The following is a 57,671-nucleotide window of genomic DNA, read 5'->3' on the forward strand; positions in this document are numbered from 1 at the left end:
TGTTAAATCCGATAGTTAACCTGCTTCACGACCGTAAGGTGCCGCGAACCGCGGCGGTATTACTGATCTATGCCGTGTTTATCTCGGTATCGGTCGTCGTACTGATGAACGTTACCCCGATGTTCGTAAATCAAGTCGAAGAGTTGAACGAGCACATGCCCGATCTAACGATGAAGGCGCAGAGCTTGGCGGATCATTTCAATAACAACGACATGTTGCCCGTCACCGTCAGAGACGCCATCAACAGTTCGATCGGTAATTTGGAGGAGCAGGTCGAGAAGAGGATCGCCGATTTTCTAAACAATTTAGGAGCCGTCGTTAACGTATTGTTCATCGCTATGATCGTACCGTTCTTGGCGTTCTATATGATGAAGGATTTAGACGTATTCGAACGCGCGGCGCTGCAATACATTCCCCGGGCGAGGCGCAAGCCCGCGATAAGGCTTATGAAGGACATCGATTCCGCGTTGGGCAGTTACATAAGAGGACAGCTTATCGTATCCTTGTGCATCGGCGTACTGGCGTATATCGGTTATCTGATTATCGGAATGCCTTATCCGCTTCTCATGGCTTGTTTTGTATCGTTGTTCGATATCATTCCTTATCTAGGTCCGTTCTTCGGGGCTTTGCCGGCGTTGCTGATGGCGACTACGATTTCTTGGAAAATGGTGCTCATGGTCATTATCGTCAATATGATCTGCCAGAACCTCGAAAGCAACGTGATCAGTCCGCAAGTGGTCGGGAAATCGATGAAAATGCATCCCCTTACCATCATTCTCGTGCTGTTAATCGGCGGCAATCTTGCGGGGATCGTAGGTATGATATTAGCGGTTCCATTCTACGCGGCTTTAAGAGTCATCGTTCAGCATGTGTCCGCCTACTACATTCATAGAAAAACCGTTTGACAGCGCTGATTTGCGTTGTCTATAATTTATATGATCTATATAAACGAAAACGTTGACGAAACATAAGTACCTCGAAGACCGCATAACCAGAGAGAAGATTCTTGCCTCTAAGCCTCCCGACGGGCGCATAGAAGGCTCGGCTGAGAAAATCTTCTGTGCGAAGGGCGTGGGAAGCTGGTTTCGGAGTGCGGATTAGAAGTCCGCCGGCGAGGGCCGTTATCCCGGTTAGAGGAGATCGTATTCTTAGGAATGCGATAACCAGGGTGGTACCGCGAAGATTTTCGTCCCTGATTCGAGGGGCGTTTTTTTATTTTTTTGGACCTATACGGACGTAAACAGAAGGGGGATATTCTTGATGAAACCCATGAAAGCAGCAGAAATCCGCAGTAAATGGTTAGCTTTCTTCGAAAGCAAAGGCCATAAAATCGAGCCGAGCTCGCCGCTCGTTCCGCATAACGATCCTTCGTTGTTATGGATTAACGCGGGGATGGCGCCGCTTAAAGCCTATTTCGACGGACGCGTGATTCCGGAAAATCCGAGAATCGCCAATTCGCAGAAGTGCATTCGCACGAACGATATCGAGAATGTCGGGAAAACCCGCCGTCACCACACTTTCTTCGAAATGCTGGGCAATTTCTCAATCGGGGACTATTTTAAGGAAGAAGCCATCACTTGGGCTTGGGAATTCCTCACGGGTCCGGAGTGGATCGGATTCGAGCCGGAGAAATTGTCGGTTACCGTTTACCCGGAGGACGAAGACGCTTACCGCTTCTGGAACGAGAAGATCGGTCTTCCTCAAGAGCGGATCGTGAAGCTGCAAGACAACTTCTGGGATATCGGCGAAGGGCCATGCGGTCCCTGCACGGAAATTTTCTACGATCGCGGCGATAAATACGGAGATCTATCCGACCCGGATTGCACGACGGGCGGAGAGAACGAACGTTTCCTGGAAGTATGGAACGTCGTTTTCTCGGAATTCAATCACAACAAGGACGGCAGCTACACGCCTCTTCCGAATAAGAATATCGATACGGGCGCGGGTCTCGAGCGTTTCGCTTCCATCCTGCAGGACGTAGATTCGAACTTCGATACGGATCTATTCATGCCTATCATCGATCGGGCAAGCGGCATCGCCGGAGTCACATACAAGAAGAACGAAGAGCACGACGTCGCGCTGAAGGTCATCGCGGACCATATCCGGACGGTAGCCTTCTCCGTGGGCGATGGCGTGCTTCCTTCCAACGAAGGACGCGGTTACGTCATCCGCCGTTTGCTTCGCCGCGCCGTTCGTTACGGCAAAGTTCTCGGCATCGATCGTCCGTTCTTATGGGAATTGACGCCTATCGTAGGCGAAATCATGGGCGGCTTTTACCCGGAAGTGTTGGAGAAGCGCGAATTTATCGAGAAGGTCATCCGCACGGAGGAAGAGCGGTTCCATGAAACGCTGTCCGACGGATTGGCGATTTTGTCGGAGCTGTGCCTGAAAGCGAAAGCCGATGGCCGTAATGTCATTTCCGGTCCCGACGCATTCAAGCTATACGACACCTATGGCTTCCCGTTCGACCTAACGGAAGACTATGCGACCGAGCAAGGAATGACCGTCGACCGAGACGGCTTCGATTCCTCCATGCGGGAACAGCGAGACCGTGCCCGTGCGGCCCGTCAAGAATCGGACAGCATGAAGGTGCAAGGCGGACCGTTGGCCGATTATACCGAGAAGAGCGAATTCGTCGGATACGACGGCTTGACCGCCGAAGCTCGTGTGCTTGCCATCGTGTCCGAAAATCAATTCGTCGACGTTGCCGGCGTGGACAATAAAGTGCTGGTCGTGCTCGACCGTACTCCGTTCTATGCGGAGAGCGGCGGACAAGTGAGCGATCGCGGCGTATTATCCGGTAACGGAGTCCATGCCGAAGTAACCGGACTGAGCAAGGCGCCGCACGGCCAATCCGTCCATCAGGTAATCGTTACGAACGGCTTCCTCAAAGTCGGCGATACGGTGACGGCATCCGTCAACGCATCGGAGCGCGGAGACACCGTGCGTAACCATACGGCGACCCATTTGCTGCACAGGGCGCTGAAGGACGTGCTCGGCGAGCACGTTAACCAAGCGGGCTCGCTCGTGGAACCGGACAGGCTTCGGTTCGACTTCTCGCATTTCGGCGCGATCACGGCAGAAGAACTCGCGGAAGTTGAACGCCGCGTCAACGAACAAATCTGGATCGGCACGGAGCTCGATATCGGGTTCAAACCGATCGCGGAAGCGAAAGCGATGGGCGCGATGGCTCTGTTCGGCGAAAAATACGGCGACATCGTCCGCGTGGTACGCGTAGGCGACTATAGCTTGGAGCTGTGCGGCGGATGCCACGTCCGCAATACTTCGCAGATCGGACTGTTCAAGCTGGTCAGCGAAGGCGGCATCGGTTCCGGCGTTCGGCGGATCGAGGCGGTCACCGGCCGCAACGCTTATAATTATCTGGACGATCAATTAAACGTATTGAAGGGCGCCGCGGCGCAATTGAAATGCGGCGTGAACGACGTCGCTAAACGAGTTGACGCCATACAAGGCGAAGTTCGCCAGCTGCAACGCGACAACGATTCGCTCCAAGGCAAGCTTAGCCGCTTGGAGGCCGCCGATCTCGTCTCCGCGGCGCAATCCGTAGGCGGCGTCACGCTGCTCGCCACCGAAGTGAACGCCGGCGGCATGGATGCCCTCCGCGGCGTTGCGGACGAGCTCAAGCTGAAGCTGAGCTCCGCCGTGCTCGTGCTCGGTTCGATCGAAGGCGACAAGGTCAACCTGGTCGTCGCCGTCACTTCCGATCTCGTGCGGCAAGGACTGCACGCGGGCAAGCTGATCAAAGAAATAGCGGCCGTTTGCGGCGGAGGCGGAGGCGGCAAGCCGGAACTAGCCCAGGCCGGGGGCAAGGACCCTTCCAAATTAACGGATGCTCTTGCTCTGGCCGAAGGTTTGGTTTTAGCTCAGCTCGGGAAATAGGTACGAAGGATATCGATAAGTTCGAGCTCGCATAGCTTCAAAGCATTACCGATCATTTCCTGTCCCCCGTAGATTATGTTATTATGGAGGTAAGGTTTTAGAGTTTGTCAGTGAAAGCGAGGTGCTGGAGATGAGCTCATCGGACAAGAACCATATGGATCAGACCGTCAAATTCGACGTCGTCGCGGATCCCCATGAAGTGTCTGCCCGCGATATTTTATTTACGGTGCACGATGCTTTGGTGGAAAAGGAATATCATCCAATCAATCAGATCGTCGGCTATTTGCTCTCGGGCGATCCAGCCTTTATTCCGCGCCATAACAACGCGCGAAGCTTGATTCGCAAGAAGGAACGCGACGAAATCATCGAAGAGCTCGTCCGCTTCTATCTTCAGCAGAACCGGTAACCGATGCGGATCATGGGATTGGATTACGGGGAAAGAAGAATCGGCGTCGCTATGAGCGACCTGTTCGGATGGACTGCCCAGGGGTTGGAAGTGATCGATCGCAAGATCGTAGCCGATCCAATGGCTCGTATAGCCGGATTAATCAAAGAATACGAGGTCGAGTCCATCGTCGTCGGATTGCCGAAGAACATGAACGGAACCGTCGGGCCGAGTGGCGAAAATTGTATCGCATTCGCGGAAACCTTAAAGCAAACACTATCCTTACCTGTACGACTTTGGGATGAAAGGTTGACTACGGTTTCCGCCGAACGCACGTTGCTTGAAGCCGACGTAAGCAGGGCCAAACGCAAACTAGTCATCGACAAAATGGCAGCGGCCATTTTGCTGCAGAGTTACCTAGACTCCATATCGAAATGAGGAATTCCCATGACAGACGTCATTAACAACAACGATGAAGATGAAGCAGAAATTATTTACATCCCCGACGACGAAGGCAACGACGAGGCATTCGAGGTTATCATGCGCTTCGAATTGGACGACGGTACGGACCGGAAATACATGATGGTCGTGCCCGCCGACGAAGACGGAGACGAAGAGCAGGAAGTGTTCGCGTTCCGTTACAACGAAGAGAACGAAGAAATTCAGCTGTTCCCGATCGAGGATCAAGCGGAGTGGGATATGGTCGAAGAAACGTTCAATACTTTGATCGGCGAATTCGACGAGGCCGAAGGCAGCAAAGAATAATGGCAGGCGGCGGAAACGATCCGAAGCCATCCGAACTAAAGCAGCAATATGGAGAAAGCGTAGAGTTGGTTACGGAAGACGGATCCTCTCTTAGCTTTCGGATATTGGCTGAGCTTACGGTTGGCGGTAACCGTTATGCGTTATTGCAATCGGAAGCAATGAAGGAAGACGACGAATTCGATGTATTCAGAATCGTCGCGGACCCGAGCGGCGAAGCGCAACTTGAAAACGTTACGGACGAAGAAGAGTGGGAGCTGGTTGCGGAAGCTTTCGACGATTCGCAGTTCGGTAGTGATGACCAGCCTTGAGTATAAAGGAACAGAGAGCGGGCGACCGCTCTTTTTCACGAATACGGGGCTTGCTGGAGGGGAAATAGCGTGGATAGAGATGATGAGCCGACATCGGGATGGAAATCCATATACGGCAATAAAGTGAACGGCGAGGAGGATAAGTCGCCCGGAACTAACGAGACCGCCGCGGCGACGGAGTTGAGCAGGTTCTCGCATGCGACCAGATCCGCCGCGCCTTTGCGCGCCAACGCTCCCGTTGAACCGACAAGCCGCACGGAAGCAAGAACGACATCCGCTCCCCAGGTTCGCCGTCGCAAACCTCGCGTATTGCTTTGGTCCTTCCTGATCGCTCTCGGAATCGTCCTTTCCGTGGCAGGCGGAGCTTTATTTTACTTGTGGAACGGATTGCGACCGGCTCCGGCCTCGGCGTCGCCCGTGAAAATCACGATCAGCTCGGGCATGCGCGCGAAAAACGTAGCCGAGTTGCTCGAACTGAACGGACTTATACGTAGCGCGTTTCTATTTAGCGGTTGGCTGAAGGTCGAAGGCGAGGGATCCCGTTTCCAAGCCGGCGAATACGAGTTGACTCCCGGAATGACCCGCGACGAGATCGTGGCGAAGCTTAACACCGGGGATATCGTTGCCGCGGCGACGATACGGTTCACGATACCGGAAGGTTTTACGGTTCAACAAATCGCGGCAAGAATGGTTGAAGCCGCCAAATTAGACAAAGCGAAATTTCTGGAAGCGGCGGGGAAAGCGGATTTATGGACGGGGTCGCTTTGGGCCAAAGCCGTGCCTACGGACAAAGACCTAAGATATCCGCTCGAAGGATACCTTTTCCCCGAAACCTACGAGATGAAACGGGGAAGCACGGAGACCGATATCATCAATCGGATGTTATCCGAGCTTGACCATAAGCTTGACCAATTACCGGAAGATTGGCAGAGCGTCCTGGAAGAACGGGGGCTCACCGTGCACCAGCTATTAACGATCGCGTCTCTTGTCGAGCGCGAGGTCGTCGTAGACGAGGAGCGTCCGATCGTATCCAGCGTTATCCAAAACCGCTTGAGAATCAAAATGCCTCTGCAAATCGACGCAACGATTCAATACTTGCTCGACAAGCAGAAGGAAAGATTGCTCGAAGAAGATCTTAAAGTGGAAAGTCCCTACAATACGTATTTGAATGCGGGATTGCCGCCCGGACCGATCGCTTCGCCCAGCTTGAAATCGATCGAGGCCGCTTTATATCCGGAGCAAACGGACTACCTGTATTACGTGACGAAAAAAGACGGAACGAATACGCACTTGTTCGCGGTAACGTATAAGCAGCATCAGAAGAATATCCAACAAAGCGAGAAGAACGTAAAACCAGAATAAAGACGCATTCATGATTCGAATGCGCTCCGACCCGGCGAGCATAGCGATGCACCTCTTTGGTGCCTACGCGTAAGCGCGCCGGGTCGAAGATTTTCCCGGAGGTGTTAAATATTTCTACCGGAAACAATGAAGTTTCAACTAGCGTCCCCGAATTGCTTATTTCCGCAGGATCCATGGGGCAGATAGAACGATATATCGCCGCCGGAGCGACGGCGGTGCTGATCGGCGAATCCCGATTCGGCATGAGGCAGCCGGGCGATATTCTTTCCGGCGACCTGAAATCAGCCGTTCTTATCGCTCATCGATTAGGCGCCAAAGTTTACGTTAACATGAACAAACTGTTCCGAAACGACGAATTGGCCGCTTTGCCCGAGTATTTAATTTCGATAACGGAAGCGGGGGGGGATGCCATCGTTTTCGGAGATCCCGCCGTATTGATGAACGCGAGACGGCATGCGCCCGGTGTAAAGCTGTTCTGGAATGCCGAGATGACCGGAACGAATTCTTCCGCCGCTTCCTACTGGGGAAGGCGCGGGGCCGCCCGGGCCGTCGTGGCGCGGGAGTTGAACGAAGAGGAAATCGGCGATCTGAAGAGCAAAGCCGAGATGGAAATTCAGGTCCAGGTCCATGGAGCGACGAATATCTACTACTCCCATCGGAATCTCGTCCAGAGCTATTTGGAGCATCTGGGCAAAGAGGCGTCTCTTGTGCGCAGGGGAGTCGACCGAGGATTATTCTTAGTGGAAGCGGAACGTCCCGATGAACGCTTTCCCGTTTACGAGGACGATAACGGCACCCATGTTATGAGTCCCGACGATATTTGTTTGCTGGAGGCATTGCCCGAGCTCGTGCAAGCAGGTGTGGATAGCTTCTATATCGAGCCCTTGCTGAAGTCGGAGGAGTACAACGAAACCGTCTTGAAGAGTTACAGGGCTGCATTGGATCTGTGGAAACGGGATCCGGGGGCGTACAAATTCGATAACCTTTGGCTGACCTCCATTCAAAGATTGCAAAGCTCCGAGAGGGAACTCGGCTTTGGTTTTCTATATAAGGAACAAGTCTATTAACGAAAACGCAAGGAGGTTAATCGGAATGAGCAATACGCTTATACAAGACATGCCTCTTAAGCAAGGAAAGAGGCAGCGGCTGGACAAACCGGAGCTTCTGGCCCCGGCCGGAAGCTTGGAGAAGCTGAAATTCGCCGTTCATTACGGAGCCGACGCGGTCTATATCGGCGGGCAGAAATACGGCTTGCGTTCGAACGCCGACAACTTCAGTTTCGAAGAAATGCGCGAAGGCGTGTTATTCGCGGAGAAATACGGCGCCAAAGTATTCGTGGCGACGAACATATACGCGCATCAAGAGGATTTGGACGGCGTAGCGGATTACCTCAGGGAGCTGGAAAACGCGGGAATCGCCGCGATTATCGCGGCGGATCCGGCTATCGTCGAGATGGCGCAGCAAGTCGCGCCAAAGCTGGAGGTGCATTTAAGCACGCAACAATCTACGATGAACTGGCAGGCCGTGCAATTCTGGAAAGAAGAAGGCTTGCCTCGAGTCGTGCTGGCGCGCGAAACGACGATGGAAGAAATTCGCGAGATCAAAGCGCGCGTGGACGTGGAGATCGAAGTGTTCATTCATGGCGCGATGTGTTCCTCCGTGTCCGGCCGCTGCGTATTGTCGAACCATTTTACCGACAGGGATTCCAACAGGGGCGGCTGCTGCCAATCCTGCCGCTGGAAATACGACTTGCACGCGGACGAGCAATCGGTCATGGAGCCTGGTCATAATCCGTTCACGATGGGCTCGAAGGATCTTTGCATGATCCAGCATATCCCGGATCTGATCGAGGCCGGAGTCGATAGCTTCAAGATCGAAGGCCGAATGAAAAGCATTCACTACGTCGCTTCCGTCGTCAACGTTTACCGACAGGCGATAGATGCCTATATGGCTGATCCGGAAGGTTACCGGCTGCGCCCCGAATGGGTAGAGGATATCGGCAAGGCGGCGAATAGACCGCTTAACACCGGATTCTTCTACGCGGTGCCCGGAGCGGAGGAGCATATATACGAAGAGGAAGAGAAGCCGGCCCCTTACGATTTCGCCGCGATCGTGACGGATTACGACGAAGCGACGGGGTTCGCCACCGTCCAGCAACGTAGTCCGTTCCGACCGGGTATGGAGATCGAGTTCTTCGGTCCCGGAGGAAGGCAGTCTTTTCAGACTATTGTCGAGATGACCGACATGGAAGGGAATCCATTAGCGGTAGCTAGGCATCCATTGCAAAAGGTTCGTATCAAAACGGAGAAACCGGTTGAGCCTTTAGACCTAATGCGGAAAAAATTGTAATAAATATATTTAAAAACAAAGGAATTGTTAAAAGACTTGTCGAATTGTCACGATAAAGTAAACGATGTCGCCTCTTTGGCCGATATATACTTTATGGACAGCTCGGCAAGTTTTTTTATGCCGTAAGTCAGTCGTCACTACATAGTTGGAGGGTTATTCGCAGATGAGTAAATCGTGGCGTGAGAAAGTGGGATCGGTAGATTGGAAGAAAGCGTCCCAGGGTGTAAGCGGTTTATCAAAACGCGTCGGAGGACAGTTCAAGGATACTAAATTCGAGAATCCGATTCGCTCCGTCGGCATGAAGTTATTTTTGCTTATTTTTTGCAGTATATTGGCTTGCGTATTATCGCTCGGTTGGTTCTCTTACTCGAAATCGAGCTCTATTATTCAAAAGAAAGTAGCAGACTCAAGCAGCCAGACCGCGCAGCAGACGGCAGGGAAAATGGCATTGCTTCTGGACGGATACGAAAGGCAATCCTTGCAGTTCATTACGGATAACAGCTTTATTACCCTGTTAAGTTCGTTAGCCGTCTCCGGAGACGATTACGAAATATTCGACACGGCCAGACAGCTGACCGAGAAGATGAGCAGCATCGCGATGGCGGATTCGAGCTACGAGTCGATCTCGCTGATTCCGGTAGATCCGGAAGGGCAATTCATGACGACGGGCAGCTCGATTGCCAAGGATAAGCTCGATCCGTCGTCTCCGTTCATGAAGGCCATTACTGAAGGGAACGGCAAAGCAGTATGGAACCCGACGATGGCTAAAGGCCTTGACGGAAGTCGCAGCGCTCCGACCTTCTCGTTAGGGAGAATGCTGAATCAAGGTATGCCTTACTACTTGATTCTCGAAATTAAGTCCAAAATATTGGAAGATCAGATGAAGACGGTCAATTTCGGAGACGATAGCGCGTCGTACATCGTATCTCCGGACAAAACGATCGTCTACGGACCTGATATCGCGAAAATGGGTACGAAGTACGAGTACGATTTACCTGGCGAGAGCGGATCGGCGACGATAAGCGTGGACGGAACCAAAACTCTGACTTCCGCGGGCGTCATGGAAACGAACGAGTGGATGCTGATCGGGAACATCCCGGTTTCCTCCCTGGTCAAAGATGCGAAAGCCATCAGCAATTTAACGTGGATCATGTCGCTAATCGCGGCGCTGATTGCCGGGGCGATCGGAATGATCGTAATGCTGACGGTCGGTAAGCCGCTTGCCCAATTGCGTACGTTGATGAACGAAGGCGAACGCGGAAATCTTACCGTTCGTTCTACGATTCGCAAGAAGGACGAGATCGGCCAAGTAGCGGATAGCTTCAATCGCATGATGGAGGAAATCACGGGTCTCGTTCGCCAGACGAACCTTTCCGCGCAAGAAGTTTTGGCAACCGCGGAATCCTTGACGGACTCTTCGCGCAAGACGGCAGGCGCAGCGAAGGAAATCGCAATCGCTACCGAGGAAATCGCCAACGGCGCGACGAATCTCGCGGTCGAATCGGAGAAGGGAACGGACCTCACGATTCAGATCGGAGCTCAAGTGCAATCGGTCATCGATTCCAACGTCGAAATGGGCCAATCCGCGAACGAGGTCGAAGAAGCCGGGCGTAAAGGCTCGATCTATATGGGCAGTTTGATCGAGAAGACGGGCCAAACGGAAGAAATGACGCGTTCGATGGTCGACAAAGTAGACAAGCTGAAAGAAAGCACGCGGTCCATCCGCAAAATTCTCGACGTACTCGGCAATATGACCAAGCAAACGAATATATTGTCTTTGAACGCTACCATCGAAGCAGCTAGAGCAGGTGCTGCGGGCAAAGGATTCATGGTCGTCGCGGACGAGATTCGCAAGCTGGCGGATCAATCGCGCGAGTCGATCGGCGTCGTCGGCGGAATCGTCGAGAAGATCCAAAGGGAGATCGACGAGACGGTATCGGTATTATCCGAGGCTTATCCGATTTTCCAAGAGCAAATCGAATCGGTACGCGAAGCCAATCAGATCTTCATTACGGTTCAAGACAATATGGGAGGATTCGTTAATCGCTTGGAGTCCGCGACGGATTCCGTTCGTCAATTAGAAGACGCGCAGAACACATTGTCGATGGCTATGAGCAACGTAAGCGCGGTTGCGGAAGAAGCTTCCGCAACGTCGGAGGAAGTTGCGTCGCTTAGCAACGAGCAGTTGAATATTAGCGACGGGTTGGTGCAGTTATCCAATCGTCTCGAAGCGGTATCGGGTCAATTGCGAGAATCGTTGAGCCGGTTTACCGTAGCGTAATCATTGATCGTATACATGAAGCAGGCAAGGGAATCTCCTTGCCTGCTTTTTGTTTTTGGCGAAAGTTGGAAACAATAAAGAAAGAGAGGTCAGAGAAGGGGTTTACGATGAATAAGGATTGGGCAGTCAGGGGATTTCACGTTTTGCTTTTATTGGCCGTTATATTCGGCGTGGAAGGGGCGAGGTTGGCTTGGTTGCAGCTTGGCTTCGGCGGGGCGCAGACGGCAAGCCAATCGCTCAACCGGAACGCGGTCGAGCAGCGTTCCGACGAACTGCTTCTGGATAGCGGCAGAGGAAGGTTTCGCGACCGGAACGGGACGCTCATTACCGGAACGACGGTACAGAGCTTGGCGGCGTTCCCCGACAACGGGCATCCGCGGGGTATGGAGAGCGAAGTTAAGCTGTTGGCCGATTCGCTTGGAGTCGAGCAGTCGGAACTGGATTCATGGTTGAAGGAGCTTCGGGAACCCGAGGTTTGGACGAAATCTAACGACCACAGGGCGATGAATTTATCCGAGCAACAGATTAATGCCGCCATGAAGGCTAATTTGCTAGGCGTCTCGGTTCTCCCCTACCCGAACCGGTACCCAGCCGACACGACTCCGCTACATGCTATCGGATTCATCTCGCAGCACCCGAATCAAGTTCGTCAGATATACGAGCATCAAGTAGCCGAACATCATATGAGTACCGCCAACAGTATCGGCGGGGCCGGGCTGGAGAAATCGTTGGATCGGTGGCTGCAAGGAGTAGCTCCAACGACGGTGCTTCAGGTGACGGATGCGACGAGACGCCCGCTGGCGGGTTTGGGCCTCCGAATGATCGCTCCGGACAATCCCCATTTTCCGTTGCAGGTGACGACGACGTTGGACTTGAACATTCAGCATATCGTGGAGAAGGTTTTCGACCGATACGGGATTCATAAAGGAGCCGCGGTAGTCTTAGACGCGTCCAACGCGGATATATTAAGCATGGTCTCCCTGCCTCGTCTTGACCCTTACCATGTCGGCGGAGAAGGCACGGACGTGCGCAATCACGCGCTCGTGGCCGCGCCGCCCGGCTCCGTGTTCAAGACGGTGACGTTAGCGGCGGCGCTGGAATCCGGCGTCACGCATTGGGGAGAGAAGTTCCACTGCGACGGTCATTACGGAAAGTACGGATTGCAATGCTGGAAGGAAGGCGGGCATGGCGATCTGACCTTGGAGCAAGCTTACGCCGAGTCCTGCAACGTCGTGTTCGCCGGACTGGCCGAAAGGATGGATCCGGCATGGCTGCAAATTACGGCAGAGCGAATGGGACTCGGAAGACAAATCGGATGGAGTTCGGATAAGTTCTTGGACGGCAAGCCGCTCAGATTGCTCGGAGAAGAGGAAGCGGGTTCGATATTCCTAAGCAAGGAAACGGCGAAAGACGGGGGAGTAAGAACGGGCAGCGGAATCGGACAGAGGGACGTACGGGTAACTCCATTGCAAGCCGCTAATATGGCTGTAACGATATTGCACAAAGGACGCGTGAGTTCCCCTCGAATCGTCAAGGAAATTCGTTATGCGGACGGGGATTTAATGACGACGTTCCCCTTTCAATCCGACAAGTCAAAGTACGGTCAGATCGAGCCGCGAACGGCGGCATATCTTATGCAAGGCATGCTCTCCGTCGTAGAGTCGGGAACGGCAAAGCAGGCACTCAGCGGATCGATATGGCCGTTAGCGGGGAAATCGGGCACGGCAGAGCTTGCGGGCAAACAAAAAGCCCGCAACGACCAATGGTTCATCGGTTACGGGCCGGCGGCGGGAACGCCTCGTTATGCGATCTCCGTGCTGATCGAAGATCAGCCTGCGGGTTTGCGCAATCGCGGAGCGACCGTATTCGGTGCGATTATGGACGGAATTCGCCTTTGGGAGTCGGAGACTCTTCAGGCTGCGGAGCGAACGGAGCGACGGTAAACTCCTCCTGCGGGAATCGAATCCACTGATGGAAGTAGCCTTGGTCGTACAGCGCCTTAAGCAAGATCATAAGAATCGGAGCGAGGATAAGTCCGGCAACTCCGAAGAGCGATAACGAAATCATCATGAACGCGAGCATCGTAAACGCGGATACTCCCACCGTCTGACCGGTAATGCGCGGTTCAAGGAATTGCCTGGTCAGCGTAACGACTAGCAGAAGGGCAGTCAGCCAGATGGCGAGGTTCGTCTCGCCGGTGATGAACAGATAGGCGACCCATGGAATGAACAAGGTATTGACGCCGAGTAGCGGCAGTACGTCGAGTATGCCGGCCAAGAGGGCGATAGAGAAAGCATTGTTCACCCCGAGCGCCAGAAGAGTTATGAAAATAACGACGAAAGTGATGCTGATGAGCTTGCCTTGGGCTTTCAAGTAAGCCCCGATCCCTTTAAACACGTTGTTGCGCAGAAATTCGAAAGCGACTTTAATCGTTTTCGGGGATCTGTCCCTGCCTAACCTTTTCCAAGTGTCGATCTCGATGCTCAAGAAATAAGCCAAGATAATGGCGATCGAGAAATTAAGCACGAACGAGGAAAAGGAGGATAGAAATCCAACGATCCAGCTTAGAAATTGGCCCGCTAATACGGCACCCTTGTCGGTTACGAATGCCGTTGCCTCGGTTAACTTTTCCCCGATTCCGGGCGGTAATGCTTCGATCTGCCCTTGCATGTTTCCGGAAATAGAGGCTATCTGATTCTCGAGTAGCACCTGATACTTGGGCAGATCCTCGACCAACTGCTGAATTTGTATGGTGAAAATATATCCAAGTCCGACAAACGTCGCAAGTATGACTAACGTAAACAGCAATACGCTAATACCTGAAGCGATCGATTTGCGTATACCCCAACGATTAAGAAGCCTGGCGAGAGGTTCGATGATCCAGAAAATGAGGAAAGCCAGGAAGACGGGAGTCGCGAGCTTGTACAAATAACTGAACACATACATCGTGAGCCATACGGTAAGGATGATTACGCCGATATCGAATGCGGTTCGCCAATATTTCTGATATAAAGACAACATTTTATAAATCCACCCTTTTCGCCATATGTAGGATAATCCGTTAATTCCATATCTTGTCCATTGTACACGATAACAAAAAAGATGCCTATATGGATGCCTATTTTCAGAGCGTATATGATAAAATAGAAGACAGGCACAGAAGCGCTCGCACGAATACTATGGTAATCAAGATGGTGGGGACTACATGGAAATCATCCTTTGGATCGGTTTTTATTTTTTGACTTTTTATGCTTTTTTGCCGGCTCTGGTCAGTCGGATTTTCGGATTCAGGGTGTTCATGAAAGGGCAATCGAAGTCGGAAGTGTCGCTCACTTTCGACGATGGTCCCGATCCGGTATATACGCCTAAGCTACTGGATTTGCTTAAGCGTCATGGAGCGAAGGGAACCTTCTTCGTCGTAGGGGAGAACGCGGAACGCAATCCCGAACTCATCGCTCGAATCCATGAAGAAGGACATATTCTCGGCATTCATAATTACGTTCATCATACGAACTGGTTGATGCGGCCGAGAACGGTTAAACGGCAAATACATCGGACATCGGACGTTATTAAGCGAATTACGGGCTCAAGGCCGATGTACTATCGACCGCCGTGGGGTATCGTGAACGTATTCGACTATGCGAACCTGGGTTATTTGCAAATCGTCTTATGGACCTCCTTGTTCGGCGATTGGCGCAAGAAAGTGGGGGCCGACAAGCTATACAAGAGGATGAAGCAGAAGCTCAGACCCGGCGAAGTGTTCCTGCTCCACGATTGCGGCATCACTTTCGGAGCGGATCGGGATGCCCCCGCCAACACGCTCTCGGCACTAGAGAGAATATTGGACGACGGCCGGGAGCTGGGATACCGCTTCGTCGGAATCGACGAAATGATCACCATTACGGAGCGGGCGAAGAAAAAAGGCAAGCCGATCGAGAGAACCGCGACGAGGAGATCGAGTATGAGCAATGACGAGCAAGCGGGAGATAATGCCCACAAAGTAGGACCGCTTAAGAAGCTGGTCGTAAGCCTCTGGATGCTATACGAAAAAGGATTCCACATCGCGTTCAGGCTGCGTCCCATTGGGGAAGGACATTTTTTCAATTATCGCATAAGGCGTTATTCGGGTCCGCCGCTCGACTTGCAAGGAGATCAGACTTTGCGTTCGGGCGATCGCATTATGGAAATCCATTTCGAGAATCAAATGCTGTTCGACTTGGGCATGAACTCGAAGAGCACGCTGCAAATCGGCATCAGAATCATACGGGAAATGCAGAACGCGCTTCCGGATATGGCTAGAGAACTCGCGAAGGCTCCTCATGGCGACGAGGTGAAAGCTTTATACGGAGTTTCGATGATTCATCGGGGAGCCGATTCGCTGGGATACGAGACTTTCGAATTGCCAAGAGGATTGTTCTCCTGGATGACGAACATTTATCTGCGTATTCTGATTCGGGTCATCCATCCTGCCGGGAATCAACGGGTGCGCGATAAGGGAGATTCGATGAACCCTCGCATGCTCATTATGACCCGGGAAATGTTGTTGAGCTGGGCCGATGAATCGAGCCCGCGCAAGCGCCGTCCCGTCAGGTCAGCAAAGGCAAACGCCGGCAAGCAACAAGCGGAGAATGCAGCCGAGACGGCCGCGGATTTCGAAGAAACGACGATCGGCGAGTTGGTATAAATCCTTTTCAAAAAAATAAAGCCGATATCGGGTGAATAACCCGGTATCGGCTTTATTGTTATTCGTCAATGCTAGTTACATCTTCATAACTCCGCCGCGGCTTGCGTTAGTAACCATCGCGGAGTAACGCGCGAGGTAGCCGCGTTTGATCTTAGGTTCGAAGCCTTTCCATTCGGAGCGGCGACGATCTAATTCTTCGTCGCTTACTTCGAGCGTAATGGTGCGGTTATTCATATCCAGCTCGATCATGTCGCCGTCTACGACGAATGCGATAGGACCGCCTTCGGCTGCTTCCGGGGAAATATGCCCGATGGCGATTCCGCGGGATGCTCCGGAGAAACGACCGTCGGTAATCAGGCCGACCTTCGTGCCGAGTCCCATACCCACGATCTGGGAAGTGGGCGCAAGCATCTCGGGCATTCCGGGACCGCCCTTCGGTCCTTCGTAACGGATGACGACGACATGGCCTTCCTTGACTTTGCCTTCCGTTAGTCCGCGAAGGACATCGTCCTGCGAATCGAAGCAGATAGCCGGGCCGCGAAGGTAACCGCCGACGGATTTGTCGACGGCTCCGACTTTAATGATCGAGCCGCCCGGAGCAAGATTGCCGAACATGACGGATAGTCCGCCTTCCTTGGTGTGCGGATCGTCGATCGGACGAATGACGGAATGATCCAGAATCTCCGCTCCTTCGACGTTCTCGCGAAGCGTCTTGGCGGATACGGTCAACACGTCTCCGTTCAGCGCGCCTTCCTTCTTGAATAATTCGTTGATGATCGCGCTAACGCCGCCGGCGTTGTGCAAATCTTCGATATGGTGATCGGAAGCCGGAGCTAACTTGGACAAATAAGGGACGCGTTTGGCCACTTCGTTGATGCGTTCGATCGGATATTCGATTCCTGCTTCATGCGCAAGAGCCAAAGTGTGAAGAACGGTATTCGTGGATCCGCCCATCGCCATATCGAGGGCGAAAGCATTGTCGATCGAAGCCAACGTCACGATGTCGCGAGGCTTGATGTCCAGTTTGACCAGTTCCATCAGTTGCGCGGCGGATTTTCTTACGAACTCGCGACGTTCCGGAGCGACCGCAAGAATCGTACCGTTACCCGGTAATGCAAGACCTAGCACTTCGGCTAAGCAATTCATGGAGTTCGCGGTGAACATACCGGAGCATGAGCCGCAAGTCGGACAGCCGTATTGTTCAAGCTCGGTCAAGCTTTTCTCGTCGATCTTGCCGGACATGAACGCACCGACGCCTTCGAATACGGAAGTCAGGGAGATCGCTTTTCCATCGCTCGTGCGACCGGCTTTCATCGGTCCGCCGCTGACGAACAAGGTCGGGATGTTGACTCGCAAGGCGGCCATCATCATGCCGGGGGTGATTTTATCGCAGTTAGGGATACATACCATGCCGTCGAACCAGTGGGCGTTAACCATCGTTTCGACGGAGTCGGCGATGATCTCGCGGCTGGCTAGGGAGTAGCGCATTCCGATATGGCCCATTGCTATGCCGTCATCGACGCCGATCGTGTTGAACTCGAAAGGAACCCCGCCGGCTTCGCGAATAGCTTCTTTAACGATTTTGCCGAATTCCTGCAAGTGAATGTGTCCGGGTACGATATCGATGTAAGAATTGCAGACTGCGATTAACGGTTTGCCGAAATCTTCTTCTTTAACGCCGGCGGCACGCAGGAGGCTACGGTGCGGAGCGCGGTCGAAGCCTTTGGTGATCATGTCTGAACGCATTTTTTGCTTGGCCAATTTTGTTCCCTCGCTTTCGGATAAACCGGAATGTCATATCCTTGATTTTATCACATAATCGGACGAATTGACCAGAAAAGCATTAGGTAATACGTGTTAATCCGCCAATTTCTCACAACGGGAAATGCGTTAGGGACATGTCATGTATAGGGATGAATAAAGGGAAAAATAGACAAAAAAATGGTTAGTTATGTGATAAAACATCACATAAACGATTTACATCCTCTGACCGGACTCCTATAATGAAAAGAAAGTTTAGAAAGGGGATGCGGCATGAATTTGACAGAACGCGAAAAGGAAAAGCTGCTCATAACGGTGGCTGCCGATTTGGCCCATAGAAGGCTAGCTCGCGGAGTGAAGCTGAATTATCCGGAATGTATCGCGCTCATAACCTCCGCCATCATGGAAGGAGCTCGGGACGGGAAGTCCGTCGCCGATATGATGGCCTACGGAACGACATTGCTGACTCGCGATCAAGTGATGGAGGGCGTCCCGGAAATGATCCATGAAGTGCAGGTGGAAGCGACCTTTCCGGATGGGACCAAGCTTGTGACGGTGCATCAGCCGATAGCTTAATTGTTCATTCCAAGGAGGAAAGAGATATGATTCCAGGGGAAATTCGGGCGAAGCCCGGAGAGATCGAATTGAACGCGGGAAGAAACACGGTCGAACTCGTTGTGAATAACGTAGGGGATCGTCCGATCCAAGTCGGTTCGCATTATCATTTTTTCGAAGTGAACCGTTCTTTGCGTTTTGACAGGGAAAAGGCTTTCGGCATGAGGCTGAACATTCCGGCCGGCACAGCGGTAAGATTCGAGCCCGGGGAAGAGAAGCCGATACAGCTGACGGAGCTCGGAGGCGATAAGCTTTCTTACGGGCTAAACGGACTTTCGAAGGGGAAAGCGTCCGGCGAGCTTCCTTCCGAGGTAGCCGACCGCTTGAAAGCTTGGAACGCTTTGTAAGTTCTCATTGGATACGCGAACGAGGCAATGGAAACGGGGGAGCGAAAGATCATGCGCATGGAGCGGCAAAGCTACGCCAACATGTTCGGCCCGACTACGGGCGATGGGGTAAGACTGGCGGATACGGGACTTTGGGCGGTCATCGAGCGGGACTTCACCGTATACGGGGACGAGTGCAAATTCGGCGGCGGTAAAGTAATCCGGGACGGCATGGGCCAATCCAGCCGAGCGGTAAGAAGCGAAGGCGTGCTGGATACGCTCATCACGAACGCCGTGGTCATCGATCATTGGGGTATCGTGAAGGGCGACATCGGAATTAAGGATGGAGTTATCGTCGGGATCGGCAAGGCCGGAAATCCGGATATCATGGATGGCGTAGACCCGAATATGGTCGTCGGCGCGAGCACGGAGGTCATTGCCGGGGAAGGCAAGATCGTGACGGCCGGGGGCATCGATACGCACATTCATTACATATGCCCGCAACAGATCGAGACGGCGCTGGCTTCCGGCGTTACGACGATGATCGGCGGCGGAACGGGACCCGCGACGGGAACGAACGCGACGACTTGCACTCCCGGGGCTTGGCATCTCAGGCGGATGCTCGAGGCTGCCGAAGCTTTTCCGATGAATCTCGGTTTCCTGGGCAAGGGCAACGCCTCCACCGTGGAGCCGTTGATCGAGCAGATCGAAGCCGGAGCAATCGGCCTTAAGCTTCACGAGGACTGGGGAACGACTCCGGCCGCTATCGATGCCTGCTTATCCGCGGCGGATCGATACGACGTGCAGGTCGCTATCCATACGGATACGTTGAACGAAGCCGGATTCGTGGAGGATACGCTAAGGGCGATCGGCGGCCGGACGATTCATACTTATCATACCGAAGGAGCAGGCGGCGGGCATGCCCCGGATATTATCAAGGCGGCCGGAGAACCGAATATTATTCCTTCCTCGACCAACCCGACGCGGCCGTTCACGGTGAACACGATCGAAGAGCATCTGGATATGTTGATGGTTTGCCACCACTTGGACAGCAGCATTCCGGAAGACGTCGCGTTCGCCGATTCCCGCATTCGTCCGGAGACGATCGCCGCGGAGGACATCTTGCACGATCTCGGCGCTTTCAGCATCATTAGCTCCGATTCGCAAGCGATGGGACGCGTCGGCGAAGTTATTACGAGGACTTGGCAGACGGCGGACAAGATGAAGGCCCAGAGAGGACCGCTCGACGGGGACGACGAACGCGGAGATAACGAACGGATTAAGCGTTACGTCTCCAAGTATACGATCAATCCGGCGATCGCCCACGGGATCTCGCATTTGGTCGGGTCGCTCGAAGCCGGCAAGTGGGCGGACGTCGTCCTTTGGAGCCCTGCTTTCTTCGGGGTAAAGCCGGATATGATTCTCAAAGGCGGGAGCATCGCTTACGCTCAAATGGGAGATCCGAACGCCTCCATACCGACGCCGCAGCCGGTTTTCGGAAGGCCGATGTTCGCTTCCTACGGTAAATCTCTATTTCGCAGCTCGATTACTTTTGTCTCTCAGGCCTCTTACGATAATGGAATCGCCGAGAAGTTGGGATTGCAGAAACGGATCGAGCCCGTCAAGAACTGCCGCAACATCGGCAAAAAAGACATGATCCGTAACGACGCTACCCCGTCGATAGAAGTAGACCCGGATACGTACAAGGTTACGGTCGACGGCGAATTGGCGATATGCGAGCCGGTGTCCGTTCTGCCGATGGCGCAAAGATACTTCTTGTTCTAACTATACTATCGTCGGCAGACGCGAAAGGAGGCGGATCGGATGTGTCGGTAACGGGCGAAGAATCAACGAACGCGGGTGCTTGGTTAGCGCTGCAACTCCTGCTCGATTCCGCGCTGCCCATTGGCAGCTTCGCTCATTCCTTCGGACTGGAGTCGCTAGTGCAGGATGGCCGAATAAACGACGGAGAGGGCTTGAGGTCGTATATGGAAGCTATGCTTCGCCATAGCTGGTCGACAGGCGATCTCATGATCGTCAAAGCGGTATACCACCGTCCGGAGGAAGCGAACGACGAATATGCTTATTTTATCGAGAAGCTGGTTCACTTCCAGAGAATCGGGCCGGAGTCTCGCGACGGAATGGAGAAGATCGGGCGGAGGCTGCTCAAGCTTGCGCCAGAGCTGTTTCCGGCCATACCGTTCCGTTCGTTGCAGGAGGACATGCGCGGCGGTCGCTGCTACGGAAGTTACCCGCTCGTGTACGGATTAATCTGCCGCGGTCTGAATGTTACGCTCGACCAGGCCGCGGAAGGTTACTTATATACTTCGGTGGCTACTTGCGTGAACGCCGCTCTCCGGTTGATCTCCATGGGACAGACGGAGGCCCAACGCTTGACGGCTTCCATGTTCCCGGTCATTGCCCGGTCATGGGCGGAGGTTCGCCATATGGATCCGTCGGATGCTTACGGGGCAATGCCGCTGGCTGAACTCGCGATGGTGCGCCACGAGACTTTGTATTCCCGATTGTTCATGTCATGAGTTGAAAATCTAATTCACTATTCGGAGGGATTGCTTATGTGCCAAGGAAAAGAAGGTCAACACCATCATCATCAGGAATGGGTAACGCCGCAAGCGGAAGCCGGACGTCCTATGCGTATCGGTATCGGAGGTCCGGTGGGCTCGGGTAAAACCAAGCTCGTCGAGCAGCTCGCTTTTCAATTAAAGGATAAGATCAATCTGGCCGTTATTACGAACGATATTTACACGAAGGAAGACGCGCGCATCTTATCGGATACCGGTTGCTTGCCGGACGAGAGAATTATCGGCGTCGAGACCGGGGGATGTCCGCACACCGCGATCCGCGAGGATGCATCGATGAATTTCGAAGCCGTCGAAGAGCTCGAGCAACGGTTTCCCGACCTGGATCTCATCCTGATCGAGAGCGGCGGGGATAACTTGGCCGCGGCTTTCAGCCCGGAGCTCGTGGATCGGTTTATTTACATTATCGACGTCGCCCAGGGAGAGAAGATTCCCCGTAAAGGCGGTCCCGGAATCATGAGGTCCGACCTGCTCATCATCAACAAAATCGATTTGGCGCCTTACGTCGGGGCAAGCTTGGAAGTCATGGAGAACGATTCGCGCCGTATGCGCGGCGAAAGACCTTTCGTGTTCACGAATTTATTCGGCGGCCAAGGGCTGGACGTCGTCTCCGATTGGGTCGCCCAGGAGACGGGCCGTCGTGCGGCAGTCGTCTAGCTTGGCGGAGGCGTTAATCGAAGGTTTCCGGTCGGACGAGGATGTCGAGGGTATTGCGGCGGAAAGCGAGAATTCTGTAATCGAAAGGCTTTCGGAGCTTCGCGCGGTCGTCGGTATCATGAACGGAAAGCCGGAGCTAATCTCGCGATACCATACCTCGCCGCTTAAGATCGCCAAAACCTTCCCGCTCATTGGTAACGATGGCTGGAAGCAATTAGCCGTCGTGCAGATGGACGGTTCTCCCGGCCTGCTGGAGGGCGACCGCTATACTTTCGATTGGCAACTGCAAAAGAACGCGAAGCTATACGCGACGAACCAAGCTTATACGCGCGTTCATCCATGCGAGTCGGAGTCGGGAAATTCTCGGCTCCGTCACAGGTTCTCTTTGGCCGCAGGTGCCGTATTGGAATGGATGCCCGAGCCGGTCACGCTCTTCCGAGAAGCGCGGTTCGTCACGGAGACGGAGATCGACTTGGCCGAAGGATCGGTATGCATGGTCGGCGATATTTTCTGCCCGGGCAGGCTGTCGAGGGGCGAAGCCTTCGCTTTCCATTCGTATGATGCGAAGGTGATTGTTCGGTATAAGGGTGAGCTTGTACACTATCAACGGCAGAAATGGGAGCCGGCTATTCTTCCGATCGAAAATGCGGGTTGTTTCGGCGGATTTACGCATGTCGGGGCATTTTCCGTTTTCTCGGATCGCGTCACGGCCGAAGTTGCGGTGAAGATGCGGGAAGCGCTGGAGAGTGCGGAGGGAATTCCGGAGGGTGTAAGCTGGGGAGTCGCGCGCACGGCCAGGCACGGCATCGTCGTACAGGCGGCAGGGCATGCGGCTTGGAAGCTCCAAAGGCTTTTGCTCTCGGCATGGGACAGCGCGAGGCAGCAACTATTGAATCAGCCACCGTTAAGGCTGCTTAAGGAAGCTTGGATGAGGTAAAGCGGAGGGAATAGGCACGCGAGGAACGCTTATTTCGCCAAGTAAGCCGGAATTGGTCGAAATAGGCGTGCGAGGAACGCTTATTTCGTCTAGCAAGCCGGAAATGGTGGAATAGCTGTGCGAGGAACGCTTATTCCCTCCAACAAGACCGACAGAACATAACAAATAGCCTCAATCCAGACGGATTTGAGGCTATTTGCTTTCCGGGAATAAGTTAGCGAGTCCGGCGAAAGGAAGGTTCTCGTAATGGTCGGTTTTATATACGACTTCGCTTTCCACCTTCGTCTCGTCGCTCAGCTTATTGCGCTTAAACTGAAATTGATCGAAAAGCTTGACGAGAATCTGCGCCGTATTGATCGCATCGTCCATCGCCCGATGGTGGGAGCCCGAGAACTGAATTTCCAGCATTTCGAGAGCCGGCTTCAGACCCATCTGCTGATGTTTCTCGAGCTTATATACTTTGGAGAGCATTTTCTGAAGGTTGTTGTGATTCACGATCCAGTCCGTGGAGATTTGATGCTGGCGGCATTCCTGAACCAATTGACGCTGGTCGTCGGGGCCCCATGCGCATAGGAAATATTCCTCAGAGCCCATCCACTCCGTGTAATCGCGTATCACTTGGGACAGAGTTCCCGCACCGTTAACGTCATCCTGAGTAATTCCCGTAAAAGCGGTCGTATCCGGTGTTAATTGGGACACGATGACGGGTTTGACGAAAGATTGGAAAGTCTCGATGATTTGCGGAACATCGTCCACCAATCCGACTTTGGCGGCTCCGATTTCGATTATTTCGGCGATCTGGCCTTTTTTACGCCGTACCGTCATCTCCAGATCGTATACGATAATGGTCAATTCAAGCACCTCTAAGACATTTCAGTAATATTCGTACCTTAGTTATTATAGTCTTCCGCGAAGCGTTTGTCAGTGTTGAAAAACAGGAAAAGATCAAACGAGTGGAATGCCTCAGTTAAAGGGGATGTTAATAGTCGAAAACAGCAGATATAATTAGGTGATCCATGACTTTCCAAATATGCCGGTTGAAGGATCGAGGGGTTACGATGTGGCCGATTTCCATCTGGAGGAATATCGTCAAAAACAGGGAACGGAAGAAACTGCTCCTAGAAAAGCTAGCTTGGTTGGAGATCGAAGAAATGAAGCTTTCGATCGAATGGAACGAGATGTTGATCGGCCATCATCATAATACGGTGTTGTCTTCGAAGACCGAGCATGGCCTGGCTAAAGAATATAAAGCTTTCCTGAGCTCGAATTACGAGAGCGGGAGGCTCGGAAGCATAAATTCAATTAAAGTTAACGGGCAATCTATCGTCGACGGAACCCACTTTCTGTTTCTTTCCTACTATTAGATCGATCTCGCGACAGGTGTTTCCGTGATGAAATACAACGATGCCGTTCAGAAGTTCGATGCGATTTCCAAGCAAATCGAATCCGTGCAACAAGAAATCGGAGAGAAGCGCGGATTTCGGTTATTCGGTTAATTCATCTAAAGTCATGAAGGCAATCGACCTCGAGGATTTTCAAATCGTTGTCCTTCAACAGCTCCATGGCGGCTTCCATCCGGACTTTCGTGATATATTCGGTTATATTCTCGCCCGTCTCCTGCTTGAAAATAAGGCTGATGTATTTCGGGGATAAATAAACCTCCTCCGCCAATCGGGTAACCGCGAGGTTCTCCATATATTTCTCCAACACGGTATTTTCACGATGGAGACCTGATCGATCGGCCGTTCGGCAGACAGGATCTCGGTCATCTCCGCGATTAAGTAGATCGAATCCGCCAGCCCGTCCATCTCTTCGAATTTATTGACGAACACTCGGCGACTTGCCGTCAACCTCTGTCGGTGTTGAATCTAAGGGTCCCCGTACGCGTAATCATGACGTCCGAATGGACGCGAAACTTCATTTCCGGGTAATCTTCGGTCAGCCATTCGTTGTTTAATCGGCGGACGGGATTTTTGGACCAGTACTTTAAACCCAATTGAAGCGGGTCGACCCGGTTATTCTGCATTTTGACGAGGAGGCTGGAAATATCGGAGTCCAGCTTTTTCTTCGCCAATTTCTGCAGCTCGGAAGGCGAGAAATCAAGGACGTCGGAATCCTCGATCTGAGCTTGGACTTTTACGTGAACGTCGCACAATAAGGCGTCCTGCTCGATTTTGAATCGGAATTCCGCTTTTGCTAGCCGGATGCCAATGCCGTATTCCTTTACGGGATCGAGAATGATGAAGCCTCGCGAGATTCCGCTTCTCAATAAATTGAAATACTTCGTCTCCAGCAGGGTCAGCTTCATCTTCATCCGATTGTCGCGACCGAAGAGGGCCGTACCGGCGGAAACCACTTTATCGTCGGAGACGTTCAAGATCGGACAATAAAACGTGAGCCCGGGAGTGAGGGAATATTTGTAGACCTGCTGTAATTGAATTATCGGATTATACTCGGCATTGGCCCCTTCGCCGAACTTCATGAACACGCTGTCACCGGTCGTACGTTCCGCTTCTTGGTGCAGGCTTACGACTTTCTCGGCGTTATTCGAAATGGCGACTATCGCAATATCCTGGAAATCCCGGCGTCTAATGAAAAAGTCGATATACCTTGTCAGGTCGTTGCGCTCGGCAAATTGCTCGCTGAAAATAACGGCTTTCAAGTGGGAGTAATCCGGTTCCAAAAATAACTGCTGTCTGACTTTTTGAATCGCCTGCCCTAACGAGGCCGCCGTGGTCTTGTAGATGTCGAAGGAAGCCGTGGACGAGCTGGCTCCCGAATTTTGCAATTGCGGGATGACTCCTTTAAGAGCCAACGTAAACTTTCCGTTATCCGCTTGATCGAGAGACATCATCACGATGAACTGGCGCCGGTCTATGTCCTTATAATCGGATTGGCACCCTTGAAGCAAGAGACAACATAAGCCGATACCGAACGTTCTGCTAAGCCGCACTCGGAGTTCTCCCCTTTCGCTTGGCAAGCACGTACAACAGAACACCCGTAATATTTTGATAGAAGAACCAGACCACCATGTATAGTTCCCTATAGCGATAGTTGACCGCAGGTTCCTGGACTAACAAGGAGAGAATCACGTAGCTGACCAGAACGCAGCAGATAATGACTTTCGCTGTAGCCTTCCTGGGCATTAGCAAGCTAAGTAACCGATAACCTTTGTAGGTGTATAGAAATACGCCGATATATCCGGTAATCAGAAGCAGGGGGATCATAAGAAACAAACCGCGTTCCAATACGAATAAGTCGAGCGAAAACGTCTCCGCCGTCATGATCCATATTAAATTCAGGTTTCGAAGCGCCCATGGCCCCCATACGGCTAAAGGAATAACCGTCCCGCATAACGAAAGGAATAGACCGACCGTAACGAACAGGAGGAAAGTGAGCTTAATGCTTGTACGCGCGAAATAGGGATTCATGACATAAAGACCTGTATACCCGCCGTACACGAAGGCGGATGCCACTATTCCTTTTAAAGAAGGCATTTTCCAGCCATGGTAAACGACGCCTTGCAGCATCACCGGATCGATTTCCTTAAAACCGAGCCAGAAAACGAGGATCATGAGAACAGCGGCTATTAAAGTGAAAAAGGCGGTCATGTATATGACGGAATTATCGGAATGCAGTAGAGCCAACGACGGAACGCTGATCAATAGAATGGCCAGAAACCAGACGGGAGTGTGGGGCATAAGAAATTCGATAATGACCTCCATTAAACCCCGAAACATGAAGAAACCGAAAAATGCGGTTAAGGCAACATACATAATAGAGAGAAAATTACCTAAATATTTGCCGCACAAGTAACGATTGATTTCTACCATCGTGAACTTGGGAAAGCGGTTATAGACGGACAAAAGCATCCAAGCATTCAACGCCGCTAGCAACAATCCGATCGGAAGAGCAGATAGTCCGTTCTGCAGATAATTTCTGTCAATCACGTTAGGCAGGTTCAACAAGGAATGATTGATCATGTAGTAGATCAGCAAGGAAACGTAAAACAGAACATTCACGAGGATTGCCTCCCGGCGGACGCGCTTTTGGTACTCAAACTTACAGAGGCCTTAAAAGACTGGACGAGCGAATAGTTCGAATTATGCAAGGTAAATACATAGCCGACTAATAATACGAATCCTATCGTTAAGCCGAAAAAGCCCGCGACGGTGCCCATAAAAAGCAAGAGGTATTTCAACACGCGAACCGTTTGGGACATCGGATTGATCGGAATCACGAAGTTTGCGATAGCTACGGCGGATACTACGATAATCATGATATCGCTAACCAGATTGGCTTGCGATGCCGCTTCTCCCAAGATTAACCCGCCGACCGTTGTCGCCGCCGGTCCTATCGTTTTCGGGACTCGGAGGGAAGCTTCCACCAATAATTCCATCATCACGAGCATGAAGGTCACTTCTAGAAAAGCAGGATAAGGGAGACCCGCCCTACTGCCCGCGATGGATAAGGCCAATTGTACGCGAAAGACTTCGGGGTTGAACGCCGTAAACGCAACGTAAGCACCAGGCAGAATAACCGTGGCCAACAAGGCGAAGTATCTGAGCACCAAGAGAAAATAACTATATACGGGAAGCATATACGAATCGTCCATGGAAGCCATGAAATCATGGAAGCTGATAGGAGCAATACTCGCGAATGGGCTAGTCTCGATCAAGTAAACGCATTTCCCTTTGGATAGCGCTTGGCTTGTCCGATCCGGGCGCTCGGTGACGACCGATCTCGGAAATAACAAGGATCTGCGTTTCGGCAAATGCTGCTGAACCTTAGAGACGGCCTGGGCATTCGGTATCGTTAGTTTTTTGATCTGGGCCAGCTCGTTATCCACGAAGGTTTTATCGGCCAGCTCGTTATCGTATAGCAAATATCCCGAAACGTGGCTTGTCGTGCCTACTTCGAATTTAACGACTCTCAGGTCGGGATTCTGGTAATGCTTGCGAATCAAATTCAGATTAATAGCCATGCTCTCCACGAAAGCTTCCAACGGTCCGACGATCGATGCTTCTACTTGCGGCGTGCTTACCGAGCGAGTCGCGTATTTCAAGGATTTCTTAATCGTATAGACGCGATCGTCGTAGATGAGTACGGTTTGGCCTTTGCACAATCTCAGAAGCAATTGATCGGGCGGACATTCCTCTCCGATCGACTGAATATGCTGCCCGAACTGCGTTTTGGAATAGCGAAAATAAGGATCCGTGATCTGTTGGTAGATCACCTTCCGCTCGGTGACGGACATAATATAATATAGATTGAAACCTTGTTCGCCATCGACTTGTTCCTTGCGCGCATCCGCATTGTTCTCGAGGAAGGTTTCCAACATACCGTTAACCTTATGAATTTGTTCATTCATCGGAACTTCCCCTTTGTTCGAGATTTCCGCACGCAATTGCGGTATTGGATATTATGAGCAATAATGGAATTCGTATTCTCGAATGAATGATCAAACGGGTTGGAATGGCAGGAGATGGTCTTACGAACGACGCAAAAAAGTTTCTTTATCAGGGGAAACCGTATTATCTTAATGAATTAATAGAGACAACGCCGCTAAATGAGGATGAGTTGAAGAAAATCCTGAAGAAGTTCTATTTCTCGAGCTGCAAGAAGATTGTTGCGGAGAGAATAACGGGTTATCAAACGCAATTGAGGGTCAAGCCTAAAGCCATTGAGGTCATTGAGTCTAGAACGAAGTGGGGAAGCTGCAGCTCGAGCAAGAAGCTCGCTTTTAATTATCGGTTGGCCATGGCACCGGTCGAAGTTATCGATTACGTCATAGTTCATGAGCTTTGTCATTTGCTCCACATGAATCATGACCGATCGTTCTGGAGACGCGTGGGAAGCCTAATGCCGGACTATAAAATGAAACAGGAGTATTTGGAAACATACGGTCATTTGATCATGTCGATACCGCTTGATTAAAGCCGGAAACGGAGAGTCCGCTAGACTTGCTAACGGCAAGTTCGAGCGGACTTTTTTTGTTCGAATCCATTGTTAAATAAGGAAATCGATGCTATTACACCCAAATGAATGCGTTGACAATCGGATGCGTTAGGCATCAAACTAGCGATGAGCGAAATCATAGAGACGTGGAAGCGGGGATTGCGATGACGCTTAATCCGGCCAAGAAAGCATTACGCGGAATCGTACGTCCTTTCCAGAAGAGCATGAGGTACAAGCTTATGCTGCTGATGGTTCTGATCGCGGTGTTGCCGTTAACGCTAGTGACGTTGTTCGCGACGAGAACGACGAAGCACTCGTTGACGTCGGGATTCGTTCGTTCGAACGAATCCCGGATGGAATGGGCGGCCCAATATTTCGACGAGAAATACGATCAATTAAGATCCGTGACCTATTCGATCCTACTGGATAACACGTTGTTTCCGAACGCGAGCGGAGAGGTCATTCCGAATGTCAGCGAGCCCTCCTTCGTGAATCGCTATACGATCGACAAGTTGAAATCGCTTTATAGCGCGAATAATACCAACATTGTGCAGTTGTCGATTTACTTGAAATCCCAGAACCGATTATACGTCGTAGATAAGGACGCGGGCATATCCACGGATCGCCTTCGGACGCCTCAAGTCGATTGGGGAGCGCTCGGGTCGACGCACGATAGCGTGAGTTGGCTGCTGAACGACCAGAAGAACACTTTCACTATCGTACGCAGCATGAATCGGTTTTCGGATCGGGAAGTGATCGGGGGGGTCATGCTTCAAGTTCGTTGGAAGATGATGGATAGCGTGCTCGATATGATTCATTCGGAAGCTAGCAGCGAAGTATTCGTGGTAGATGCGGAGGGCAATACCGTGTACGATCCTTACGCCCAGACGGCATCCATCGAGAAGGAAACGCTTAAGGAAGCGCTAGCCGATCCGAACGGATCCGGTTACTTGCAATCGAAAAAAGGCTTCTTGTTCTATCAGCCGACCATGACGGGCCAAAGCTGGATCGTGAAATTCATTCCGATCCGTTACGTCACGCAAGGGGCATCCTCCACGCTGAATTTCAGCTTATTTACCGCTGTCGCATTCATTATCTTGGCGATCGCGGTCTCGCTTCTCATCGCCTACTTTACGACTCGGCCGATCATCCGGTTAACGCGATCGATGAAAGCGGTAGAGAATCAGAACTTCGACGTCGATCTCAAGGAGCCGAGAAGCGACGAGATCGGGACGTTGGAGCGGAGGTTCAACTCGATGCTCGGACGGATTAAGGAGCTTATCCAGACGGAATACAAAGCCACGATCGAGAAACGGACGGCGCAGGTCAAGGCGATGCAAGCGCAGATTAATCCGCACTTCCTTCACAACGCCCTGCAGGCGATCGGGGGCATCGCATTGTCCCGCAACGTGCCGGAGATTAACGATCATGTTCGCGCGATTAGCGATTTGTTCCGCTATTCCATCCGAATGAAATCGGATCTGGTCACGGTAGCCGACGAGCTCGAGCATGTCGGCAGCTATTTGCACATCCAGAAGCTGAGATTCCGGAACATGGTCGAGGTCCGAATCGATGCGGACGAGGAGTGCCTATCCTGTTTGATTCCGAAGTTTTCATTACAGCCGATCGTGGAGAACTGCTTTATGCACGGCCTTGAAGGGAAAATGGAAACGTGGAAGCTTGCCATTCGGGTGGAGAAGGTGCTGGACGAAATCCAAATCGATATCGAGGATAACGGATTCGGAATAGGGGAAGCCCGCTTAAACGATATTCGAAATCAATTAAGCAAGGAGACGGACGAGCGGGATAACGTTGAAGGAATAGGAATGAGTAACGTTAACGCGAGAATCAAGCTGCTGTTCGGGGATGAATACGGCTTGTTCGTATCTAGCGAGCAGAATGTGGGAACAACGGTCAGATTGTTGATTCCCGCGCAGGAAAAGGGGGAGACGGAATGAAAGCGGTCATTATCGACGATGAATTTTGGACACGCGACAGCATCAAGCGGCTCGCGGATTGGGAAAGTTTCGGTATCGATCTTGTAGAGGAAGCGGAAGAGGGGATGAGCGGGCTGCGGATAATCGATGAAATTCATCCGGAAATCGTCATTACCGATATGAGAATGCGCGGGATGGACGGCGTGGAGCTGCTGCAAAGGCTGACGGACGAATATCCTTTTATCCGCAAAATCGTCATTAGCGGTTTCGATGATTTCGTGTATACGAAGCAAGCCATCCTATCCAAGGTCGACGAATACATCCTTAAACCCGTTCAGAAGGACGAGCTAAACAAAGCGCTGGAGAAAGCGACATCGGAGCTCAGGATCGCGAAAGGACTTCATTCCGCTCAACCGTTGGACAAAGACGTTATGAACGTTTTTACGGAATTCAAGGAGCAAATTTCCTGGTACTTTCAGGAGCTCCAGGCTGAAGCCGTTCGGGAGCGATTCGCGACGTTGGAGACGTTGTTGCGTTCTCATGCGTCCGTTACTCCTGGTCTATACCATTTATTGTACAGGCATTTTATGTTGCTGTTAGACGAGCTTTCATCGAAAGCGGGGATCGATTCGTCGGCGGCGATGTATGCCCAAACCGAGACCTTTTTCGTGACCGACTTCACTCCGCCGAGTGAATGGATCGGGAGACTGAGCTCCTCCTATCTCGCCGTTTTGGAACGGACGATTCAGGAACGTAGAAGCAAGACGCGCATCGATATCGAGCAGATCAGGCGGTTTATCGATCGAGACTTCGCGGAGCCGATCACGCTAGAGTCGATCGCGGGTCTCTACTTCGTTAGCAAGGAGCATCTGTCGCGTACGTTTAAGCAAGTCACCGGAACGACGGTCATGGACTACATCGTCACGAAACGAATCGGCGAGGCGAACCGCCTGCTGCAGCAATCGTCCGCATCGATCAAGGGCGCGGCGGAAGCGGTAGGGTACTCCGACCTGACGTATTTCCACCGCATTTTCAAGAAGATCATGGGCATTACGCCCGCGCAAGCAAGAAGGGAAATATCCGACGACAAATAAGGAAGCGCTTCATAAGTATCAATATTGTCCATATATTCGCGCAAATGCAGTCCAATGTCTACATGACGGTCTCCCGTTATACTCAGGAAGTAAGCGTTATCATCTATTGGGGAGGTCATAAAAATGAAAAAATCTATTTCCGTCATGGCAGCTTTGCTAGCGCTGGGATTAACGGCGGGTTGCGGAAGCAATGAGAACAACGCGGCGAGCAGCGGCAATAACGGCGGCGCGCAAGAAAGCGCTTCATCGGCTCCTAAGAAAGTCGAGCTCAAGATTTTCCTAGGCGGTCTCGACCGCTTCCGCGAGCAATTCGACGGTTACTTCGAGAAATTCGCCGAGAAGGAAAAAGCCGAGAAAAACATCGAAGTTACCTTTAACTCCGAATACCCCGGAGCCGACAACGCTCCGCAAATTTTGAAAACCCGCCTTGCCACCGGCGACGTGCCCGACGTATTCAGCCTTCACGCGGGCAATGATATGCCGTCCTTCTACAAAGCCGGCTACTTAGAGGACCTGACGGCTCAGCCGTTAGCCGGTAAAATCATCGACGGCATCAAGCCGCTCGTCTCGATCGACAACAAAGTGGTGGCCGTTCCGATGGAAAGCTTGTCGTGGGGATACCTATATAACAAACAAATTTTCAGCGACTTGGGGCTAACGCCTCCAATGACGCTAACGGAAATGAAAGCGGTCGTTCAGACGCTGAAGGACAACAAGGTCACGCCTTTCTTGCTGAGCTACAAGGAAACTTGGATTCCGCAGCTGTTTCTTCCGCTGACGGTGGGCGGTCTCGTTAATAGCGAGCACCCGGACTTCGTGGACAAAATGAATAGCGATCAAGGTAGCTTTGCGGAAATTCAGGAAATGTTCGATATTATCGATCTCGTCAACGAGAACGGCACGGATCGCGCATTCGAGGTCGGCAATGACGACGGCTCCGCGGAATTCGCGAACGGGAAAGCGGCCATGTGGATTCAAGGCACTTGGAACGCGGACAGCATCCTTAAAGTCAACGACAAAATGAACTTCGGCGTCGCTCCGCTTCCGGTCAACGACAATCCGAAGTCGTCCATGATCGACGTATCGGTATCCACGGCGTTAGCCGTTCCGCCGAACAGCGCGAACAAAGAAGTCGCCCTGGACTTGCTCAACTTTATTCTGGACGATCAAGCATCGAACGAGCTATACCAAAGCATGAAGTTCAACCCGGTATCCAAAAACCATACTTTCAAGCCGTACCCATGGGTGGAAGACGCCGCCGTCTTCGTAAACAAAGGCCAATCGTACCAGGATCCCGTCATTCCTTCCGCGGTCAAGGACGAATCGGGCAAGGCGCTTCAATCTTACTACGACAAGAAGATGAGCAGAGAAGACGTCATCAAGGCTTTAGACAAAACGTGGAAGCAAGCCAACGCCGCGAATAAGTAATCCCTAAAGAAAAAAGAGCATACCCTGTTTCCGTATCGCATCGCGATAACAGGAACAGGGTATGTCTCTCCTAAGGAGTGAGTATCCGATGAGGAGCCGTGGTAACCGAGCCGCCTTTTCGCTGATTTTGTTTGTGCTGCCGGCTTTCCTTCTTTATCTTCTATTTTTGGTAATCCCGATGTTCCAAGGCTCGTATTACAGCTTTACGGATTGGAACGGCTTGAACAAGACGTACGACTTCGTCGGCTTCGGCAATTTCGTCGAAGCGCTCCGCGATGACCGGAATTTCCGCTCTTCGATATGGTTCACGGCTAAGTTCGTCGTCTGCGCCGTCGTCTTGCAGAATGTGGTCGCATTGCTGCTGGCGTTGCTCATCGAGTCCCGGAAAAAAGCGAAAGGGCTGTTTCGGACGATTTTCTTCATGCCCAATATGCTCAGCGTTATCATCAGTACGTTCATGTGGGTATTCGTTTTCTCGAAGGTTATTCCGGCTTTAGCCGAGAACGGCGCGCTTAAATTTCTGAATTTGTCTTGGCTAGGCGATCCTAGCGTTTCGTTCTGGACGATCCTGATCGTTTCCGTATGGGGCGGAGTCGGGACGCTGTTGCTTATATACATGGCGGCTATCCAGGGAATTCCCCAACATTTGAAGGAAGCGGCGATCATCGACGGAGCACAGCCGCACCATATGTTTCGTTACATTACGCTCCCGCTTATCGCTCACGCGCTGACGATCTGCATTTTCCTTACGTTAAACAGTTCGTTCAAAGTATACGATCTCGTGTACGCGTTGACGAACGGCGGGCCGGGACGGGGAACGCAGGTCATAACGATGAATATTCTGGAAGAGGCCTATCAAGGCAATAACCGCTATGGCTATGCCAGCTCGAAAGCCATCATTTTGTTCCTGATCATCCTCGTCATTACCATGATTCAAGTGACAATCATGAAGAAACGCGAGGTGGAAGCATGAACAGCTTGAGCAGGCGTATGTATTCGGGTATTTCATGGATCGTTCTTGCGTTGATGGCGATTTATTTTCTGTTCCCGATCTATATGGCTATCATCAATTCTTTCAAAACTCAAAGCGAGATTTACCGTTCCGTATTGAGCTGGCCCGCTTCGATTAGCTTCGAAAATTACGGGAATGCTTTCAAGCAAGCCAATATGCTCAAAAGCGGCCTCAATACGATCGTCGTCACGGCTACCGGGATTTTCGGAATCGTCATCTGCAGTTCTCTGGCGGGTTACAAGCTTTCCCGCACGCGGAGCAGACTAAGCAACTGGCTCTTCATGCTATTCGTCGCTTCCATGCTTATTCCGTTCCAGACGATCATGGTTACCTTGACGAAAATGGCGCGTGATTTAGGATTGCAGGGTTCTCCGTTCGGACTAGGCGTCGTGTGCGCGGGTCTTGGCGTCAACATGGCCATTTTCCTGTATCATGGGTTCGTGAAGGGCATTCCCCGGGAACTGGACGAATCCGCCCAGATAGACGGTTGCGGAGAATGGAAGGCTTTCTTCCTGATCATCTTCCCGCTGCTGGGACCGATTACTTTCACGATCATCGTGCTGAACCTGCTCTGGCTGTGGAACGACTTCCTGCTACCGGTGCTGCTGCTTAACGATTACCGCCAATATACGCTCGTTCTGACTATTAACATGTTCTTCGGCAAATACAGCCGAGATTGGCCGTTGATATTGTCATCCTTGGTTTTATCGTCGCTTCCGATCGTCGTTATTTTCGCCTTCTTCCAGCGATGGATCATTCAAGGTATTACGGATGGCGCGGTAAAAGGGTAAATAAATTTTACGATATTTTTATAAAGCAAAGAGGGGCCGAGGCCCCTCTTTGTTTGTTTATGGACTAACGTATACTGCCATCCCAAAGACGGCGAAGCTGCTTTACTAGTATGAGAAGGTACCGCCTGAGATGACTCGCCATAGTAGATTTTTCCGACGATAAAGTGCACAAACCTCCGAGGGCCTCCGGACGCCTCGCCAAAGTCGGTTTTTCCGACGATAAAGTGCACAAACCTCCGAGGCGCCTCCCGAGCGCCTCGCCATAGTCGGTTTTTCCGACTATAAGATGAACAAATCTCCGAGATGCCACGCCATGGTCGGATTTTCCGACTATAAAGTGCCACAAACTTCCGGGTCGCCTAGCCAAAGTCGGTTTTTCCTACCATAAAGTGCACAAACCTCCGAGGCGCCTCCCGGACACCTTGCCAAAGTCGGTTTTTCCCGCGTATTTATTTGAAGGGCAGTTTCTGGGTAAGTCTCGAGATGATTAGGTTATAGCAGAAGCAAGTTAAGGCCGCCCAGCGTAGCCAAAATGAGGATGATGGCTTGAAAAGCTTTCTGCGGAATGAGCGGGAGCACCTTAAAGCCGATAAAAGCGCCGATGGCCACGGCCGGAATCATCCATGCGTTAAGCGTTAGAGATTGCGGAGTAATCAGACCGAGATAAGCGGTAAAAGGAACCTTAATGACGTTTACGATAAAGAAGAAAACGGCGTTCGTACCGATGAATAAGGTTTTGTTCATGCCCTTGGATAACAGGTAGATGGACATGATGCTTCCCGCCGCATTCCCGACCATCGTCGTGAAGCCGGCAAGGACGCCGAGCGTGCTATTGAAAACGGGGGACTTCGTGAACGCGAATTTAAGCTTATTTTCAATCCAATCCTTGGATAGATGAAGTACGATTAGCAGCAATACGAGGCTCCCGATCAGAACGGATAACGAACCGCTGGAAATGTATCGAAGAACGAAAAAACCGACTCCTATTCCCGCTAACACCCAAGGAAGCAGAACGAGCAGGTACTTCCAGACAACCGTTTTACGATAGTAGAGGATCGCGATAATATCCCCTGTTATCAAGATGGGAGTTATAAGACCGACAGATTCTTTCGCGGGAAAGACGGAAGCCATTATCGCCGCTACGAAGATGCCGAGCGTGGGCACGCCGGTCTTCGAAAATCCGATCAACAAGGCGCAGAGAACGGTAATTGTTAGTTGCAAGGGAGTAATATCCATGGTAGCTCCTTAGGCTCGTCGAAGTGAATCTATTATAACATGCGATCAATATTACCTGGCATCGAATAAAAATCAATGGAACGTAACTAATCTAGCACGCTATAATAAATATTAGAGAGGGGCGTGCGTTCGTGGACTACAGCTTGGATGTGAGATTCAAACCATTATACGAAGCAATCGGAAGCTTGCATGCCTATATTTGCCGTAAATCGCATAAGAAGCTAGACTTATCCCCGTCCTGGGCTAAGGAAGTCCGTCAGCGGCTAACGCCTGAATTCGCACAACTGCTGGATAACGTTCAAATTGACGGGGATTGGAAGCTAACATACTTGCTCGTGCACCTCTGCCCGGAAGAAGAAGTCGCTGGCTTCATCGAATGGCTCGAAGCGATGACGGCGGGGAACTTATATGAAACGATGTCACCGTACGGGAATCAATTTCCGGTCCAAATGGCGGATTTTCGCGATCGGACCTTGAAGTTGTTCGATCATTGGAATGAGCAGTATTTTCGGCATATCGACCCTATGATTATTACGAGGCTTAATGAAGAAGCTCGTAACAGGAAACAATCTGTGTCCTCGATACCAACGCTTGAACTCATTGACGATACGACGAACGGGCTTTACTTTGTTCCGATGAACGGACTTAAGCAGATCGTTCTCATGCCGCAATATCATTTTCAACCGGTGAATGTCATTAGTCATTACGGCAAAGTCACGATCTGCCATTATGCCGCGAGGATTTACTTGGGAGACGAGGACTTCCTCACGCCTCATGATTATCGCATGATCCGAAGCGTAGCGGAGAAGAGCAGGTTAAAGATTTTAAGATACGTTCATCATAAACCGCGAACCTTCATTGAAATCGTGCGCCATTTGGAATTATCCAAGGGCATTACGCATGATCATATCTCGAAGCTTCGAAGCGGCGGATTGCTTCATGCACACTTTGAAGGAGATACGCTTACGGCGTACAGTTTGAGAACTGGCGCTTTAGATCAAGCCCATAAGAAAATCATGGGATATATTGAGCAAGATAGGTAGGAATCATTGAAAAGACCGCTTCTACATCGGAATCGCGATGCGGAAGCGGTTTTTTATTTTTTGGTCATGGAGTTGTGTGTACGGGATTAATTCTTTGTTGTAAGAAATTATTTTTAGTTCTCTATTTACAGAACTATAATTCATCCATATAATAAGGTCATCACAACAAAGCTGAGTAATTCTATCGGGATTACATTTCGAGAAAACTAACGCGAAACAGGAGGCTATTATCGATTATGAACAAAAGCATGACGACTTTATCCGCAGTGATACTTGCAACCTCGCTATTCTTAGCTGCTTGCGGCAACAACAATGCCGACACCGCCAACCCATCGGGCACTAGTCAGCCATCGCCAAGCAGCACAGGCACGGGAACAAGCACAACCGATCCATCGGCCGATACTGCAGGATTAGTGACTGCAAGCGACATATCCAAGCTACCGGATATCGCAAAGAAACGTACGGACACGATTATCGTGGGCTTAACCGATCCGAGCGGTTCTTTTACTCCGTACTTCCAACAAAGCGGATATGACGGAAATGTTTCTTCGTTGCTCTACACATCGCTTGTGAAAGTAGACGATAAAGGAGTTCCGATTCCGGGATTAGCCGAGAGCTGGGAAATTTCCGCGGATAGTCTGACGTATACGTTTCATCTTCGCAAAGATTTGAAATTCAGCGACGGTTCGCCGCTTACGGCTGACGATGTAGCGTTCACATGGACCATTCTGCACGATAAGTCCTATGATGGCGATTCTCAGGTGAACTCCCTTTTAGTTAAGGGCGGGGCTGCTTATAAAGAAGGTAGTTCAACGAGCATTGAAGGGATCGCAATCATTGATCCTCAAACGATCTCCGTTACGCTGGAGAAGCCGAACGCCAGCGCGTTAACCTTGCTTGGCTCCGATGTTCTGTCTAAAGCTTATTACGGCAAAGATTACAAGCAAGGGCAGCTGGACTACATGAAGAAGCTTAGTGGAAGCCCTCTCGGTAACGGCCCATACAAGCTCGAGAAATTCATTCCGGGTCAAGAAGTTCGTATGATAGCGAACGAGAATTACTTTGAAGGAAAGCCGAAGACGGAGCACTTTATCTATAAAACCGCCGCGGGCGATACTTGGCAATATCTTGAAACAGGCGAAGTTGACTATGCGTCTTTCAGCGCGACGAAAGAAAACATCGATAAGCTGAAGGGGCTTGGCTTCGTTAATATACTCAATTACACTCCAAGCACATACGGTTATCTTCAATTAAACTTGGAGCATCCGGCATTGAAGGATAAGAAGGTTCGTCAGGCTCTTACTTACGGACTGGACAGACAAAGCATCTACGTGGATGCGAATCAAGGCGCTGGAGCCATAGCTAACATTCCATCATCGCCGATTTCATGGTCCTATACGGAAGAGGGAATCAATCCGTACAAATTCGATCAGGATAAGGCAAAGCAGCTTTTGGATGAGGCTGGTTGGGCAGTGGGATCGGACGGTATTCGCGAGAAAGACGGCAAGAAGCTGACGATTCACTACCTCGGTTCCAAAAGCCCGAGCACCGATATCTTCATAGCGGTAGCAAAAGAAGACTACGAAGCGTTGGGCATCAAGTTCGAGCCGGAAGTATTTGCGGATTACAATGCGCTTGCTTCCAAGGTCGAAGGCGGGGATTACGATCTCGCTGCCTTCTCTACGCCATTGTTGACCGATCCGGCGGACGGCTTGATCCAATTTTTAGATGGGGAAATTAAAGGCTACGACAATCCGAAGTTCATCGAGCTTTATAACAAGGGCTTGGCAACTACGAATATCGATGATCGTAAGGCTGTTTACAAGGAAATCTACACGTTGTTGAACGACGATCTGCCCGTTATCTTCACGAATTATAAGAAGAGCGTGTACGCCTACAATGGACGGATTCAGAATTTAAGCGTAAGTCCGTTTAACGGACTTGCTTCAAGCTTACCTAAGTGGACGCTCGGTCAATAAAAGGCGAAAGGTAACGCCATCCCTGCTCGGTTAACGGGCAGGGATTGGCCGTTAAGGAGTCGATTATGAGAACTTACATCTCTAAACGGATCATGTATATGATCATTATTTTGTTTGCAGCCTCTTTCCTAATCTTTTGCTTATATGCGTTGACTCCAGGCGACTTCATCACGGGTAATATCAAGCTGACGCCCGAACGCAAGGAGGAGCTTCGGGAGATTTACGGGCTTAACAAACCCGTCATTGAAAGATATGTTACATGGATGAATAATGCCTTTCACGGCGACTTCGGCTATTCTTTGTCGCAGCAAAAGCCCGTTCTCACTTTGTTTAACCAATATATTTGGAATTCCTTCCTGCTTGCGATCGTATCTACGTTTCTTACTTGGCTGGTGGCGGTCGTCGTTGGCGTAGTTGCCGCGTACAAGCAGTATTCGTGGTTCGATACGATCGTGATGGTTGCTCTGTTCGCCGCGATGTCGATACCCTCGTTCTTCATCGGCCTCTTGCTGATTAAGCTTCTTGCCGTCGATCTGAAGTGGCTACCCCCGGGCGGCATGCTTACGACGGGTAGCAATGCTACGGGCCTTGCTTACGTGAAAGAAGTCATTCATCATATGATTCTTCCGGTCATGGTAATGACTTTGCTAGGCGTCGGATCATTGACCCGTTATTTCCGAAGCAACATGATCGATGTTATTAAGCAGGATTATATCCGCACGGCAAGAGCAAAGGGACTTAAGGAACGCAAAGTATTGTTCACGCATGCGCTACGCAACGCTCTGCTTCCGGCGATTACGCTGGTCGGGTTCGAGCTTCCCGCCTTATTCGGCGGCTCCCTCATTATCGAGAAAATATTCAACTGGCCGGGTATCGGCCAGCTCTATATGCAATCCTTCTCCTTGCGGGATTACCCGCTATTAATGGGATTCACTTTATTTATCGCGATTTTGACCGTCGTCGGCACGCTGGTATCGGACATTTTATACCATGTCGCCGACCCGCGGGTCAGACTGTAGGAGGTCAAGGAGAGATGTCGACGATTAATGGAGAAGCGACAAAGGCTTACTTATCCAAGAAGTCCGTGCACACCTCGTTATGGAGACAATCCTTAAGACGGTTGCTTAAGAACAAACTAGCCGTTTTTGGATTTGTCGTCGTTGCGTTCATGTTCGCGGCTTGCTTCATCGGCCCGTTGTTCTCCCCTTATACGGATAACAAGATTAATATGGCGTTCATGAATAAACCGCCGAGTCTCAAGCACTGGCTAGGCACGGACGTGCTCGGACGCGACGTGCTCACCCGCGTGCTTCAAGCGGGTCGTATCTCGCTGACGGTAGGCTTGGCTTCGATGGTGTTATCGGTATTCATCGGTTCGTTACTGGGAATTATTGCCGGTTATTATCGCGGGATCGTAGATCAAGTCATTATGCGTATAGCGGATCTACTTCTAACGATTCCTAGTCTTCCCCTTCTGTTCATCTTTGGCGCGTTGCTATCGGAGTGGAAAGTGCCCACGGACTATCGCATGTATATCGTTATGCTGATGCTGAGCATCGTCGGGTGGCCGGGGTTGGCGCGGATGGTTCGGGGTCAGATGCTCAGCCTGCGGGAACGGGAGTTCATGCAGGCTGCCATCGTCCTTGGCCTCCGCGACCGCCGGAAGCTATTTAACCATTTGCTGCCGAATCTAGTGCCGCTGCTTATCGTCATTGCTACGCTGAACATCGGCGGAGCTATCCTAAGCGAATCCGTGCTGAGCTATTTCGGTCTCGGAGTCATGGCGCCTACGCCAACATGGGGCAATATGATCGATGCGGCTAATAATATGATCGATTTTCAAGAGCATCCTTGGCTTTGGATTCCGCCGGGATTCTCGATATTCGCGACGGTTATCGCCATTAATATTTTCGGCGACGGGCTACGGGATGTCCTGGATCCTAAGCAGAAAAGGTAGGTGTAAGCGAGCATGAATTCCATACTTGATATAGAGCATTTACGAACCCATTTCAAAACCGACGATGGCACCGTACGAGCCGTCGACGATGTGAGCTTTCAAGTTCGTCAGGGCGAAATCGTCTGTATCGTCGGAGAGTCCGGATCCGGCAAAAGCATAACGGCGATGTCGGTCATGGGCTTGGTCGAAGGACCGGCCGGTCGAGTCGTCGGCGGTAACATTCGGTTCGACGGCGAGGAATTGCTTAAGCTGAGCCGCAACGAGCTTCGCACGATTCGCGGCAACGAAATCGCAATGATTTTCCAAGAGCCGATGACTTCCCTCAATCCCGTCCTGAAAATCGGCGAGCAGCTTATGGAACCGCTAATCGAGCATCGGAAATTGAACAAAAAGGCGGCGCGGAAAAGGGCGATCGAGCTCATTAACGAAGTGGGCATCTCGCGAGCCGAACAAATTGCGGATTCCTACCCGCATGAGCTGAGCGGAGGCATGCTGCAAAGGATTATGATCGCCATTGCGATCTCTTGCGGCCCGAAGCTTCTCATTGCCGACGAGCCGACTACCGCGCTGGACGTGACCATTCAAGCGCAGATTCTGGATATGCTGCGTAAGTTCAAAGAAGAATCGAACATGTCCATTCTGCTCATTACTCATGATCTAGGGGTCGTGGCGGAGATGGCGGACTATGTGGTTGTCATGTACGCGGGCAAGGTCGTCGAGGAAGGCGAAGTCGTAGCATTATTCGAGAATCCGAAGCATCCGTACACGCAGGGCTTATTGAAATCCAAGCCGATCATTAATCAGCGTCAGGAAGAGCTGTATTCGATTCCGGGACAGGTACCTAATCCGCTTGAGCTCGTTCCGTCCTGCTACTTTCACGAACGGTGCGCGCACTGCATGGAAATCTGTAAGACGACCCAGCCCGCATTAAAGGAAGTCGGCAATCAACAGAAGGTCGCCTGCTGGCTGTATGAGGAGGCGACTGCGAATGTCTGAGATCCTGCAACCTCTGCTGGAGGTTAATCACCTCAAAAAATACTTCCCGATTAAATCAGGGTTGCTCAGCCGCACGGTTGGCAACGTGAAGGCCGTCGACGATATCAGCTTCTCCATTAAACCCGGTGAAACCTTCGGCCTAGTTGGGGAATCGGGAAGCGGGAAAAGCACGGTAGGTCGTACGATTCTGCGGTTGACGGACAAAACGGACGGAGAAGTGAAGTTTAAGGGGATCGATTTATATGACCTGTCGCCGCAGGAGCTGCGTCGACTACGGCCGAAAATGCAGCTTATTTTCCAAGATCCGTATAGCTCGCTCAACCCCCGCGTGCGCATCGGCGATGCGATCGGCGAGGCATTGCTCGACCATGGCCTTGTGCCGCAAGCCGAGGTTCGCGACCGCGTGCTTGAAGTTCTAGCCGCTTGCGGGTTGTCTTCGTATCATATCGATCGCTTCCCGCATGAATTCTCGGGCGGACAGCGCCAACGCGTCGGCATAGCCAGAGCGCTCGTCCTGAACCCGGATCTCATTATCGCAGATGAGCCGGTTTCCGCCTTGGACGTATCTATTCAAGCACAGATCATTAATTTATTTCGCAAGATGCAGGAGACGCGGGGACTGACTTATTTATTCATCTCTCATGATCTTAGCGTCGTCGAGCACTTATGCTCGCAGATCGGCGTCATGTATCTAGGCTCCATGATGGAAAGGGCTTCGCGAGACGAGTTGTTTCGAGATCCGTTGCATCCGTATACGAAGGCGTTGCTTTCGGCCGTGCCGGTCCCGATTCCGAAGCTGAAGCGCGAACGCATCGTCCTGAGCGGGGAATTGCCCAACCCGGCTGATCCGCCATCCGGTTGTAAGTTTCATACGCGTTGTCCCTACGCCGTTGCCCGTTGCCGCGAAGAAGTGCCATTGTTCCGGAACGTTGGGAGCGATCGGAGCGTCGCCTGCCATCTTGTGTGAATTGGACATGGGAGTTACATCTTTACGGAGGGAGGGATACGGGTGCGCAATAGTATAGAAGAGAAGACGCTAAGCAAAGCGAAGCTGCCGCAGCTTTACGCTTTGCAGTTGGAAAGAATATTGGCCCGTGGATTGGCTTCATCCGAAATTATTGAGCTACTGCGGACGAGCAACGAGGCCGAACTTGCGGAGCGCGTCGATTCCGAGGTCAAGTGGGAGCGTCTATTGGAGTATGCAAAGGACAACTGGCCGGTGATGGAGTCTGCGGTCCTTGATGGCTATAGCTTTCCGTTCATTACGATCGGCGGTATTAAGAGCTTACTAGCCATCAAATTCCTCAAGCTCGAAGGAACCGATTATCGGATTACGGACGACCGATTAGAGGGCCTTCGATTGACTGAGGCGGATTATAACGTGCTAAGAAGCATGATTCCGCCGTATTGGAAATTCATTCGCGACGATACTGCAGCATTGCCATCGGGCGAGGTTGAGATTACGATTTCTTTTTAGTGATGAAGCGTTCAGATAAATCAAAAAAGACGAGACGACTTCTTCTATCCGTAAAGTAGAAGGGAGTCGTCTTTTTCTAACCTACCTAGAGAAGCGTGACGGGAAAAGTCGAAATTTAATTTGCATTTTACAATGACAAAACAAAATGATGCTATAGTAAAATCAGGTATTTTTATTTAATTTCATTTTATTTTGAACAAATGTTCATTAAATGAATTATTCTAGCGGAATGAGTCATTTGTTAAATAAGGAGGGAAGCACATAGAATGGAGTTTCCACAATAAAAAACCGCTATCCAATGGCTTTTGACGGGGCGCATGGATAGACGGTTCGCTTGACAAGCTCATTTCTGGGCTTTTTTCCCATTAAATGAAAGAGTCATTACTTATTTTAACAGTTTCTTAAATGGGGTCAATGATTAAAGTACATATTTACTATTCGAAGCAAATATGAAATGAATATGGAGGCTTACCGAGTGTATAAATCAGTTATAAAATATAAAAAATGGGTTAGTGCGGTATTAGCTGCGGTTATTCTAGTGACACTGCTAGTCCCGTATGGAATGAACGGCAAAGCGTACGCGGCTCCTCAAGTCGTTGCGGGGTGGAAATTTGCGGCAGTTGGAAGCACGTTTCCCGCGACTAGCGGTTCTGCGGACAATTTAGCGAATGCTAAGTTTTTTATAAGCGGAAGTCGAACTTTGAGCTTTACGGGCTCGAATAGTACCCTTTGGACAGGGGGATGGGATATTCCTCTTGGATATTGGCAAGCGGAAATCAAAACTACCGGATTCACGAATTTGACTTTAACTTCGAAGCACTACGGCACAGGTACCGGACCAAGGGATTATAAAGTCCAATATAGTTTAGACGGACAGAATTTCGCGGACGTTCCCGACGGGGCTTTTGCTCAATCGACTTCGATTGCAACCGCCGTTAACGGTCTACCTTTGACCGATGAAGTCGACAATCAAGAGCATGTCTTTATACGATGGCTGAATTACACGGGAACGTCCATCAATGGGAGCACGACACAGGCCGGGGGAAATAGCAGAATCGCGGATATCGTCGTTCAAGGAGAACCGATCGGAGGAGGTACTCCCGACCCGAATCCGGGTCCGGTTAAAACCGATCGCCCGGTTTCGTCCGCGATCGCATTCAACGATGATTATACGACGGTAATCGGCGGAAACGGAGCTGTATCCGTCAACGCGACTGTATATGCTTACTATATGGACGGTTCTGCCGCGGGCACGACGACCGCGAACGCGTCGGGCGCCTTCGGGTTAGTCATAGGCAATCCCGGCCGCGCGACGAGCGTTCAGATTTCGGCCAAAGAAGATTCCAAAGAAGAAAGCGATAAGGTAACGGTCTCTATTCCCAAGAGCTCCAAACCCGTTGCCAATCTTATTTCGTTTACGAATTATACGCAGATAACGGGCTTGGCAGGAGCGACGCCTGCAAATTCGAATATCAGCGCCTATTACAGCGATGGTTCCCTTGCGGGGTCGGTATCGGCAGGGGCCGACGGTTCCTTCGCATTGACGGTAACCAATCCGTCTCAGTCTCCTCAAATCCAAATTGCCGATAAGGAAGCAGGCAAATTGGAGAGCGATAAGACCTCCGTCAGCATGGCAGACGGCACTGTTTATCAACCGGGAGACGTTATTTTCAGTCAGATTTACGTGAATGGAACAGCGTCCGCCATCTACAAGCAGAAGTTCTTCGAGCTTTACAACACGACGGATCAAGATATTAACTTCGGCGGAAATTGGAGCTTATCTTATAGCTCGGCAACGGCAACCGCGTTCGCTACGAGCACGACTCCTCTCACTGGAGTCATCAAAGCTCACGGTTATTACTTGATTTCCGGTTCTGTCGCATCCGCGGCTACTGCTCCTAATGCAATCGATTTGCCGATTGCCGTAGACCAAGCTGCTTCTGCAATCGGGCCGAGTGCGACTGCGGGCGGACATCTGGTTCTTGCTCATAAGACGACGGCGATTACAAGCGATTTGGATCCCGATCTGATCGATATTACAGTATTCGGAAACGGTACGGCCACATTTAAACTGGATACCTCGCATTGGGGAACTCCGTTTTTCACTTCCTTGATCGCCAGCGGATCTATGCTGCGCAAAACGGAGATCGGATCGGATCCCCGCGGCGCATTGGGATTAAACGACACTTATTTCGTGAAGGATAATTCCAAAAATTTCGTCATGAACATTCCCGGCAATCCGAGAGATCCGAAAGAAATGGTTATAAGAAATTCGAAATATATGGCTCAACCGGATTCGAGTAAAATGACGTTCGCCAATGCAAGCGGTACGGCGACCGCAACGGGACTGAAAGGCGCGGTCCCTTCGTCCGCAACGGTTAACGCGTATTTCGTAGACGAAGGCGCACTTACTCTCGCCTCGTCCACGACGGCGACCGCGGACGGATCGTTTACGATGTCTTTCGCCGATTCGGGCAACCATCCATTCGCGTATTTGACCCATACGGGAACATACGGTGAAAGCGCCTATGCCCGCGTCGATACGGCTCCTAATGCCGGCGTTGTCACGCCAATTAACGAACTGCGGATCAACGATCAGAACGGACTTCCGGTTCATATCGGCTACAATACGACCATCGAAGGCGTAGCGACTAGCGATAATCATGCGTTGGGCAACGAAAATACGAATTTTTACCTTCAAGACGCTACGGGAGCCATTCAAGTTATTGGAGCACTGACCGCTAACGTGCAAAAAGGTGGAAAGTATAAGGTTTCCGGTCGAATGGCATTTACCGCGGGCGTTCTGCAATTCATTCCGGCTTCGATTACGGATGAAGGCGTAGAAACGACACCGGAGGCGTTGCCGATCACTTTAGATCAACTATCCAACTACACGTCCGCCGAGGCATTGGAAGGAAATCTTGTTACTTTTAAAGCGGAAGTGACGAACATTCCGGTTAACGTCAGCGACTATAACGTGACGGTTACGAACGGCGCGAACTCCGCGGTCGTCAGCATCTTGGCGATTACGGGAATCGACGTGGCCGGCGGAGCCGTTAATCTAGGCGAAACTTACACGTTTACTGGAATCGTAGGACAGTCCAAAGCAAGCTCTCCTTATCAGAGCGGTTACTTGGTCATGCCGCGCAATGCCGCCGATATCAGAGGAGAACTGCAATTTGTCCATGAACCTTTAGATAAAGCATACGTAGGTACCGACGTTACTTTTAAAGCGACGGTTCAATATGCGGATTCGGTCACTTTGTATTATAGGAGCCAGTCCGACAATACGTACAAAGCCGTTCCGATGTTCTCCGGAGACGGACGCAACTATAACGGCGTCATATTGAAGGCCGACGTTCCTGCGGATAAATTCTATTACTACATGGAAGCCGTAGCACTTGGCGACGTGAAAACCCAAGGAACCGCTGCCGATCCGATCGAGGTTCCTATCGTCGAGGACACGGACGGACCCGTCATGTATAATCTCGTCCCGGATCTGAACGAGGAAGTCGAAACCCAGCATCCTGCCATTTCCTTGAATTGGGAAGATCCGAACGCCATCGATAAGACGGCTTCAACCGGTTATAGCGTTCGAATCGACGGAACGGACTTTACTTCGAAGGCAACGGCTACGGATTCCGCGCTTAATTTGGCGCTGACTGCCGCGGACGATCTTAGCTTCGGAGAGCATACGGTAACGGTCAAGGTCAAAGATCTGTTAGGCAACGAATCTACGTTATCGTGGATCTTTAAGATCGCCGAACGTTTCGTAGGCGGAAACCATTATTACGGTACGACCCATAACCACACGAATATATCACATGATGCCGCGGGTACTCCTGTACAAGCCGTTCAGGCTGCACTGGCTCACGATTACGATTTCTTCGCTTTTTCCGATCATTCGCATGATATCGATTCGGATCTAAGGGGAACGGATACCGTCGACCATAAGGGGATGCCGGAACGTTCAGGCGGCGCCGATTGGCAGGAAACGAAAGATGTCGCGAAAGCCTATACCGAAGACGGCAGCTTCGTCGTGTTCCCGGCGTTCGAGATGACGTCCACCACATGGGGACACTCGAACATATTCGGAACGGACAATTTTATCGATCGGGTGCAAGACAGCGGGAAATATCAAGATTTGCAAAGCTACTACGCCTGGGTCATGACCTACGACGACATCGTCGCCCAGTTTAATCACCCTGACGCGCCGAGCACGTCGTTCAACGGCTTCCTGCCTTATGACAAAGGTGCGGACGAGCTGTTCACGATGTTGGAGGTCGGTAACGGTTCGGGCAACTACTCTTACGCGAACTCGGAAAATAAATTTTTCAGCGCTCTCGATAAAGGATGGCATCTTGCTCCGACTTACGGGGAAGACAACCATGATGGGACATGGGGTCTAACGAAACAGCGCACGGTCATCGTGTCTAAAGATTTGACCGAAGCTTCGTTACTCGATTCGATGCGCAAGATGCGCGTGTATTTGACGGAGGATCCGAATGCCAAGTTGGATGTCTTGGCCAGCGGCTGGTATATGGGATCGACGGTAGACACGAAGACGTTGTCGTTCGACGTGACGGGGAGCGATTCCGTATGGGAAGAGAAAACCGATCCGAAGTATAGCTACATGAAGACGACGACGAACGATAATATCGCGAAAGTCGAATTGATCACGAACGGCGGAACGATTATCGATACTTACGTTCCGGCTTCCAACTCGACATCGTTCCACTGGACGCCGAACTTGAACGTCGTCGGCGGACAACAGTGGTTCGTCGTTCGCGTCACGCAAGCGGACGGCGACCGGATGTATTCCGCGCCGATTTGGTCGCCTGAAGAACCGGTTTCCGTTAAAGTCAGCAATTTGACGGTAGCCGAAGGCGCAATCGTTGGCTCTACGCCGGCAACTTTAAATGCCGGATTGTCTAACCGGGGAAGCGTCGACGTAACGAACGTTAAGGCAGCCTTCTATTACGACGATTTGACTAACCTGATCGGAGAGGTCACGTTAGGCGGGATTGCTTCCGGCCAGAACGCGACGGCCAGCATCGTGTGGCCTTCGCCGGTAACCGGTAATCATTCGTTAATCGTGGTCTTAACGGCCGATCAAGATCTGGGAGAGAATAAATACGTCCAAGCGTTCTCGATTAAAGCGCCGCTAGGAAAAACGATCATGATCGACGCTTCGAAGCGCAACGAGAATACGACGTTGGATGCGGGCTCGTACAAAGACAACTTGAAGTTGTTTACTTCACAGATCAGACAGCAAGGCTACACCGTAGTCGAGAATCCGTCGGATCTGACCGATACGATTCTAAGTAACGTATCCGTGCTTTATATCTCGCACCCGGCTTCGGCTTATAGCTCCGCCGAATTGGCCGCGATCAAGAAATTCACGGATAACGGAGGAGCGCTTTGGCTTGCGGAGAAAAGCAACTTCGGAGGCACCAATCAGAACGCCAATTCAATCCTTCAAGCAATCGGTTCGACGATTCTCGTTAATAACGATGGGATTGCCGACGAGACGCCGGACGGCAACTTCTGGGCGACTCCGCTCACTTCGAATTATGCGGTTCGTTTGCATCCGAAGCCTCTCAGCAATACAATGAACGATTTCGTTCCGACGATTGAATATTATAGCGGCGCGAGTTTGGCTAAGAACGACGGAAGCGGTAATAAAGTTCCGTTGACGGAGAGCGGTTCCGTTAAAATTCTGGTAAATGGTAACGAATCGACCTTCCAGATTGCCGGATCGCAAGTTCAATCCGACACTTATAAGTATCTAGTCGTTAACTCACCAGCTCCTAGTAATTTAACAGGTGGGTCGGCGATTCCTGCCATTGCGTCCGAGTCGCTAAGCAACGGTGGAAGGATTATCGTCTCCGGCATGAATATCTTTAACGACAAGCAGATGGACGAGACTTACGATCCGAAAGGCAACAATGAATTTGCCCTTAATGCGATGAACTGGTTATCGCATTTGGAACCTAAACTCGTTTCCATCGGGGATGCTCGCCAAGCACCCGAGGATACACCGGTCGTCGTGCAAGGCCAAGTGTCGACGGCGGCAGGCGTGTTTTTCGATGCGGCGTACATTCAAGACGATACCGGCGGGATCATGGCGTATAACGAAATTCCGGAGGGAAGTTTGGCTTTAGGAGACATCGTGCGCATCTACGGCCACAAGAAAGTATTCGAGAATAATACGGAGCTCGAATTTAACGGGTTTGCTAACAGCGTCGTTAAAGTCGGCAAAGGCACGCCAGTGGAACCGAAGCTCGTAACCACGAAGGATTCGGTATCCGATACCACTCAAGGACAATTGGTTAAAGTTTCCGGCGAGGTGAAGTCTATTCCGGATAACAGTTCCATTATCGTCGATGACGGAAGCGGACCCGTTCTCGTCTTCGTCGATGGATATATTGTTAATCAAAGCGGTCCGATTCCCGATATGAAGGTCGGAGATACGCTGGAAACGATCGCTCTCTCGGGCAAATATGTCGGAGGAGAGAGATTGCGCGTAAGAAATACGAAAGAAATGAAGGTTTACGAAGCAAGCTTTACGGCGGCCGAAATCGCGGCAGGGTTGACGAGTATCGCCGCCCCGGATAAGGATGCGACGACGTTGTCGCTCCCTAGCGTGCCGGCAGGATTTACGGTAGCGATTAAGAGCTCGAGCGATCCAAGCATCGTCGCAACGGATGGCAAGATTAGTCATCCGTTGACGGAAACGACGGTAAGTTTGGTGTTAACTGTAACGAGAACTTCTGACGATTCAAGCGCCGATACGATCGCGATCTCGGTTGCGATTCCGGCCATAACAATAATCGTTCCAATTACCGCGGCTGAAATCGCGGCGGGATTGACGAACATCGCAGCTCCAGCTAAAGATGCAACAGCACTGACGCTCCCAAGCGTGCCGTTCGGCTTTACGGTAGCAATTAAGAACTCGAGCGACACGAGCGTGATTAGAACGGACGGTACGATTACGCCTCCGATGACGGAAACTACAGTGAATTTGGTGCTGAGGGTAACGAGAGATTTCGACGGCACGACCGCGGACACGGTTGCGATTCCGGTGACGGTTCCAACGAAGACAACAGCTCCAGTTCAGACCGCGGCTGAAGTCGCGGCAGGAATAACAAGTATCGCCGCCCCTGCGGAGGATGCGACGATGTTGACGCTTCCTAGCGTTCCGAACGACTTTATTTTAATGATTACGAATACGAGCAATCCGGACGTTATCGGATTAGAAGGCACGATTACGCCTCCCGCGACGGAAACTATCGTGGATTTGGTGCTGATAGTAATAAAAAAATCCACTGGCGAGAAAGCCTTCACGGCCGTGATTCCAGTGAGGGTTCCGGGCTCGACAGTACCGAATCCAACGACCGCGGCTGAAATCGCGGCACGATTGACAAGTATCTTCTTCCCATCTAGGGATGCGACAGTATTGACGCTTCCGAGAGTTCCTAGTGGATTTACGGTAGAGATCAAGAGCTCGAGCAATACGGAAGTTATCGGAACGGACGGTACGATTACGCCTCCAGCGACGGAAACTACGGTGAATTTGGTGCTGACGGTAACGAGAACGTTCGACGGCTCGAAAGCCGACACAGTTGCGATTCCGGTGGAGGTTCCGGGCACGATCGTAATTCCAATTCCGGTGCCATCTCCAACCGCTGCCGAAATAGCTGCAGGTTTAACGGAAATCCCCGCCCCGGCCAAGGATGCGACGACGTTGACGCTTCCTAACGTACCGGCGGACTTTACGGTAGCGATTAATAACTCAAGCAATACTGGCGTTATAAGAACGGACGGAACGATTATACCTCCGGCAACGGAGACAACAGTGAATTTGGTGCTGACGGTAACGAGAACCTCCGACGGTACGAGCGCGGATACGATCTCGATTCCGGTGAAGGTTCCGGCGAAGACGAGTTCGAATCCGAACCCGCCAAGTTCGAATCCGCCTGCTGCGAATCCGCAGCCAACGGATGGCAACGAAACGAAAACGGTAACGGGCGAGGATTTGAAAAACAGCGGAACCGTGACGATTCCTACGACGGTTACCGACATCAAGCTTCCGGCTAATTCGGCGGAAGTACTCGGAGACAAGCCGCTAGTAGTGAAATCCGATAACGTGTCGCTTAGCATTCCGTCTGCTGTCCTGAAGCAGCTTGAAGGCAAGCTTTCCGCTTCGGAATTAGTCGGCGGTACGATTCATCTGAAGTTGAGTCCTCTTGGCAAAGACGAGGAATCGGCGATCTTGAATCAAAGCGGCAAGTTGAACAATTCAGTCATAAAGCTTTCCGGCAAGATTTTCGATTTGCAATTGTATATGACTACGATAGCCGGAAACCGGATCGAGTTGTCCCAATTCGATAAGCCGGTCACGATGCATTTGAACATCGATGCAAGTTCGAATTTGAAATCGGCCGGCATATTCGGAATTTCCGAAAGCGGAGAGTTGGAATTCGTCGGAGGTAAATACTCGGACGGCGAATATATCGCCGATATTAACGGTTTTAGCAAGTTCGCCATTTTGCAAATAAACAAATCGTTCGTCGATCTTCCGACTACGAATTGGGCATACGATGTCGTGGAAGAGCTCGTGGCTAGACAAATCATCGACGGTACGAGCGAAGGAACATTCGAGCCTAATCGCGTAGTTACTCGCGCGGAATTCACGGCTATGTTGGCGAAAGCTCTGAAGCTTACGGCGGCGACAGACGTTACGTTCGCGGATATCGCTTCGAATGCTTGGTATGCTGATTTCGTCGGGATGGCGTATAAAGCCGGCATCGTAAGCGGCAAGAGCGCGACTGCGTTCGATCCGAACGGATCTATCAGCCGTGAAGAAATGGTCGTCATGCTGATGAAGGCTTACGAATACATGAATGGCTCCATGGCGGATTCCGATATGAAAGCCGAGTTTAACGATTATGGGAAGGTTTCCTCTTGGGCTAAGGATTACGTAGCTAAAGCGGCGAGCCTTAATCTGATCAAAGGTCGTTCGAAGGGCGTATTCGCGCCGAAAGGCGTTTCTACCCGTTCGGAAGCCGTGCAAGTGATCTACAATTTATTAAAAGAATAAAGGCGAAAGGTATTTCAGAGGAGGATGCCATTCTACCGAATGGGATCCTCCTTGCTTTTATAAGAAACCGTATCAACGGAGGCATCCATGAGACATTTATCGAGCTCAATCGGCCGCATTGCGTTTATTTTCTCGATTGCGATCGTTCTGGCGATTTTCCCTTATCTGGAGCATGCGAGCGCGCATGCTTATAGCGCGGGTTACAATACCTTGACTCTGACGAAAGAACAGACTGAAATGGCTTTCTCTATCGATGAATTATCCGTAATCGAACTGACCGACGGCGATATCGACGACAATAAGATGCTGGACGAAACGGAGTTCGCCGAAGTTAAGGATAATCTGCTGGACATTTTACAACAGAGCATAACTCTTAAAATCGGAAACGAAGAACAATCCTGGACAGAAGTCGAAAGCATCGTGCTCAATCGCCAAGGCGGCGCGTCCAAGGCCGTGCTCAAAGCCGTTTATCCGCCCGTCTCCGCGACTCAATCCATTTCTCTTACGGATAACTTGTACAAAGAGGACAGCAAAACCAACTATGTGGATTTATTGACGGTCAACTACGGGGCGCAAAAAAGCACGTCCGCTTTGTCCGCCGACAATCGAACCTGGACGTTGCAATTGATGGATGCCGAGTATTCGGGATTGCCGCAAAATTTGGATCAACTAACCGAAACGCCTTCAACCGAAGAGCCCGTCGCTAATCCCGAACAAGCGGAAAGCCGTAATAGCGCGATGTCGGGCGCGTTTTCGTTTTTTCAGTTGGGCATGAATCATATTCTCGGCGGCTACGACCATTTGTTGTTTTTATTTTCGCTACTGATCGCCCGTCAAACCTTTAAACAATACGCTTCCATGATTACCGCATTTACGATAGCCCATAGTTTGACTCTAACGCTGACCGTTCTAGGAATCATTCACTTGTCACCGCGGATCATAGAACCGGGAATCGCGTTAAGCATTTGTTACGTAGCGATCGATAATATCGTTCGGAAACAGGTTTCGTATCGTTGGCTATTAACCTTTCTGTTCGGTCTCATTCATGGTATGGGGTTCGCGGATATTCTGAATGAAATGGATATTCCGAGAAACGAACTCGCGATCGATTTAACGAGCTTTAATCTTGGAATAGAAGCGGTTCAGCTTGTGATCGTCGCGACGTTAGTACCGCTATTGTACCAATTTCATCGCAATAAACATGCTAGAAAAGTCGTGCTTGCGGGCTCCGGAGTCGCCCTTGTATTAGGAGCGGCTTGGCTGTTCGAACGGATATTCGCGGCTTAGACATCTTGAAATAATGCTAGGAGGAATGCAGTGCGACAGTTTTTGGTACCCGATATCTGCACTATAGCCATTATATGGCTAGCGACGGGATATTTACTGTTTTTCATTCAGCGCCGTAAAGACGGCATGTCCATGGTCGCCGCGAAGTCGTCGGTTGCTTTATTGAACGTTCTGGCTGGCTCGGCGGTTGGAATGATCGCCGTACAGGTCTTCGATTATCGCTTAGGCCCGACGATGACGTTCGTCCTATGCTGCGCCTTCGTCATGGGTTATTTAAGCGGGAGGATATACGGGTTGATGCTTTCTTTGCAAGCGGCCTTACTCGGAAGCGCGGGAGCTTTAGCTTTTACGGTTATAGGTCTGCTGTTCTTCTCCTCCGATAAAATCGCGTTCGTCGTCGACGTGCTATATATTGTCTTGCTTGCTTTGATCTATAAGATACTCGAACGGCAATTAGCTAAACATCAGCAACAGTCCCGAAATCGCAAGGGGGAACGACCTCGAATTCGAAAGCTTTCGGTATTATTGACTGGAATTCTCGGTATGGTCGTCGTTGTATTCGCGTTCGTAATCGTCATGAACCAACATCGGATATCAGTCGGTCAGATTGGTCTAAAGAAGACGCAGCAAGCGGTTTACGATGAGAAAAATAACCTTCAGGTTGCCGAGATCACGGTAAATCAGACGGGATTTAATCCCCGGAATACGGATTTCGCTACGGGAACTATGGTAAAAGCGGTACTGCGCGTCGAGCCTGAGGCGGGTAACAATCTACGTTTGATATCGAAAGATTTGAATATCGATGCTCCTTTGAAGCAGGGCGACAATCTTTTCGTGTTTAATAAGCCATTGCCCGGTGTTTATCGCTTTTCGCTTAGCGATGGAAGATTCGAAGGCACGTTCACCGTAAAATAACCGATTTGAAAAAATAGGATCGTCTCGTGTCCTTACTAAAACAAACGAAAAAAAGTCGAAACTCCCAACCAGAGTTTCGACTTTCTTCATTCACCGCTTCGCTTTATAAAACTCGTGATACAGCTTCATTAACGCACGCTTTTCAATCCGCGACACGTAGCTCCGGCTAATCCCCAGCTCGCGAGCGATCTCGCGTTGAGTCCGCTCGTCGCCGCCGCCGTCAAGGCCGAAGCGACCGCGTATGACCTCTTGCTCCCGATCGTCCAAAATGTCCAGGTTACGGTAGATTTTGCTTTTCTCGATTTTGAGCTGAACCTTATCGACGACCTCGTCGGCATCCGTTCCCAATATATCCTGTAATGTGATTTCGTTGCCTTCCTTGTCCGTTCCGATCGGGTCGTGGAGGGAGACGTCCTTCCTCGTTTTCTTCAGCGACCTTAGATGCATAAGTATCTCGTTTTCGATACAACGGGCCGCGAACGTGGCCAGCTTCGTTCCTTTGTTCGGTTGAAAGCTCTCGATCGCTTTAATCAGCCCGATTGTTCCTATGGAAATGAGATCTTCCAGATCTTCCCCCGTATTGTCGAACTTCTTGACGATGTGAGCGACCAAACGCAAGTTGTGTTCGATGAGCAGATTGCGGGAAACGGGATTGCCCTCCGCCAATCTCGACAAATGCAGCGCTTCTTCATCGTCTGTCAGAGGTTGCGGGAACGCGTTGTTCTTTACATAAGAAACCAGCAAAGATAATTGTTTCAGGAACAGGGCTATCGATGTGATAAAACCGGGCACGGGACGGCCACCTCCGGATGTGGGATCGCTCTGCGGATAAGAAGCATTACCATTGTATGTGGGTTTGCGCCTATCCGTGCCTGTCAGGGGGAATAATACATCGACGTAACCGTAAGCCGTAATCCCGTATCCTGTATCCGTACTCCCGTAATCCACCAATCCCGCAATCCCTTTTGTAAATTGTCGAATGGTATTGATCCCTAATGGGAAATAATGAACTCAGTTGAGTTTGATGATCTTACCCATTGGAGGTGTTCGAATGGCAGTGAAAAGCGCCGGCAGAGGAACCAAATCCTACAAGCCGGTTTCGATGTCGTCCAAAGAATATCAAGCTTTCGCTAAAGCTAGGGAACCCGCGCGTTCGGTATGGACCAACTGTCTGAAGGCGTTCTTGGTCGGGGGATTGATTTGCGCTATAGGCCAAGGCGTACAGCAATTTTTCATGTCCGCGTTCGATATGTCGGCAAGGGAAGCGGGCAACCCGACCGTCGCGATCATGATCCTGTTATCCGTTATCTTGACGAGCTTGGGAGTCTACGACAAAATCGCCCAATGGGCGGGCGCGGGCTCCGCCGTTCCGGTAACCGGATTCGCCAATTCCATGGCTTCCGCGGCGATTGAGCACCGCAGCGAGGGATTGGTGCTCGGCGTTGGCGCCAATATGTTCAAGTTAGCCGGGTCGGTTATCGTGTTCGGAGTCGTGGCATCGTTCGTCGTGGGCATCATCTACTGGATTTTCGGAATCGGGGCGTGGCATGATACTTCAGGGTAAGAGAACGTGGGTGTTTCCCAAGCCTCCCGTCATTATTTCCACAGGTACGGTCGTCGGACCGGATGAAGGAGAAGGGCCTTTAGCCTCCGACTTCGATTTGGTGCATCCCGATCTTGAGGTCGGACAGCCGAGCTGGGAGAAATCCGAACGGGTTCTGCTGGAACAAGCGAGCGATATCGCCCTTCAGCACGCCAAGCTTAAGAAGGAGCAGCTCAGCTTCTTCGTCGGCGGAGACTTGATGAACCAAATCATTAGCAATTCTTTTGCCGCCCGTACGCTCGGCGCTCCATATCTCGGCGTATTCGGCGCTTGCTCCACTTCGATGGAGTCGCTCGCCGTAGCGTCGCTGATCATCGCCTCGGGTGCAGGAGAATACGCGATGGCGGGCACGTGCAGCCACAATTGCACTGCGGAGAAGCAATTCCGATACCCGACGGAATACGGCTCGCAGAAGCCTCCGACGGCTCAATATACGGTTACGGGCGCCGGCGCTTCCATCGTCGCAAGCGAAGGAGACGGCCCGATTGTCACCGCAGCTACTATAGGCAAGATTATGGACTTGGGTATCAAGGATCCGTTTAATATGGGAGCAGCTATGGCTCCGGCAGCCGTGGACACGATTCAAGGACATCTGCAGGACACGGGAAGAGAACCGGGTTACTACGATTTGATCGTAACGGGCGATCTCGCAAGCGTCGGACACCCGATTGCCACCGAGATGTTGAAGAGAAACGGCGTTCCGATGGACCAAACGAAATTTCAGGACTGCGGGCTGATGATATTCGACGTGGCCAAGCAGAAAGTGCAGGCCGGCGGAAGCGGGTGCGCTTGTTCGGCGGTCGTCACGTACGGACACTTGCTCAAGCGGATCCATAAAGGCGAACTGCGACGGATTCTGGTCGTCGCGACGGGAGCGCTCTTAAGTCCGCTCTCGTTCCAGCAAGGGGAGAGCATTCCTTGCGTC

At 51.2% G+C, this 57,671-nt stretch carries 45 protein-coding genes and 1 pseudogene (2 of these 46 cut by a window edge); 37 read left to right on the forward strand and 9 right to left on the reverse strand.

The genetic code is table 11. From position 1 onward, the window contains the following. From DFP95_RS00515 to DFP95_RS00565, 11 genes are all read left to right on the forward strand, one after another. Positions 1-905: the 3' portion of an AI-2E family transporter gene (locus DFP95_RS00515; RefSeq protein WP_115990616.1), read on the forward strand. 166 nt of this gene lie to the left of the window's left edge; 905 of the gene's 1,071 nt are visible here — the last part of the coding sequence; its start codon lies off the left edge, out of view; its stop codon occupies positions 903-905. A 364-nt stretch (positions 906-1,269) separates the two neighbouring features. Next, positions 1,270-3,900: an alanine--tRNA ligase gene (gene alaS / locus DFP95_RS00520; RefSeq protein ID WP_115991300.1), complete on the forward strand. Its 2,631-nt coding sequence runs from the start codon at positions 1,270-1,272 to the stop codon at positions 3,898-3,900. 130 nt (positions 3,901-4,030) lie between these two features. Then, positions 4,031-4,306 carry an IreB family regulatory phosphoprotein gene (locus DFP95_RS00525; protein WP_115990618.1) on the forward strand — a complete coding sequence of 92 codons (276 nt, stop codon included), beginning with the start codon at positions 4,031-4,033 and terminating at the stop codon, positions 4,304-4,306. A 3-nt stretch (positions 4,307-4,309) separates the two neighbouring features. Then, the gene (gene ruvX, locus DFP95_RS00530) at positions 4,310-4,723 is read left to right on the forward strand and encodes a Holliday junction resolvase RuvX (protein ID WP_115990620.1); all 414 of its coding nucleotides are present in this window, start codon (positions 4,310-4,312) and stop codon (positions 4,721-4,723) included. A 9-nt stretch (positions 4,724-4,732) separates the two neighbouring features. Next, positions 4,733-5,050 carry a DUF1292 domain-containing protein gene (locus tag DFP95_RS00535; RefSeq protein ID WP_115990622.1) on the forward strand — a complete coding sequence of 106 codons (318 nt, stop codon included), beginning with the start codon at positions 4,733-4,735 and terminating at the stop codon, positions 5,048-5,050. Further along, the gene (locus tag DFP95_RS00540; RefSeq protein WP_115990624.1) at positions 5,050-5,358 is read left to right on the forward strand and encodes a DUF1292 domain-containing protein; all 309 of its coding nucleotides are present in this window, start codon (positions 5,050-5,052) and stop codon (positions 5,356-5,358) included. Before DFP95_RS00535 ends, DFP95_RS00540 begins: the two co-directional genes overlap by 1 nt. Positions 5,359-5,427: 69 nt before the next feature. Further along, complete coding sequence (gene mltG / locus DFP95_RS00545; RefSeq protein ID WP_245987254.1) at positions 5,428-6,720, forward strand: endolytic transglycosylase MltG; 1,293 nt, start codon at positions 5,428-5,430, stop codon at positions 6,718-6,720. 173 nt (positions 6,721-6,893) lie between these two features. After that, positions 6,894-7,787: a peptidase U32 family protein gene (locus tag DFP95_RS00550; RefSeq protein WP_115991302.1), complete on the forward strand. Its 894-nt coding sequence runs from the start codon at positions 6,894-6,896 to the stop codon at positions 7,785-7,787. Between the two features lie 25 nt (positions 7,788-7,812). Beyond that, a complete protein-coding gene (locus DFP95_RS00555; RefSeq protein WP_245987255.1) occupies positions 7,813-9,069 on the forward strand; it encodes a peptidase U32 family protein in 1,257 nt (418 codons plus the stop codon). Positions 9,070-9,232: 163 nt separating this feature from the next. Then, a complete protein-coding gene (locus DFP95_RS00560; RefSeq protein WP_245987257.1) occupies positions 9,233-11,350 on the forward strand; it encodes a methyl-accepting chemotaxis protein in 2,118 nt (705 codons plus the stop codon). Positions 11,351-11,457: 107 nt separating this feature from the next. Continuing rightward, complete coding sequence (locus tag DFP95_RS00565; protein ID WP_115990626.1) at positions 11,458-13,293, forward strand: peptidoglycan D,D-transpeptidase FtsI family protein; 1,836 nt, start codon at positions 11,458-11,460, stop codon at positions 13,291-13,293. Here DFP95_RS00565 and DFP95_RS00570 read toward each other — a convergent pair. Beyond that, complete coding sequence (locus DFP95_RS00570; RefSeq protein WP_115990627.1) at positions 13,226-14,371, reverse strand: AI-2E family transporter; 1,146 nt, start codon at positions 14,369-14,371, stop codon at positions 13,226-13,228. The genes DFP95_RS00565 and DFP95_RS00570 overlap by 68 nt on opposite strands. Before the next feature lie 184 nt (positions 14,372-14,555). On the opposite strand from DFP95_RS00570, the gene DFP95_RS00575 reads away from it, so the two are divergent. Then, complete coding sequence (locus tag DFP95_RS00575; protein ID WP_115990628.1) at positions 14,556-16,034, forward strand: polysaccharide deacetylase family protein; 1,479 nt, start codon at positions 14,556-14,558, stop codon at positions 16,032-16,034. Between the two features lie 75 nt (positions 16,035-16,109). Here DFP95_RS00575 and ilvD read toward each other — a convergent pair whose 3' ends face one another. Then, positions 16,110-17,780 (reverse strand): dihydroxy-acid dehydratase, encoded by a 1,671-nt coding sequence (gene ilvD / locus DFP95_RS00580; protein ID WP_115991305.1) that lies wholly within the window; start codon positions 17,778-17,780, stop codon positions 16,110-16,112. A 288-nt stretch (positions 17,781-18,068) separates the two neighbouring features. Here ilvD and DFP95_RS00585 point away from each other — a divergent pair, with 288 nt between their 5' ends. Genes DFP95_RS00585 through DFP95_RS00610 form a run of 6 tightly spaced genes read left to right on the forward strand, consistent with a single transcriptional unit; the run spans position 18,069 to position 22,930 of the window. After that, the gene (locus DFP95_RS00585; protein WP_115990629.1) at positions 18,069-18,371 is read left to right on the forward strand and encodes an urease subunit gamma; all 303 of its coding nucleotides are present in this window, start codon (positions 18,069-18,071) and stop codon (positions 18,369-18,371) included. 26 nt (positions 18,372-18,397) lie between these two features. Further along, positions 18,398-18,757 (forward strand): urease subunit beta, encoded by a 360-nt coding sequence (locus tag DFP95_RS00590; protein WP_115990630.1) that lies wholly within the window; start codon positions 18,398-18,400, stop codon positions 18,755-18,757. A 57-nt stretch (positions 18,758-18,814) separates the two neighbouring features. Continuing rightward, complete coding sequence (ureC, locus tag DFP95_RS00595) at positions 18,815-20,521, forward strand: urease subunit alpha (RefSeq protein ID WP_425453229.1); 1,707 nt, start codon at positions 18,815-18,817, stop codon at positions 20,519-20,521. A 41-nt stretch (positions 20,522-20,562) separates the two neighbouring features. Further along, complete coding sequence (locus DFP95_RS00600) at positions 20,563-21,276, forward strand: urease accessory protein UreF (RefSeq protein WP_245987260.1); 714 nt, start codon at positions 20,563-20,565, stop codon at positions 21,274-21,276. 36 nt (positions 21,277-21,312) lie between these two features. Further along, positions 21,313-21,993 (forward strand): urease accessory protein UreG, encoded by a 681-nt coding sequence (ureG, locus tag DFP95_RS00605; protein WP_115990632.1) that lies wholly within the window; start codon positions 21,313-21,315, stop codon positions 21,991-21,993. After that, complete coding sequence (locus DFP95_RS00610; protein WP_115990633.1) at positions 21,977-22,930, forward strand: urease accessory protein UreD; 954 nt, start codon at positions 21,977-21,979, stop codon at positions 22,928-22,930. Before ureG ends, DFP95_RS00610 begins: the two co-directional genes overlap by 17 nt. A 192-nt stretch (positions 22,931-23,122) precedes the next feature. Here DFP95_RS00610 and DFP95_RS00615 read toward each other — a convergent pair whose 3' ends face one another. After that, the gene (locus DFP95_RS00615) at positions 23,123-23,791 is read right to left on the reverse strand and encodes a 3'-5' exonuclease (RefSeq protein WP_245987262.1); all 669 of its coding nucleotides are present in this window, start codon (positions 23,789-23,791) and stop codon (positions 23,123-23,125) included. Positions 23,792-23,988: 197 nt separating this feature from the next. Here DFP95_RS00615 and DFP95_RS00620 point away from each other — a divergent pair, with 197 nt between their 5' ends. Then, positions 23,989-24,294, forward strand: a complete 306-nt coding sequence (locus tag DFP95_RS00620) for a hypothetical protein (RefSeq protein ID WP_115990635.1) — start codon at positions 23,989-23,991, stop codon at positions 24,292-24,294. A 133-nt stretch (positions 24,295-24,427) separates the two neighbouring features. On the opposite strand, the gene DFP95_RS00625 is transcribed toward DFP95_RS00620, so the two are convergent. From DFP95_RS00625 to DFP95_RS00640, 4 genes are all read right to left on the reverse strand, one after another. Continuing rightward, positions 24,428-24,625 (reverse strand): helix-turn-helix transcriptional regulator, encoded by a 198-nt coding sequence (locus DFP95_RS00625; RefSeq protein ID WP_115990636.1) that lies wholly within the window; start codon positions 24,623-24,625, stop codon positions 24,428-24,430. Between the two features lie 151 nt (positions 24,626-24,776). Then, positions 24,777-25,883 (reverse strand): Ger(x)C family spore germination protein, encoded by a 1,107-nt coding sequence (locus DFP95_RS00630; RefSeq protein WP_181907193.1) that lies wholly within the window; start codon positions 25,881-25,883, stop codon positions 24,777-24,779. After that, positions 25,873-26,952 (reverse strand): GerAB/ArcD/ProY family transporter, encoded by a 1,080-nt coding sequence (locus DFP95_RS00635; RefSeq protein ID WP_115990638.1) that lies wholly within the window; start codon positions 26,950-26,952, stop codon positions 25,873-25,875. The genes DFP95_RS00630 and DFP95_RS00635 overlap by 11 nt, the downstream gene beginning before the upstream one ends. Further along, entirely contained in the window at positions 26,949-28,301 is a 1,353-nt protein-coding gene (locus tag DFP95_RS00640; RefSeq protein WP_115990639.1) for a spore germination protein, read from the reverse strand. Before DFP95_RS00640 ends, DFP95_RS00635 begins: the two co-directional genes overlap by 4 nt. Positions 28,302-28,438: 137 nt before the next feature. Between DFP95_RS00640 and DFP95_RS00645 the strand changes: the two are divergent. From DFP95_RS00645 to DFP95_RS00670, 6 genes and pseudogenes are all read left to right on the forward strand, one after another. Beyond that, positions 28,439-28,867 (forward strand): annotated as a pseudogene (locus DFP95_RS00645) (M48 family metallopeptidase); the annotation flags it as partial. 185 nt (positions 28,868-29,052) lie between these two features. After that, on the forward strand, positions 29,053-30,846 hold the full coding sequence (locus tag DFP95_RS00650) for a sensor histidine kinase (protein WP_181907194.1): 1,794 nt from the start codon (positions 29,053-29,055) through the stop codon (positions 30,844-30,846). Then, positions 30,843-31,919: a response regulator transcription factor gene (locus DFP95_RS00655; protein WP_115990642.1), complete on the forward strand. Its 1,077-nt coding sequence runs from the start codon at positions 30,843-30,845 to the stop codon at positions 31,917-31,919. Before DFP95_RS00650 ends, DFP95_RS00655 begins: the two co-directional genes overlap by 4 nt. Positions 31,920-32,042: 123 nt before the next feature. Then, entirely contained in the window at positions 32,043-33,347 is a 1,305-nt protein-coding gene (locus tag DFP95_RS00660) for an ABC transporter substrate-binding protein (protein WP_115990643.1), read from the forward strand. A gap of 88 nt (positions 33,348-33,435) precedes the next feature. Then, a complete protein-coding gene (locus DFP95_RS00665) occupies positions 33,436-34,320 on the forward strand; it encodes a carbohydrate ABC transporter permease (RefSeq protein ID WP_115990644.1) in 885 nt (294 codons plus the stop codon). After that, on the forward strand, positions 34,317-35,150 hold the full coding sequence (locus DFP95_RS00670; RefSeq protein ID WP_425453213.1) for a carbohydrate ABC transporter permease: 834 nt from the start codon (positions 34,317-34,319) through the stop codon (positions 35,148-35,150). Before DFP95_RS00665 ends, DFP95_RS00670 begins: the two co-directional genes overlap by 4 nt. A gap of 492 nt (positions 35,151-35,642) precedes the next feature. Here DFP95_RS00670 and DFP95_RS00675 read toward each other — a convergent pair whose 3' ends face one another. Then, complete coding sequence (locus tag DFP95_RS00675) at positions 35,643-36,386, reverse strand: sulfite exporter TauE/SafE family protein (protein ID WP_115990645.1); 744 nt, start codon at positions 36,384-36,386, stop codon at positions 35,643-35,645. A 131-nt stretch (positions 36,387-36,517) separates the two neighbouring features. Between DFP95_RS00675 and DFP95_RS00680 the strand changes: the two genes are divergently transcribed. The 10 genes from DFP95_RS00680 (at position 36,518) to DFP95_RS00725 (ending at position 55,143) form a co-directional block, all read left to right on the forward strand. Continuing rightward, a complete protein-coding gene (locus DFP95_RS00680) occupies positions 36,518-37,429 on the forward strand; it encodes an ArsR/SmtB family transcription factor (protein WP_115990646.1) in 912 nt (303 codons plus the stop codon). Positions 37,430-37,665: 236 nt separating this feature from the next. Then, a complete protein-coding gene (locus DFP95_RS00685) occupies positions 37,666-39,408 on the forward strand; it encodes an ABC transporter substrate-binding protein (protein WP_115990647.1) in 1,743 nt (580 codons plus the stop codon). A 65-nt stretch (positions 39,409-39,473) separates the two neighbouring features. Further along, the gene (locus tag DFP95_RS00690) at positions 39,474-40,427 is read left to right on the forward strand and encodes an ABC transporter permease (RefSeq protein WP_115990648.1); all 954 of its coding nucleotides are present in this window, start codon (positions 39,474-39,476) and stop codon (positions 40,425-40,427) included. A gap of 14 nt (positions 40,428-40,441) precedes the next feature. After that, positions 40,442-41,365, forward strand: coding sequence for an oligopeptide ABC transporter permease (gene opp4C, locus DFP95_RS00695; RefSeq protein ID WP_115990649.1), 924 nt, complete (start codon positions 40,442-40,444; stop codon positions 41,363-41,365). A gap of 12 nt (positions 41,366-41,377) precedes the next feature. After that, complete coding sequence (locus DFP95_RS00700) at positions 41,378-42,361, forward strand: ABC transporter ATP-binding protein (protein ID WP_115990650.1); 984 nt, start codon at positions 41,378-41,380, stop codon at positions 42,359-42,361. 1 nt (position 42,362) lies between these two features. Next, positions 42,363-43,328 (forward strand): ABC transporter ATP-binding protein, encoded by a 966-nt coding sequence (locus DFP95_RS00705; RefSeq protein WP_115991308.1) that lies wholly within the window; start codon positions 42,363-42,365, stop codon positions 43,326-43,328. Between the two features lie 42 nt (positions 43,329-43,370). Then, the gene (locus tag DFP95_RS00710; protein ID WP_115990651.1) at positions 43,371-43,838 is read left to right on the forward strand and encodes a hypothetical protein; all 468 of its coding nucleotides are present in this window, start codon (positions 43,371-43,373) and stop codon (positions 43,836-43,838) included. Between the two features lie 475 nt (positions 43,839-44,313). Then, a complete protein-coding gene (locus tag DFP95_RS00715; RefSeq protein ID WP_181907196.1) occupies positions 44,314-52,941 on the forward strand; it encodes an S-layer homology domain-containing protein in 8,628 nt (2,875 codons plus the stop codon). Positions 52,942-53,028: 87 nt separating this feature from the next. Further along, positions 53,029-54,228 (forward strand): HupE/UreJ family protein, encoded by a 1,200-nt coding sequence (locus DFP95_RS00720; RefSeq protein ID WP_115990653.1) that lies wholly within the window; start codon positions 53,029-53,031, stop codon positions 54,226-54,228. Positions 54,229-54,258: 30 nt separating this feature from the next. Beyond that, entirely contained in the window at positions 54,259-55,143 is an 885-nt protein-coding gene (locus DFP95_RS00725) for a hypothetical protein (protein WP_115990654.1), read from the forward strand. Between the two features lie 90 nt (positions 55,144-55,233). Here DFP95_RS00725 and sigK read toward each other — a convergent pair whose 3' ends face one another. Further along, on the reverse strand, positions 55,234-55,935 hold the full coding sequence (sigK, locus tag DFP95_RS00730) for an RNA polymerase sporulation sigma factor SigK (protein ID WP_115991309.1): 702 nt from the start codon (positions 55,933-55,935) through the stop codon (positions 55,234-55,236). Positions 55,936-56,194: 259 nt separating this feature from the next. Here sigK and spoVAC point away from each other — a divergent pair, with 259 nt between their 5' ends. Together spoVAC and spoVAD are read left to right on the forward strand one after the other, a co-directional pair. Beyond that, the gene (gene spoVAC, locus DFP95_RS00735; protein WP_115990655.1) at positions 56,195-56,707 is read left to right on the forward strand and encodes a stage V sporulation protein AC; all 513 of its coding nucleotides are present in this window, start codon (positions 56,195-56,197) and stop codon (positions 56,705-56,707) included. Then, a protein-coding gene (spoVAD, locus tag DFP95_RS00740) for a stage V sporulation protein AD (protein ID WP_181907236.1) crosses the window boundary here: on the forward strand, positions 56,694-57,671 show its 5' portion. It continues 60 nt past the right edge of the window; the window shows 978 of its 1,038 coding nt (coding positions 1-978); it begins with the start codon at positions 56,694-56,696; the stop codon falls past the right edge of the window. Before spoVAC ends, spoVAD begins: the two co-directional genes overlap by 14 nt.

The sequence above is a fragment of the Cohnella lupini genome, assembly GCF_003386205.1.
Lineage (GTDB): Bacteria > Bacillota > Bacilli > Paenibacillales > Paenibacillaceae > Cohnella > Cohnella lupini.

Bases quoted from the DNA above. Each gene is read 5' to 3' on its own strand.
- alaS (WP_115991300.1), top strand. From the start codon at position 1,270: ATGAAAGCAGCAGAAATCCGCAGTAAATGGTTAGCTTTCTTCGAAAGC.
- DFP95_RS00525 (WP_115990618.1), top strand. From the start codon at position 4,031: ATGAGCTCATCGGACAAGAACCATATGGATCAGACCGTCAAATTCGAC.
- ruvX (WP_115990620.1), top strand. From the start codon at position 4,310: ATGCGGATCATGGGATTGGATTACGGGGAAAGAAGAATCGGCGTCGCT.
- DFP95_RS00535 (WP_115990622.1), top strand. From the start codon at position 4,733: ATGACAGACGTCATTAACAACAACGATGAAGATGAAGCAGAAATTATT.
- DFP95_RS00540 (WP_115990624.1), top strand. From the start codon at position 5,050: ATGGCAGGCGGCGGAAACGATCCGAAGCCATCCGAACTAAAGCAGCAA.
- DFP95_RS00550 (WP_115991302.1), top strand. From the start codon at position 6,894: ATGGGGCAGATAGAACGATATATCGCCGCCGGAGCGACGGCGGTGCTG.
- DFP95_RS00555 (WP_245987255.1), top strand. From the start codon at position 7,813: ATGAGCAATACGCTTATACAAGACATGCCTCTTAAGCAAGGAAAGAGG.
- DFP95_RS00560 (WP_245987257.1), top strand. From the start codon at position 9,233: ATGAGTAAATCGTGGCGTGAGAAAGTGGGATCGGTAGATTGGAAGAAA.
- DFP95_RS00565 (WP_115990626.1), top strand. From the start codon at position 11,458: ATGAATAAGGATTGGGCAGTCAGGGGATTTCACGTTTTGCTTTTATTG.
- DFP95_RS00570 (WP_115990627.1), bottom strand. From the start codon at position 14,371: ATGTTGTCTTTATATCAGAAATATTGGCGAACCGCATTCGATATCGGC.
- DFP95_RS00575 (WP_115990628.1), top strand. From the start codon at position 14,556: ATGGAAATCATCCTTTGGATCGGTTTTTATTTTTTGACTTTTTATGCT.
- ilvD (WP_115991305.1), bottom strand. From the start codon at position 17,780: ATGCGTTCAGACATGATCACCAAAGGCTTCGACCGCGCTCCGCACCGT.
- DFP95_RS00585 (WP_115990629.1), top strand. From the start codon at position 18,069: ATGAATTTGACAGAACGCGAAAAGGAAAAGCTGCTCATAACGGTGGCT.
- DFP95_RS00590 (WP_115990630.1), top strand. From the start codon at position 18,398: ATGATTCCAGGGGAAATTCGGGCGAAGCCCGGAGAGATCGAATTGAAC.
- ureC (WP_425453229.1), top strand. From the start codon at position 18,815: ATGGAGCGGCAAAGCTACGCCAACATGTTCGGCCCGACTACGGGCGAT.
- ureG (WP_115990632.1), top strand. From the start codon at position 21,313: ATGTGCCAAGGAAAAGAAGGTCAACACCATCATCATCAGGAATGGGTA.
- DFP95_RS00620 (WP_115990635.1), top strand. From the start codon at position 23,989: ATGTGGCCGATTTCCATCTGGAGGAATATCGTCAAAAACAGGGAACGG.
- DFP95_RS00625 (WP_115990636.1), bottom strand. From the start codon at position 24,625: ATGGAGAACCTCGCGGTTACCCGATTGGCGGAGGAGGTTTATTTATCC.
- DFP95_RS00640 (WP_115990639.1), bottom strand. From the start codon at position 28,301: ATGAATGAACAAATTCATAAGGTTAACGGTATGTTGGAAACCTTCCTC.
- DFP95_RS00650 (WP_181907194.1), top strand. From the start codon at position 29,053: ATGACGCTTAATCCGGCCAAGAAAGCATTACGCGGAATCGTACGTCCT.
- DFP95_RS00655 (WP_115990642.1), top strand. From the start codon at position 30,843: ATGAAAGCGGTCATTATCGACGATGAATTTTGGACACGCGACAGCATC.
- DFP95_RS00660 (WP_115990643.1), top strand. From the start codon at position 32,043: ATGAAAAAATCTATTTCCGTCATGGCAGCTTTGCTAGCGCTGGGATTA.
- DFP95_RS00665 (WP_115990644.1), top strand. From the start codon at position 33,436: ATGAGGAGCCGTGGTAACCGAGCCGCCTTTTCGCTGATTTTGTTTGTG.
- DFP95_RS00670 (WP_425453213.1), top strand. From the start codon at position 34,317: ATGAACAGCTTGAGCAGGCGTATGTATTCGGGTATTTCATGGATCGTT.
- DFP95_RS00675 (WP_115990645.1), bottom strand. From the start codon at position 36,386: ATGGATATTACTCCCTTGCAACTAACAATTACCGTTCTCTGCGCCTTG.
- DFP95_RS00685 (WP_115990647.1), top strand. From the start codon at position 37,666: ATGAACAAAAGCATGACGACTTTATCCGCAGTGATACTTGCAACCTCG.
- DFP95_RS00690 (WP_115990648.1), top strand. From the start codon at position 39,474: ATGAGAACTTACATCTCTAAACGGATCATGTATATGATCATTATTTTG.
- opp4C (WP_115990649.1), top strand. From the start codon at position 40,442: ATGTCGACGATTAATGGAGAAGCGACAAAGGCTTACTTATCCAAGAAG.
- DFP95_RS00700 (WP_115990650.1), top strand. From the start codon at position 41,378: ATGAATTCCATACTTGATATAGAGCATTTACGAACCCATTTCAAAACC.
- DFP95_RS00720 (WP_115990653.1), top strand. From the start codon at position 53,029: ATGAGACATTTATCGAGCTCAATCGGCCGCATTGCGTTTATTTTCTCG.
- spoVAC (WP_115990655.1), top strand. From the start codon at position 56,195: ATGGCAGTGAAAAGCGCCGGCAGAGGAACCAAATCCTACAAGCCGGTT.